At 46.1% G+C, this 57,671-nt stretch carries 52 protein-coding genes, 1 tRNA gene, 3 rRNA genes and 3 pseudogenes (1 of these 59 running past the window's edge); 22 read left to right on the forward strand and 37 right to left on the reverse strand.

Annotated features, from left to right (window positions below):
- The 4 genes from L5L94_RS17320 to rrf (L5L94_RS17335) all read left to right on the forward strand — a co-directional run.
- Positions 1–206: ribosomal RNA gene (locus L5L94_RS17320) — 23S ribosomal RNA — on the forward strand; the annotation flags it as partial.
- A gap of 137 nt (positions 207–343) precedes the next feature.
- Positions 344–459 (forward strand): 5S ribosomal RNA (gene rrf, locus L5L94_RS17325).
- A gap of 38 nt (positions 460–497) precedes the next feature.
- Positions 498–573: transfer RNA gene (locus L5L94_RS17330), tRNA-Thr, on the forward strand.
- Between the two features lie 37 nt (positions 574–610).
- Positions 611–726, forward strand: a 5S ribosomal RNA gene (gene rrf / locus L5L94_RS17335).
- 253 nt (positions 727–979) lie between these two features.
- Here rrf (L5L94_RS17335) and hemB read toward each other — a convergent pair.
- The 12 genes from hemB to rraA form a co-directional block, all read right to left on the reverse strand.
- Entirely contained in the window at positions 980–1,987 is a 1,008-nt protein-coding gene (gene hemB / locus L5L94_RS17340) for a porphobilinogen synthase (RefSeq protein ID WP_105251204.1), read from the reverse strand.
- A gap of 9 nt (positions 1,988–1,996) precedes the next feature.
- Complete coding sequence (locus tag L5L94_RS17345; RefSeq protein WP_173247338.1) at positions 1,997–3,883, reverse strand: diguanylate cyclase; 1,887 nt, start codon at positions 3,881–3,883, stop codon at positions 1,997–1,999.
- Positions 3,876–4,679 (reverse strand): TatD family hydrolase, encoded by an 804-nt coding sequence (locus L5L94_RS17350; RefSeq protein WP_263164263.1) that lies wholly within the window; start codon positions 4,677–4,679, stop codon positions 3,876–3,878. The genes L5L94_RS17345 and L5L94_RS17350 overlap by 8 nt, the downstream gene beginning before the upstream one ends.
- The gene (locus L5L94_RS17355) at positions 4,679–5,200 is read right to left on the reverse strand and encodes a hypothetical protein (protein ID WP_263164264.1); all 522 of its coding nucleotides are present in this window, start codon (positions 5,198–5,200) and stop codon (positions 4,679–4,681) included. Before L5L94_RS17355 ends, L5L94_RS17350 begins: the two co-directional genes overlap by 1 nt.
- 45 nt (positions 5,201–5,245) lie before the next feature.
- On the reverse strand, positions 5,246–5,998 hold the full coding sequence (gene tatC / locus L5L94_RS17360) for a twin-arginine translocase subunit TatC (protein ID WP_113940134.1): 753 nt from the start codon (positions 5,996–5,998) through the stop codon (positions 5,246–5,248).
- Positions 5,999–6,001: 3 nt separating this feature from the next.
- On the reverse strand, positions 6,002–6,490 hold the full coding sequence (gene tatB, locus L5L94_RS17365) for a Sec-independent protein translocase protein TatB (RefSeq protein ID WP_168825776.1): 489 nt from the start codon (positions 6,488–6,490) through the stop codon (positions 6,002–6,004).
- A 6-nt stretch (positions 6,491–6,496) separates the two neighbouring features.
- Entirely contained in the window at positions 6,497–6,736 is a 240-nt protein-coding gene (gene tatA / locus L5L94_RS17370) for a Sec-independent protein translocase subunit TatA (RefSeq protein WP_006083329.1), read from the reverse strand.
- A gap of 59 nt (positions 6,737–6,795) precedes the next feature.
- Positions 6,796–8,445: a ubiquinone biosynthesis regulatory protein kinase UbiB gene (gene ubiB, locus L5L94_RS17375; RefSeq protein WP_131523492.1), complete on the reverse strand. Its 1,650-nt coding sequence runs from the start codon at positions 8,443–8,445 to the stop codon at positions 6,796–6,798.
- On the reverse strand, positions 8,442–9,062 hold the full coding sequence (locus L5L94_RS17380; protein WP_168825772.1) for an SCP2 domain-containing protein: 621 nt from the start codon (positions 9,060–9,062) through the stop codon (positions 8,442–8,444). The genes ubiB and L5L94_RS17380 overlap by 4 nt, the downstream gene beginning before the upstream one ends.
- Positions 9,062–9,817 carry a bifunctional demethylmenaquinone methyltransferase/2-methoxy-6-polyprenyl-1,4-benzoquinol methylase UbiE gene (gene ubiE / locus L5L94_RS17385; protein ID WP_006083326.1) on the reverse strand — a complete coding sequence of 252 codons (756 nt, stop codon included), beginning with the start codon at positions 9,815–9,817 and terminating at the stop codon, positions 9,062–9,064. The genes L5L94_RS17380 and ubiE overlap by 1 nt, the downstream gene beginning before the upstream one ends.
- Positions 9,818–10,062: 245 nt before the next feature.
- On the reverse strand, positions 10,063–11,127 hold the full coding sequence (locus L5L94_RS17390; RefSeq protein WP_263164268.1) for a formimidoylglutamase: 1,065 nt from the start codon (positions 11,125–11,127) through the stop codon (positions 10,063–10,065).
- A gap of 129 nt (positions 11,128–11,256) precedes the next feature.
- The gene (rraA, locus tag L5L94_RS17395) at positions 11,257–11,742 is read right to left on the reverse strand and encodes a ribonuclease E activity regulator RraA (protein WP_263164270.1); all 486 of its coding nucleotides are present in this window, start codon (positions 11,740–11,742) and stop codon (positions 11,257–11,259) included.
- A gap of 324 nt (positions 11,743–12,066) precedes the next feature.
- On the opposite strand from rraA, the gene L5L94_RS17400 reads away from it, so the two are divergent.
- The 5 genes and pseudogenes from L5L94_RS17400 to L5L94_RS17420 all read left to right on the forward strand — a co-directional run bounded on the left by L5L94_RS17400 (position 12,067) and on the right by L5L94_RS17420 (position 16,276).
- Complete coding sequence (locus L5L94_RS17400) at positions 12,067–12,315, forward strand: YgjV family protein (protein WP_113940145.1); 249 nt, start codon at positions 12,067–12,069, stop codon at positions 12,313–12,315.
- Between the two features lie 414 nt (positions 12,316–12,729).
- Positions 12,730–13,242: a phosphatase PAP2 family protein gene (locus tag L5L94_RS17405; protein ID WP_105251216.1), complete on the forward strand. Its 513-nt coding sequence runs from the start codon at positions 12,730–12,732 to the stop codon at positions 13,240–13,242.
- Positions 13,243–13,312: 70 nt separating this feature from the next.
- Complete coding sequence (locus tag L5L94_RS17410; RefSeq protein WP_105251217.1) at positions 13,313–14,353, forward strand: MJ1255/VC2487 family glycosyltransferase; 1,041 nt, start codon at positions 13,313–13,315, stop codon at positions 14,351–14,353.
- Positions 14,354–14,494: 141 nt separating this feature from the next.
- Positions 14,495–15,955 (forward strand): annotated as a pseudogene (locus L5L94_RS17415) (thioesterase).
- Between the two features lie 96 nt (positions 15,956–16,051).
- Positions 16,052–16,276, forward strand: coding sequence for a DUF6500 family protein (locus L5L94_RS17420; protein ID WP_168825761.1), 225 nt, complete (start codon positions 16,052–16,054; stop codon positions 16,274–16,276).
- 12 nt (positions 16,277–16,288) lie between these two features.
- Here the strand turns inward: L5L94_RS17420 and L5L94_RS17425 are convergent, their stop codons facing one another.
- The 4 genes from L5L94_RS17425 to L5L94_RS17440 all read right to left on the reverse strand — a co-directional run bounded on the left by L5L94_RS17425 (position 16,289) and on the right by L5L94_RS17440 (position 21,209).
- Positions 16,289–16,903 carry a DedA family protein gene (locus L5L94_RS17425; protein WP_263164274.1) on the reverse strand — a complete coding sequence of 205 codons (615 nt, stop codon included), beginning with the start codon at positions 16,901–16,903 and terminating at the stop codon, positions 16,289–16,291.
- A gap of 209 nt (positions 16,904–17,112) precedes the next feature.
- Entirely contained in the window at positions 17,113–18,033 is a 921-nt protein-coding gene (locus L5L94_RS17430) for a manganese-dependent inorganic pyrophosphatase (protein ID WP_212600488.1), read from the reverse strand.
- 143 nt (positions 18,034–18,176) lie between these two features.
- Complete coding sequence (locus L5L94_RS17435) at positions 18,177–18,638, reverse strand: YhcH/YjgK/YiaL family protein (protein ID WP_105251222.1); 462 nt, start codon at positions 18,636–18,638, stop codon at positions 18,177–18,179.
- Between the two features lie 177 nt (positions 18,639–18,815).
- On the reverse strand, positions 18,816–21,209 hold the full coding sequence (locus tag L5L94_RS17440) for a TonB-dependent receptor plug domain-containing protein (RefSeq protein ID WP_263164276.1): 2,394 nt from the start codon (positions 21,207–21,209) through the stop codon (positions 18,816–18,818).
- Between the two features lie 347 nt (positions 21,210–21,556).
- Between L5L94_RS17440 and L5L94_RS17445 the strand changes: the two genes are divergently transcribed.
- From L5L94_RS17445 to L5L94_RS17460, 4 genes are all read left to right on the forward strand, one after another.
- A complete protein-coding gene (locus L5L94_RS17445; protein WP_263164278.1) occupies positions 21,557–22,612 on the forward strand; it encodes an alpha/beta hydrolase in 1,056 nt (351 codons plus the stop codon).
- A 197-nt stretch (positions 22,613–22,809) separates the two neighbouring features.
- Positions 22,810–23,385, forward strand: coding sequence for an LON peptidase substrate-binding domain-containing protein (locus tag L5L94_RS17450; RefSeq protein WP_105251225.1), 576 nt, complete (start codon positions 22,810–22,812; stop codon positions 23,383–23,385).
- A gap of 53 nt (positions 23,386–23,438) precedes the next feature.
- Positions 23,439–24,356 carry a pseudouridine synthase gene (locus L5L94_RS17455; protein ID WP_219234474.1) on the forward strand — a complete coding sequence of 306 codons (918 nt, stop codon included), beginning with the start codon at positions 23,439–23,441 and terminating at the stop codon, positions 24,354–24,356.
- 147 nt (positions 24,357–24,503) lie between these two features.
- Positions 24,504–24,896 (forward strand): hypothetical protein, encoded by a 393-nt coding sequence (locus tag L5L94_RS17460; RefSeq protein WP_263164281.1) that lies wholly within the window; start codon positions 24,504–24,506, stop codon positions 24,894–24,896.
- Positions 24,897–24,900: 4 nt separating this feature from the next.
- On the opposite strand, the gene L5L94_RS17465 is transcribed toward L5L94_RS17460, so the two are convergent.
- Entirely contained in the window at positions 24,901–26,751 is a 1,851-nt protein-coding gene (locus L5L94_RS17465) for an alkaline phosphatase D family protein (RefSeq protein ID WP_263164344.1), read from the reverse strand.
- 178 nt (positions 26,752–26,929) lie between these two features.
- Between L5L94_RS17465 and L5L94_RS17470 the strand changes: the two genes are divergently transcribed.
- The 3 genes from L5L94_RS17470 to L5L94_RS17480 are packed head-to-tail and all read left to right on the forward strand — an operon-like array spanning position 26,930 to position 29,711.
- Entirely contained in the window at positions 26,930–27,844 is a 915-nt protein-coding gene (locus L5L94_RS17470) for a dTDP-4-dehydrorhamnose reductase family protein (RefSeq protein ID WP_263164283.1), read from the forward strand.
- Positions 27,845–27,852: 8 nt separating this feature from the next.
- Positions 27,853–29,163, forward strand: a complete 1,311-nt coding sequence (locus L5L94_RS17475) for a sensor histidine kinase (RefSeq protein WP_263164285.1) — start codon at positions 27,853–27,855, stop codon at positions 29,161–29,163.
- Positions 29,160–29,711, forward strand: coding sequence for a response regulator transcription factor (locus L5L94_RS17480; RefSeq protein WP_263164286.1), 552 nt, complete (start codon positions 29,160–29,162; stop codon positions 29,709–29,711). The genes L5L94_RS17475 and L5L94_RS17480 overlap by 4 nt, the downstream gene beginning before the upstream one ends.
- A 317-nt stretch (positions 29,712–30,028) precedes the next feature.
- Here L5L94_RS17480 and L5L94_RS17485 read toward each other — a convergent pair whose 3' ends face one another.
- The 4 genes from L5L94_RS17485 to L5L94_RS17500 all read right to left on the reverse strand — a co-directional run bounded on the left by L5L94_RS17485 (position 30,029) and on the right by L5L94_RS17500 (position 36,372).
- Entirely contained in the window at positions 30,029–32,362 is a 2,334-nt protein-coding gene (locus tag L5L94_RS17485; RefSeq protein WP_263164288.1) for a M4 family metallopeptidase, read from the reverse strand.
- Positions 32,363–32,882: 520 nt separating this feature from the next.
- Complete coding sequence (locus L5L94_RS17490) at positions 32,883–33,590, reverse strand: SDR family oxidoreductase (RefSeq protein ID WP_263164346.1); 708 nt, start codon at positions 33,588–33,590, stop codon at positions 32,883–32,885.
- A gap of 71 nt (positions 33,591–33,661) precedes the next feature.
- On the reverse strand, positions 33,662–35,227 hold the full coding sequence (locus L5L94_RS17495; protein ID WP_263164290.1) for a cryptochrome/photolyase family protein: 1,566 nt from the start codon (positions 35,225–35,227) through the stop codon (positions 33,662–33,664).
- 707 nt (positions 35,228–35,934) lie between these two features.
- Positions 35,935–36,372, reverse strand: coding sequence for a hypothetical protein (locus L5L94_RS17500; RefSeq protein WP_113940113.1), 438 nt, complete (start codon positions 36,370–36,372; stop codon positions 35,935–35,937).
- Between the two features lie 209 nt (positions 36,373–36,581).
- Between L5L94_RS17500 and L5L94_RS17505 the strand changes: the two are divergent.
- Both L5L94_RS17505 and L5L94_RS17510 read left to right on the forward strand, forming a co-directional pair.
- A pseudogene (locus L5L94_RS17505) lies at positions 36,582–37,043 on the forward strand (transposase); the annotation flags it as partial.
- 291 nt (positions 37,044–37,334) lie between these two features.
- On the forward strand, positions 37,335–37,811 hold the full coding sequence (locus L5L94_RS17510; protein WP_263164292.1) for a hypothetical protein: 477 nt from the start codon (positions 37,335–37,337) through the stop codon (positions 37,809–37,811).
- 34 nt (positions 37,812–37,845) lie between these two features.
- On the opposite strand, the gene L5L94_RS17515 is transcribed toward L5L94_RS17510, so the two are convergent.
- The 8 genes from L5L94_RS17515 to L5L94_RS17550 all read right to left on the reverse strand — a co-directional run bounded on the left by L5L94_RS17515 (position 37,846) and on the right by L5L94_RS17550 (position 43,750).
- Positions 37,846–38,430, reverse strand: a complete 585-nt coding sequence (locus L5L94_RS17515; RefSeq protein WP_263164294.1) for a DMP19 family protein — start codon at positions 38,428–38,430, stop codon at positions 37,846–37,848.
- Between the two features lie 119 nt (positions 38,431–38,549).
- Positions 38,550–38,936, reverse strand: a complete 387-nt coding sequence (locus L5L94_RS17520) for a gamma-butyrobetaine hydroxylase-like domain-containing protein (protein ID WP_063883307.1) — start codon at positions 38,934–38,936, stop codon at positions 38,550–38,552.
- Between the two features lie 194 nt (positions 38,937–39,130).
- Positions 39,131–40,459, reverse strand: a complete 1,329-nt coding sequence (hslU, locus tag L5L94_RS17525; RefSeq protein WP_105251238.1) for an HslU--HslV peptidase ATPase subunit — start codon at positions 40,457–40,459, stop codon at positions 39,131–39,133.
- Positions 40,460–40,478: 19 nt separating this feature from the next.
- On the reverse strand, positions 40,479–41,003 hold the full coding sequence (gene hslV / locus L5L94_RS17530) for an ATP-dependent protease subunit HslV (RefSeq protein WP_006083300.1): 525 nt from the start codon (positions 41,001–41,003) through the stop codon (positions 40,479–40,481).
- Between the two features lie 144 nt (positions 41,004–41,147).
- Positions 41,148–41,723, reverse strand: coding sequence for a type II secretion system protein (locus L5L94_RS17535; RefSeq protein WP_012088092.1), 576 nt, complete (start codon positions 41,721–41,723; stop codon positions 41,148–41,150).
- Between the two features lie 165 nt (positions 41,724–41,888).
- A complete protein-coding gene (locus L5L94_RS17540; RefSeq protein ID WP_263164296.1) occupies positions 41,889–42,440 on the reverse strand; it encodes a dihydrofolate reductase family protein in 552 nt (183 codons plus the stop codon).
- A gap of 15 nt (positions 42,441–42,455) precedes the next feature.
- A complete protein-coding gene (locus L5L94_RS17545; protein WP_105251241.1) occupies positions 42,456–42,731 on the reverse strand; it encodes a hypothetical protein in 276 nt (91 codons plus the stop codon).
- A 416-nt stretch (positions 42,732–43,147) separates the two neighbouring features.
- The gene (locus L5L94_RS17550) at positions 43,148–43,750 is read right to left on the reverse strand and encodes a response regulator transcription factor (RefSeq protein WP_105251242.1); all 603 of its coding nucleotides are present in this window, start codon (positions 43,748–43,750) and stop codon (positions 43,148–43,150) included.
- A 212-nt stretch (positions 43,751–43,962) separates the two neighbouring features.
- Between L5L94_RS17550 and L5L94_RS17555 the strand changes: the two genes are divergently transcribed.
- Complete coding sequence (locus tag L5L94_RS17555) at positions 43,963–45,774, forward strand: PhnD/SsuA/transferrin family substrate-binding protein (protein WP_198573041.1); 1,812 nt, start codon at positions 43,963–43,965, stop codon at positions 45,772–45,774.
- Positions 45,775–45,840: 66 nt separating this feature from the next.
- Here L5L94_RS17555 and L5L94_RS17560 read toward each other — a convergent pair whose 3' ends face one another.
- The 3 genes from L5L94_RS17560 to L5L94_RS17570 all read right to left on the reverse strand — a co-directional run bounded on the left by L5L94_RS17560 (position 45,841) and on the right by L5L94_RS17570 (position 48,411).
- Positions 45,841–46,167 (reverse strand): hypothetical protein, encoded by a 327-nt coding sequence (locus L5L94_RS17560; protein ID WP_263164299.1) that lies wholly within the window; start codon positions 46,165–46,167, stop codon positions 45,841–45,843.
- A 96-nt stretch (positions 46,168–46,263) separates the two neighbouring features.
- On the reverse strand, positions 46,264–47,091 hold the full coding sequence (locus L5L94_RS17565; protein WP_263164300.1) for a hypothetical protein: 828 nt from the start codon (positions 47,089–47,091) through the stop codon (positions 46,264–46,266).
- 408 nt (positions 47,092–47,499) lie between these two features.
- Complete coding sequence (locus tag L5L94_RS17570; RefSeq protein WP_071938732.1) at positions 47,500–48,411, reverse strand: LysR family transcriptional regulator; 912 nt, start codon at positions 48,409–48,411, stop codon at positions 47,500–47,502.
- A gap of 111 nt (positions 48,412–48,522) precedes the next feature.
- Here L5L94_RS17570 and L5L94_RS17575 point away from each other — a divergent pair, with 111 nt between their 5' ends.
- The 3 genes from L5L94_RS17575 to L5L94_RS17585 are packed head-to-tail and all read left to right on the forward strand — an operon-like array spanning position 48,523 to position 51,286.
- On the forward strand, positions 48,523–49,659 hold the full coding sequence (locus L5L94_RS17575) for an alkene reductase (protein ID WP_263142580.1): 1,137 nt from the start codon (positions 48,523–48,525) through the stop codon (positions 49,657–49,659).
- Positions 49,659–50,297, forward strand: a complete 639-nt coding sequence (locus L5L94_RS17580; RefSeq protein ID WP_198573044.1) for an ester cyclase — start codon at positions 49,659–49,661, stop codon at positions 50,295–50,297. The genes L5L94_RS17575 and L5L94_RS17580 overlap by 1 nt, the downstream gene beginning before the upstream one ends.
- Positions 50,294–51,286, forward strand: a complete 993-nt coding sequence (locus L5L94_RS17585) for a polysaccharide deacetylase family protein (RefSeq protein WP_263164302.1) — start codon at positions 50,294–50,296, stop codon at positions 51,284–51,286. Before L5L94_RS17580 ends, L5L94_RS17585 begins: the two co-directional genes overlap by 4 nt.
- A 104-nt stretch (positions 51,287–51,390) precedes the next feature.
- Here the strand turns inward: L5L94_RS17585 and L5L94_RS17590 are convergent, their stop codons facing one another.
- From L5L94_RS17590 to L5L94_RS17610, 5 genes and pseudogenes are all read right to left on the reverse strand, one after another.
- Positions 51,391–52,551, reverse strand: coding sequence for a putative sulfate/molybdate transporter (locus L5L94_RS17590; protein WP_263164304.1), 1,161 nt, complete (start codon positions 52,549–52,551; stop codon positions 51,391–51,393).
- 314 nt (positions 52,552–52,865) lie between these two features.
- Positions 52,866–54,254 (reverse strand): tetrathionate reductase family octaheme c-type cytochrome, encoded by a 1,389-nt coding sequence (locus tag L5L94_RS17595; RefSeq protein ID WP_263164305.1) that lies wholly within the window; start codon positions 54,252–54,254, stop codon positions 52,866–52,868.
- A 55-nt stretch (positions 54,255–54,309) separates the two neighbouring features.
- Positions 54,310–56,034, reverse strand: a complete 1,725-nt coding sequence (locus L5L94_RS17600; RefSeq protein ID WP_263164307.1) for a DUF3373 domain-containing protein — start codon at positions 56,032–56,034, stop codon at positions 54,310–54,312.
- A 191-nt stretch (positions 56,035–56,225) separates the two neighbouring features.
- Entirely contained in the window at positions 56,226–56,555 is a 330-nt protein-coding gene (locus L5L94_RS17605) for a c-type cytochrome (RefSeq protein WP_105251249.1), read from the reverse strand.
- Between the two features lie 481 nt (positions 56,556–57,036).
- Positions 57,037–57,671 (reverse strand): annotated as a pseudogene (locus L5L94_RS17610) (SDR family oxidoreductase); it runs 81 nt beyond the window's last position.

The raw sequence follows: 57,671 nt of genomic DNA on the forward strand, positions 1-57,671 counted from the left end.
CATGCCAATGGCATTGCCCGGTAGCTACGTTCGGAATCGATAACCGCTGAAAGCATCTAAGCGGGAAGCGAGCCCTAAGATGAGTCATCCCTAGGAATTTAATTCCTCTAAAGAGCCGTTCGAGACTAGGACGTTGATAGGCATGGTGTGTAAGCGTTGTGAGGCGTTGAGCTAACATGTACTAATGACTCGAGAGGCTTAACCATACAACCCAGATGGGTTTTGCTAAGCGAACTTAGACAGAATATAGACACTTGATAAAGTTAAAGACTCAACAGAAAATCAGCTTTTCAAATTATTATTAACGTGGTCCAGAGATGGACACGGTAATAAACAGAATTTGCTTGGTGACAATAGCCTTGTGGAACCACCTGATCCCATCCCGAACTCAGAAGTGAAACGCAAACGCGCCGATGGTAGTGTGGGGTCTCCCCATGTGAGAGTAGGTCATCGCCAAGCGCCTAATTTAAATAATCTTAATTGATTAGTATAGAATTGCTGATATGGCTCAGTCGGTAGAGCGCATCCTTGGTAAGGATGAGGTCCCCAGTTCGATTCTGGGTATCAGCACCATTACAATCTAGTGTTTAACCCTAGAATAAAGAATTTGCTTGGTGACAATAGCCTTGTGGAACCACCTGATCCCATCCCGAACTCAGAAGTGAAACGCAAACGCGCCAATGGTAGTGTGGGGTCTCCCCATGTGAGAGTAGGTCATCGCCAAGCGCCTAATTATCTCATTGAGATGTAATCAAGCCAGCTGAATAAGCTGGCTTTTTTGCTTTTGTAATCTGAACATTATTTATACTAATAGCAATGCTGCCGACTGTAAGTATTGCTATTAGCTTTGTTGGCGAGTCTTTTCTTCCCCTCAATACACAAGCGTTACTTCCAGATTTTTCACTATTCATCGATAAAAAAAAGCAGCCAGAAGGCTGCTTTGAGGTGGTGCTTTTGCATTAGTTTCGCATTAGGTTGCTTAAGCTTCTTTAAGCCACTGGGCAGCACGTTTAGCGAAGTAAGTTAAAATACCGTCTGCGCCTGCACGTTTAAAGCAAAGTAGGGATTCCATGACGATGGCCTTTTCGGCTAACCATCCATTCTGGATTGCTGCCATATGCATGGCGTATTCACCACTGACTTGATAGGCGAATGTTGGCACTGCAAGTTCAGTTTTAACGCGATGCACTATATCTAAATACGGCATACCTGGCTTAACCATCACCATATCGGCTCCTTCTTGGATATCGAGTGCGACTTCATGCAAAGCTTCGTCACTGTTCGCTGGATCCATTTGATAGCTATGCTTATTGCCACCTTTGAGGTTACCCGCTGAGCCTACGGCATCACGGAATGGACCGTAGTAGTTTGAAGAGTATTTTGCCGAGTAAGCCATGATTTGGGTGTTGACGTGCCCTGCCGCTTCTAATGCTTGGCGAATCGCGCCAATACGGCCATCCATCATGTCCGATGGTGCAATGATGTCAGCTCCAGCATCGGCGTGTGACAGTGCTTGCTTCACTAAAATCTCGGTGGTGATATCGTTAAGGATATAACCCGTTTCGTCTATGATGCCGTCTTGACCGTGAGTGGTGAAAGGATCTAGTGCCACGTCAGTCATGATGCCTAGCTGTGGAAAGGCTTTTTTTAGCTCGCGCACTGCACGTTGCACTAGGGCATCTGCGTTATAGGCTTCTTCTGCCATTAATGTTTTTTTCTCTGCAGGTGTCACAGGGAAAAGTGCGATCAATGGGATACCTAACTCAACCAGTTCTTCAGCTTCTTTCAGTAGCAAGTCTATCGAGTAGCGTTCAACACCGGGCATAGAGGCTATTTTTTCACTGCGATTAGTGCCTTCTAGAATAAACATTGGGTAAATCAAGTCATTGACCGTTAGATGATTTTCGGCCATGAGGCGACGGCTAAAATCATGTTTACGCATGCGGCGCATTCTACGCTGAGGGAAGGCACTGGTAATGATATTCACATTTGACTCCTAATTAGGTACTGGTCTTGCTTGATCCGACAAATACAAGCTGACTTGATTACGTCCACCGTTTTTTGCTTGGTAGAGGGCTTTATCTGCTTGTTCTAGTAATTTAGTACTGTGTTGATCGTGGGTCACTATATCGGCACTGACTCCGATACTGATAGTCAAAGGTATCGCTTCACCTTCCCATTCAAAATGAATAGAGGCAACAGCGTCTCTTATTGTTTCAGCAACTTGGAGCGCACCTTCTGCAGTTGTATTAGGAAGGATGATAGCAAATTCCTCTCCCCCAAAACGTGACACTAGATCCGTTGGCCGTTTTAAATGCTGCTGTAATGTTTGAGCTATTGTACGTAATGCTTGATCGCCTGCAAGATGACCGAATCTGTCGTTGATCAGCTTGAAGCGATCAATATCAAGCATTAACAGTGCTATGGGTGTTTCTTGCCTGCGACTGATCCGGCTTTCAGCGATTAAACGTTTATCAAAGGCACTGCGGTTTTTGACCCCAGTTAAACTGTCGATAGTACTTTGTTCGGTGAGCTTTTGATTCACCTCATGCAATTCTCTGAGGGTGATTTCCAGTTCTAAAGTACGCTCTTGCACCATTTGTTCGAGTTTCTCATTGCTCTCGGCTTCCGCTTTTAGGGCTTCTTCCCGCGCACTACGAATTTTCTGTGCTTGCTTTAAGGCTTCTTGCTGGATACGTAGTTTAGCTTTGCGCTCATCGTTATAGCGGATGGCGAGCACCAGAGACATGAAGATAATTTCAAAAGTCAGCCCAAGCATCACAGGCGTTTGCGGTTTTAAATTTAAGTCGATCACGCTGAGATAAAGCAAGCTACTGATGCAGGCGCCTGTCAGCATACTCACCCAGCCAATAGTGTACATACGTGCCAGTTTATGGCCATTGATAGCCTGAGTAATGGCAAAGACCATCAGGACTAGGCTGAGCACTGCAACGGAAATGATCTCGATATAGAGCGCCGTTCCATATTGTATAAAAGGTGTGGCGAGTCCAACACAGAGGATATACACAGCACTATAGCGACAAGTGAGTAACATACGGCGGTTTAAATATTTGAGCTGTAATATTTTTTCAGTAAACATTAACGCAAATGCCATAACGATTGGCAGTAAAAACGGCACCATAACTTGCTGCAATAGCGGCCAGTCTGGCCAGAGGAATCGGAAGGCAAAACCGTTAATCGTGGCAACGAGTAAGGTCATGCTAAGGACATAGCCAGAGTAATAGCTGTAGCTGAATGAGCCCGATGCTATGGCGATAAAAAGGCTAAAAATGCCAATTGCGGCAAGTACACCAAGTTGGAATCCATGCTCAACGGCGGTAGATTCGGCAATTTGAGCTAAGTCATTAGAAGACCATAGGTTTAATGGTACTGCAGCACTACCTTCCGTTTGAATATGCAGATAGAAAGTATGGGAGTCATCTGTGTTGATCTTGAAAGGATATAGGAAAATATTACTCAAGAATGGTCGATCCTCATAGGGGAATATATCACCCATCAGCACAGTATTCATGAGTTTATTATTGACTAAATGGTAGATAGTTACCTTGTCTAACAAAGGGTTATCTAGCGCTAAAATGCGCGAAAGTGTTTCGTCAGGGCTGGTTAAGCTGAAACTGAGCCAAAAATCATGGCCGCTGAGTTTTTGAATGTCTTTATTGGTAAAGTTATGCCAATCAGTTTTTGGCAAAGCTTGTATTTCGGCCAGTTCTTTTGCTGGTGTAGGGTGGCTGACCATTAACCAAGGCGTAAGGTTTAAAGGCGTCGTGGTTGACTCGTCAATGCTCAATAAGGTTGCCAAGGCCTGTGTTGGGCATATCCATAGCCACAGCAAGAGTATGAGTGGCATGTTTTTGTTAAGCATGGACTCGATCCAAATTAAAAAACGCTAAGCTATTTTGGTAGCAACGTTTTGCAAACTCATCCGCATCTTCTCCGCGTAGGTTTGCAATATAATTTGCGATATAAGGAAGGTATTCGGGCTTGTTTTTGCTCGATTTAGGCTTGGGCCGCATACTACGGGGGAGTAGGTAAGGGCTATCTGTCTCGATTAAAATGCGATTCTGCGGAATAAAGGGAACGAGTTGCGCTAGTTCTTGGCCGCGTCTTTCATCGCAGACCCAACCTGTTATGCCTAAGTGTAAATCGAGGTCAATATAGGCTTCCATCTGTGCGTGAGTGCCTGTGAAACAATGTAAAAGCGCACCATTAAGCTGAGGTCGATATTCACGCAGGATAGCGATAAAGTCTTCGTGGGCATCGCGCTCGTGCATCAGTACGGGCATTTGAAGTTCAATCGCCAATTCTAGTTGCGCAATAAAAGCTTGGCGCTGGATAGGTCTCGGGGAGAAATCACGATTGTAGTCTAAACCACATTCGCCAACGGCAACCACTTGCGGTGCATGGCAGAGTTCAGCTTGTCGAGCGTTTGAGCTATCATGCCAACCACTGGCATGGTGGGGATGCACACCAGCAGTGCAGTAAAGTTGATTAGGATATTGCTCGCATACAGCAATGGCTGCCGCACTTTCAGTTAAATCGCTGCCAATAACAATTAACGGCGAAACCCCTTGGTCCGCCGCCGCTTGTATTATCGATACAGTATCTTGTTCGAGTGCGCTGCCAAGTAAATTGACAGCGATATCTATGTATGAGGGCATTATTTTAGGCGTTTTACCCGAACCTTGGCATTGCGATCATCGGTACCCATTAAAAAAGAACCTAAAGCGGCTTTTTCAATATAGACAGTTTCACCTTGCTTAACATTGTACTTACGGCCATCAGTTTGTTTCCATACCTGACCGTTAGTGAAAGTCACTTTAATGTCTCCGTAGGCATCTTCAGCTATAGATTGAATCTCTAAATAAATCTTATCGACAGTATTTTCTTGAACACGCTTGGCTTCCATCCCAAAGTCATCGGCAATTTTTGCCGCTGGTGCTTGGGAGGCGGTTGCCACTATCGCTGCTGCAGTCGTAGGGACTGCAACTGTTGCTACTGTAGTCGGTATCGTTTGAGTGCGAATGGTGTCAGCTTTTACGCTTTCTGCTAGCTTGTCATAGCAAATCAAGCGGTCGAGTTTATCGGCGGTTGTTGCACATTGGGTTAACTGTTGTTCAATGCTGGCATTTGCTTGGACAGATACAAGCATGATCGCTGCCGTGATAAGAGTTAAGCGCATGAGAATGTTCCTTATTATATTATTCCCCTAACGCCTTCGAGGACGTTAGTCGTTTGTTTGTTCAGTATCTTCGTCTGACTCGTCATCTGGTTTGCTGTAGAAACGAGCCGCTAATAAACCGCCTTCGAACAATAACAGCATTGGTACAGCAAGCATAGTCTGGGAAATCACATCTGGTGGGGTTAATAGCATGCCGACGACAAAGGCGCCCACTATGATATAAGGACGTTTTTGCTTGAGATCTTCAGGTGTAGTGACACCTGACCAGCAGAGTAAAACAACGGCAATGGGGATTTCAAAGGATAGACCGAAGGCAAAGAATAGCTTCAGAATGAAGTTAAGGTAACTGGTAATATCTGTCGCAACTTGAACTCCCTCTGGCGCATTGTTAGCAAAAAAACCAAAAACAACAGGGAATACAAGATAATAAGCAAATGCAATACCGAGATAAAACAATAAGGTACTGCTGAATAGCAGTGGCATCACTAAGCGTTTTTCATGTTTATATAAACCCGGTGCCACAAAGGACCAAATTTGAAATAACACGTAGGGCACTGCCACAAAAAATGATAAAACGAGGGTTAGTTTGAAAGGTGCAAAAAATGGTGCAGCGACATCCGTCGCAATCATGCTGCCACCAAGAGGCAAAGATTGCATTAAAGGTATTGCCATGTAGTGGTAGATATCATTTGCCCAGTACACACTACAAATGAACACTAATAACACACTAGCAATGGATTTTAGCAGCTTGGACCTAAGTTCAAGCAAATGGCTGATAAGTGGCTGCTGTTGCGACATGAATTATCCGTTGGCTTTCGGGTTAGAACTGGTATCCACGCCCTGAGATGGCTCACTTGAAGTAGCGGGAGAAGCCGATGTTTGACTCGCCTCTACAGTGGCTGTTGGATTAGTTTGGCTAGCTTGAACTGGATTCACTTGAGCAGGAGTGTGAATTTGATTCTCAGGCTCAGGGGTGTCTTTTGACGGATCCTGAACTTGATAAGGGCGGTTCACTGACTGTGCCGCTTGCTTTAGTTGCTCAATAGACTCTTTGAGTTCAGGTGAGAGGTTAGATAAACCTTTGCTCTCGGCTTTTTTAAGATCGGCATGCAACTGCTCGATCTTCAGCTCCTGCTCAAGTTCTTCTTTTACCGAGTTCGCCATGCGTTTCATCGCACGGATCCAACTCGTTACCGAACGCACCGCAACCGGTAGACGTTCGGGGCCAAGAACCACTAGCCCCAAAACACCGATCAGCAGCAGCTCCATAAAGCCGATACCGTCAAACATAAAGAGTTACGCCTGTTCTTTGTTAGACTCAGGTTTCTTTTCAGTCGCCTGTTGAGTTGTTTGCGCTGTTTTAGCCGCTTCGGTGTCTTCTAATGCCTTCTTGTCTTCTTCTGAAGACATGGCGTTTTTGAAGCCTTTAACCGCACCACCTAAATCACCACCCAAAGAGCGTAATTTCTTAGTTCCAAACAACAAGACAACGATTAACGCAACGATAAGCAGTTGCCAAATACTAATACCACCCATGAAGGTATCCTCTTAATTGATATCGGTTCTATTATGAACCTCTGATTAATTAGTGCTAGCTAAAATTTGCGATTCTTTGGCCTAGATCGCCATCCTACAAACCACAATATCATGCCTGAAATTAGACAAACATAAGGGGTCCATAGTGTAGCGTCTCTATTAATCAATAACGTGCCACAGATCAATAAAACGGCAGAAGTGATAAGCAAGTAGTTACTCTTGTGTGCCTGCTGCTGATATTTCAAATACTTATCTAGCATTTGTTGCTGAGAACTCAGCAATTTCCTGCCTAACTTAAGATTATCGTAAATTAGTTCAGGGAATTCAGGTAGTTTATCAGCCCAATATGGCAGTTTTGTGGATACCTTTTTAAACATAGCTTTAGGACCGACTTGGTCGGCCATCCACTGCTCTAAAAAGGGTTTGGCGGTTTGCCATAAATCCAACTGTGGATACAGCTGACGGCCTAAGCCTTCGATGTAGAGTAAGGTTTTTTCCAACAATACCAATTGCGGTTGCACTACGATATCGAAGTGGCGCGCAGTGCGGAATAATTCCAGTAACACATGACCAAAGGAAATTTCGTCGAGCGGCTTGTTGAACATAGGTTCACACACCACTTTGATGGCCTGTTCGAAAGCTTGTAGATCGGTTTTTTCCGATACCCAGCCAGACTCAATATAGAGCTGGGCAATTCTGTGATAATCGCGATTAAAGAAGGCGAGGAAATTTTCGGCGAGATAGCGCTTATCGACTTCGCTGAGTGTGCCCATGATGCCGCAGTCGAGCCCAATGTAGTATGGGTTCTCAGGATGATCGCGGGAAATAAAGATATTGCCCGGATGCATGTCGGCGTGGAAAAAGTTATCGCGGAATACTTGGGTAAAAAATAGTTCAACACCCCGCTCGGCCAATAACTTAAAGTTGGTACCTTGCGCTTTAAGGGCGGCAATATCCGAGACAGAAATACCGTAAATACGTTCCATCACCATCAGGCGTGGATAGCAAAACTCTTCATACACATAAGGCACATAGAGCGCATCTGAGTTGAGGAAGTTGTTGCGTAGCTTGACTGCGTTTAAGGCTTCGAGCTTAAGGTTTAACTCGCCTAAAATAGTGACTCGATAATCTTCGATCACTTCAGCAGGGCGCAGGCGGTTACCTTCACCGAGGAGGTATTCAATCAGTTTGGCAGTTTGCGACATCAACTGCAGATCGGCTTGAATCTTGGCTTCTACATTCGGGCGTAGCACCTTAAGTACGACGTCTTTGCCGTTAGATTTTAAGGTCGCGGTATGCACCTGAGAAATAGAGGCTGAGGCCAGTGGCGTTTCATTAAAGTCATCGAATAGCGATTCAATCGGCGCTTTTAGCTCAGCTTCAATCGCTTGGCGGGCAAGTGCACCATCAAAGGGCGGTACTTTGTCCTGTAGCATGGCCAATTCACTGGCCCATTCATCGCTGAGTAAATCGCGGCGGGTTGAGAGCATTTGCCCAAGCTTGATATAAACGGGGCCGAGTTCCTGCATCGCCAGTTTTAAGCGTTCGCCACCGGGCTTATTTTTATGCTTATTGCGGATCCAGAATAGGCTGTTACGGGCGAGCTTAAAGTACCAAGGTGTCATCTTTGGCGGCAATACGTCATCTAACCCGTACTGAAGTAAGGTCTTGATGACGTGGTAACCGCGGCGGATACTGGCAAAGGTCATGGCTTAATTTGGTCTCTTAATTGGGCAATCCGTTGTTCAATCGCGCGAGTGTCGGCAACTAAATCATCCATTTGATCGCGAAAGTGCATTAACTCAATTGGGTGCGGTGCGAGGCGATACTCTTCAACTGCGAGTTGCCCTAAGTGGGAGCGGGTTTTACGCAACACTTCGAGTGCAAAGTCTTTTGCCTGATGGCTAGAACAGATGAGTTTGTGAGTGGGACCATCACCTAAATAACGGGATATTGGCTCGGCAAAGTCAAATTCGATACCGCGTAGATATTGGCTAAAGCTTTGTAATAAATTGAGATCGCCCTCAAGCTTGAGTTTATCTTGCTTGATTAGTTCAGTCAGGTTTGCGCCTTCGGACACGCGATAAAGCGTCGTCGCATCGGCATGTAGACTGACATCGACATCGCCTTCATAGCGGCTCAGTACTTGGATCTCTTTGGCAAACACTAAATAGAATGGCCAGCTGAGCTGTGATAATTGGATACGAAACACTTTGCCATGCAACTGGCGCTGGCGCGAATAATCGTCGCCCGCTTGGGCCTGAAGTTTTTTCAGACCCGTTTCAATTGCGGCGCAGGCAAGCAGCACAACTTCTTGCGGCATCATTAGAATTTATAACCACGGTGCAATGCGACAATGCCGTCGGTCATGTTGGTGTAGTCGACTTGTTCAAAGCCTGCATCAACCATCATTTGTTTTAATGTGTCTTGATCTGGGTGCATGCGGATCGATTCAGCCAGATACTCGTAGCTGTCGGCATCTTTAGTGATGAGCTCACCCATCTTAGGTAAGACTTTGAAGCTATATAAATCATACACTTTACGCATGATTTCATGCTGAGGCTTAGAGAACTCTAGCACTAATAACTTGCCACCGGGCTTAAGCACGCGATTCATTGAACGCAGCGCCGCATCTTTATCGGTCACGTTACGCAGACCAAAGGCGATGGTAATGATGTCGAAGTGGTTATCGGGAAACGGCAGTGCTTCGGCGTTGGCTTGCACATAACTGACATTATTGACTATGCCCTTGTCGCGCAATTTAGTGCGCCCGACTTTTAACATGGAATCGTTAATGTCAGCTAAAACCACTTCACCTTTATCGCCCACTAAGTGAGAGAATTTTGCGGTTAAGTCACCTGTACCGCCAGCCAAATCGAGCACTTTCATGCCAGGGCGGGCGCCAGAGACTTCAATGGTGTAACGTTTCCAAAAACGGTGGATGCCGAAGGACATCACATCGTTCATTATGTCGTACTTAGCGGCAACAGAATGAAACACGCCGGCAACGAGTTCAGCCTTTTTATCGGCCTCTACGGTTTTGTAACCAAAGTGGGTACTTTTAGATTCGCCCTCAGACATCAATGTGTTCCTATTGTTTTGCAATGTATTAGTTGCGAGTGTAAGCCATCGCCTGCATTTGCTGAATCTTTGATCTATCACTCTGTGATCGAGCTAGTAAACTAACTGCAGTGCCTTAGCTTGAGGCACTCCTGAACAGTCGTAGGATTAAGTGCTTAGCGACCACGTAAAATGGACTGGCATTAGACCACAATATCAGGATTTGGTGAATAGCTTAGCGCCCAGTTGGGTGCAACTGGTGATATTCATTGTGCCAAAAATTGCATGCGAGCCTCCACATAAGCGTAGATAAGCTCGCTTATGCTTTGGCCAACATCCCTGAATCCGGCTTCAATCCCAGCTTCGTGGCAACTTGGCGCAGCCTCGGCTAAATGCAAATAAGCACATGTACAGTGGCGAGCGATATAACTGACATAATGCGCCGCATCGAGCAATGGCACACCAGCAACGGTTGAAGCGCTACTGGGCATTTTAGCGATAGCATCGACGTCAAGTTCTAATCCTACGGGTAAACCTGTGTCATTTAGTTTGGCGGCGATTTCAAGTAAAGCTTGGCTAAGGCTGATTTCACGGCGAACCCAAATTTGTTGCAAGCTATGCCAAGTGCCCCCAAATTCGCTGAGTTGGCTTAGGTTTGCTTCGCTGTTTTTTAACTCGTGTAAACCCAGTACATGGTAGCAACCTAAGGCGCCGCGATCGGCTGCATAGCTAAAACCATTGCCGCTGTGACGACCTTCGAGCAGGCGAAAATCCGAATGAGGATCGAGATTCACCGCCGCGACTTGGCGTTGGTAGTGGCCGTAGGTTGCCATCAACAAGCCATAGGCATTGTTGTGGCCGCCGCCGATGAGTATGGGTTCTAAACCCGCTTTTAAAATCGCACTGACGATACGGATCACACGCTCATCGAGTTGTTCCACTGCATCGCGTAATTCATCTAAGGTGACGTCACTGTTAGCTGTTGTATTGCTCGTAGTTTGTTGCTGCAGATCGGCGGTGTTCACTTGGCCTAACACTAGGCATTCGGCGCCAGAAAGAAAACGATTCGATTGTAAATTGAGCCATTGGCGCATACTGGTTGTGAACGCATCGGTTGCACCGCCGCGGCCTAAATTGGCACGTGGGCCTATATCTTCGCCAACGCCGATAATGGCAAAGCATGCACCGTGGGCTTTTGCAGTGGCAAGTATGGTCTCTAACGTGTGTTCGTGATTGGCCAGATGGACGCATTGGCCTAGCTTAGTTTCGCCCGTTCTTGTGCTGACGAGTGAGGCGATATCGGTATGGGTAAAAGGAATAAATTCAGGCATAGATTGATATTCTTATTCGGCCAGAGTCGAGCTATTGTGGCCAGAGTAGGGCGAGGATTCAATGGGGAAACGCTGAAAATAGTGAATAAAAAAGCCAGCTTAGCTGGCTTTCTTGACTGAACAGTGAGATTACTCAATGTCGAGTGGTTCAGGTGATAAAATCACACCTGTGTTATCAGCATAAATGTGATCGCCGGGTAAGAAAGTCACACCGCCAAAATTGACTGGAATTTCCACTTCGCCCACTGAATTGCTATCAGCACCCACTGGAATAGAGGCAAGGGCCTGAATTCCAATGTCTAACTCTTCCAATGCATCCACATCGCGCACAGAACCGTAAACGATAATGCCTTCCCAGTTGTTGCTGACCGCAAGTTCTGCGATAGCGCCATCGATCAGCGCACGGCGTAATGAGCCACCGCCATCAATGAGTAAGACTTTACCTTGGCCATCCTCTTGTAGGACTTCGGTAATTAGGCCGTTGTCTTCAAAGCATTTGATGGTGCTAATAGAACCGCCAAAAGAGCTACAACCACCGTAGTTACTGAACATGGGCTCGACTACATCTACGACATCTAAGTACATGTCACATAGTTCTGAGGTGTTGTATTCCATATTTACACTCCTATTGATCCGCGTTGCGTACAGTTTAGCGAGTTTACGCCAGTATAAAAGGGATTATTGAAAAGAAAAGTGTTATCAATCACGGTATTGTTGCCACTTGGCTGTTAACACATCTGTAGTAAATTTTCGTCACACTATAGAATTTATTCGGTAAAACTTGATATCGGTCATTAAATAACGGTTTTTTATTACAACTCTGTTGCGCGCTTTGGTATTATATCCCAAGTTTAAATTAACTTACTTAACTTAATTTGCTTTAGGGGCATGGACCCCCCGTTACGCTTATGGACGGTAGAGGGCCTTCGAGAGGTGCCTATGGAAGCTGTAAATACGATTGAAATTATTGGTTATTTTGCCTCTATAATGGTGGCGATCTCTCTAATGATGAAGAATATCATTTGGTTGCGATGGTTGAATTTTGTAGGATGCACTCTGTTTGTGGTTTATGGGGTGTTTATTTCTGCTTGGCCTGTGGCCGGCATGAATGCGTTTGTTGCTTGTATTAATATTTACCATTTGACAAAAATTTACCGTGCTAAGGCAAATACTCCCGCCGCAGCCTAAGTTTTATTGGATTGTGTTGCTCTTGAGATTAACGTTTAGAGCAACACAATATCCTGTCTCAGTCCTATCGCTATTCCTAAATAAATCCCTTAGCCCCAGCATAACGTCCCTAGAATCCTTCTAGATCAAAACCTCAGCCATGCTTCTTGTCATAAAACCTTCGAGCAGATGTCACTTAGCCGTCACAGGTCTTTCTTAGTCTCAAGCTATCTAATAGTGCTTTAGCTAATGTTATTTAGGTTTAACCAATAGCAAACAGTAAATTAGCCGTGAGCAGTCAATAACGAATTCAATCGTGAATAGAGCCTTGGTGAGTCGGTTGGTTTCAGACTAAGCACTCTAAGCGTCGTCGAGAGAATGTACAGATGAACATCGCAGTAAAACTCGCTGGTATGCCAGCAAGGAGCCTGTTTTATGTTGAGTTACGTTGCAGACTTAGATAAGCGAATGTTTTGCCATATCGTGAGCTTCACCCAGCACCATGGTTTATATGCCCATGCAAAGCGGGTATCAGCGAGTGGCGATGGGCATGTGTATTTATATTTGTCCGTGGGTTTGATGCTGACGCACGCTCAAGGACAGGCTCTATTTAATTTGATGTTAGCGAGTTTTTTGGTTGAGTTACCTCTGTATTTACTATTGAAAAATAGTATTCGTCGCACACGGCCATGCCATGCATTAGTGGGATTTGAGAGTGGTTTTGAACCATCGGATCGCTTCAGCTTACCGTCTGGTCATACAGCTGCGGCCTTTGTGATGGCAACTAGCGTGGCGCAAATCTATCCAGCGGCGGCTCCTGTGGCGTATTTATGGGCTTTTAGCATAGGGGGCTCACGTATTGCACTTGGCGTGCATTATCCCTTAGATATTCTGGCGGGAGCCTCATTAGGGATTGGGTCGGTATTGCTGGTTCATCCAGTGATTTAATTCAAATATGCGCCTGTTAATCATTTCATTAGTGGGAATTCTCCTTCACTCATCAGTTTAAGGATACGTAATGCGAATACTCTACGGAGTTCAAGGCACAGGGAATGGCCACTTAAGTCGTGCACGCGTCATGGCTAAAGCATTGATGAAACAAGATATTGAAGTTGACTTTCTATTTTCGGGGCGCAAGCCTGATCAGTTTTTCGATATGGAGTGCTTTGGTGATTATCGCGTTCAAGCGGGAATGACGTTTGCGACGCACTCCGGGCGCGTGAATGTGCCACAAACTGTCCGACAAAATTTGTCCTTGTCGTTATTTAAAGATATTAAAGCCTTAGATCTCAGTTGCTATGATTTAGTACTCAACGACTTTGAACCTGTGTCGGCTTGGGCTGCGCGGCGCCAAGGCGTGCCATCCATTGGTATTAGCCATCAGGCGGCGTTAACTCATCCGGTGCCAAAACTCGGTAGCACTTGGTTTAATGAGATGCTGCTCAATTATTTTGCACCAGTGGATGTGGCGCTGGGGTGTCATTGGCATCATTTTGGCTTCCCTATTTTGCCGCCTTTTGTCGAAGTGGATGCCAGCCCATTCGAACACACGCATCAGATTTTAGTTTATTTGCCTTTTGAAGATGCGGATATGATTGCTCATTTTCTGTCTCACTTTAGTGATTATCAGTTTTTGGTATATCACAGCCAACAACCTAAAGGCCAAGTTGCTGAGCACATTAAATGGCACGGTTTTAATCGTGAGGGGTTTAAGCAACATCTTGCCAGCTGCGGTGGTGTGATAGGCAATGCGGGCTTTGAGCTTGCCAGCGAAGCATTAACCTTAGGTAAAAAACTCTTAGTCAAACCACTGATTGGCCAGTTTGAGCAGTTATCGAATGTGGCGGCGTTACAACTTTTAGCGGCTGCAGATAGTATGATGAGTCTCGATGTGAACATAGTTAAGCGCTGGCTTAAAACGGCATCGCCTAATCCAATCGCATATCCAAAGGTGGGGGATACGCTGGTTAAATGGATTAACGGCGGCGACTGGCACAATAGTCAGCCGCTGTGCCAAGAGTTATGGAGCCAAGTCACGCTTCCCGATACTTGGCGTTAAACAGCATTGCTGTTCAGATGAAAAGCAACTTAGGCACTAGCTGGGTTAATGGCGTTAGCGTATAATTTCGTCAATTTTGCTGTTAGTCCCTTTCAGCACGTCTATTTTGGCCTAGCCTGGCCGTTAATTATGTTGTTATAAATGAGCCTGAAAAAGTTTACTCAGTACAAGTTACTGTTTTTAATGTTGTTATTACTTTGCATCCTACTTCCTTTTATTCCAGATCAGGCTTACCACATACCCGGCCCTGATATCGCTAAGCAAAATTTTCATGTGATTGAGTTTAATGATAAAGGTCAGCCCCACGACGAAAGGCAATGGCAAGGTTTAGAGACGCGAATTTTACATCCAGAGCCTGCACAGATCCCTGAATTATTGATTTTTGTTCATGGCTGGCATCATAGCGCCGAGCCTAAGGATGAAAACTTTATTGCCTTTGAGCAGTTTTATCAGCAAATGGCCGCGTCCGATACCCAGCGTAACTTGTTGGGTTTGTATATTGGCTGGCGGGGCGATAAATATGATCCTTTTTGGATCGATGGCTCAGATGATGCAAAAAGTTGGATTGAACCCTTAGATTTTCCCACTATTTTACAGCGTAAACGGGTTGCTAAACGTATCGGGCAGTTAGGTCTATCACAGTTGCTGGATAAGCTTGATAGCTTAGTAACACAGCATAAACTGCTGCGGTACACTGTGATTGGCCATAGTCTTGGCGGTGCTGTTGTTTTGCATGCGAGTAAAGATCGCATCAAAGCCGCCATTGATAATCAGCAGGATAATCCTAATTTATTCTTACTGTTAAATCCTGCCGTACCTGCTAAAGAGTATCAGCCATTAGATACGTTGGTGAGCTTAGATAGACAAAAACCGAGTATGGTGGTGTTGCAATCGAAGGGGGATTTTGCAGTGAAAGAAGCCTTCAATTACATCAAGGACGGCGAGCGCGCTGTCGGGAACTCTTGGGCTATTACCCACGATATTGACAAATGCTCTGGTGGCAATTGCACCACGCCAATGAAGATGCCTTCGGCCTTGATGGCGCACGATCAAATCCCTGGCTGTATGATGACGCTGCCTCAATCAGGCTGGAAAATTCGTGCTCGCCTGCAGGCTCGTCGTACTGTGCAAACCTGCCCCGATGCCAATATGCAAGCCGTATGGGTACTGGCCGTGTCTGACGAAATCGTCTCTGGGCACAACGGCATTCTCACTCCAGAGCATGGTAAAGCCTTGTCTGAGGTGATGCGTATGATTGATTTATATCGAAATCAATTACCTAAACATGCGGTGGAAAGCCCTGCGAACCAAGATCTTGGCACCTTAGCGCCAGAGTCAGAAGCTGCAACATCTACCGAAGGTGAAACGCCTGTGCCACAAGAGCCAGTGATTATTGTCGAGCCTTTACCTGAAGAGCAAAGCTCACCGACACCTAAGGTTAATGCACCATTGCAGGAGCCAAACGTATGACTGGAACAAGATAAGCCTGCTGCGACTGAGGCGCCACCCGCACCAATTAAAGCGCCGGAATCAAAGCCTGAGGCTAAGCCAAACGACGGCGCAGAACCTCAACCTAAGGTTGAGACTGAAGGCATAAAGTGATCGGTAGCTGTATGGAGTAAGCAATAGACGATATATCTAGTGTTGTATGTCATTGAAAATATTTAATAAGCTGGTGAATAAACTTTATGAGTCAATATGAGAGCTGAGTTAAGAGCAAAAATCATCACTGTTTGTCATAAAAAAATTGAGACTAAAGGCGATAATGTCGGCCTCTCATTTTACGCCTTCTTTGCGAACAAAAATGATGATCCAGAGTTGCTTATGGAAGCGGCGACTTGGTGGATTCAAACTCATCGCTTAGACCATTTTGTTAAGGCTCATAAAGTGATAGAGATGATCCAAAAGGAATCGGAAGAATAGACTCCAAAGCTGTTACTGCGGATTTTTGGTTTGCCACCTGCGCCAAGTAAAAGTGATTAGCACGGCGAGTATCAGGCTGACCATGGCCCATGTGGGGTATTTATGCTGGTGGTAAAACGCCAGCATGGGAGCTATTTCATCGCGGATTAACACTGGGCCTAACCCAAAGAGTGCCACCCAAATGCTGGTGGCGAGAGCATTACCAATCACAAATTGTTTTAATGGCATTTTAGCGAGACCGCAGCCGATAAACATAAACTGTTTTAATCCCTCAACAAAACGACTCAACACTAAAGCGGCAATGCCATATTGACCGATAACGCTGTGGATTTTATTTTCCAATGGCGGTTTTATCCAGCCCTTCTTAAGCAATACATCACCAAAGCGCCAACCGATAAAATATCCCAAGCTGTTACCGCAGAGTGCAGCGCAAGCTGCGACGATTAATACCAATGGCAGTGACATTTGCCCTGTGGCAGCTAATAAACTGGCGACAATCAATAAGGATTGCCCAGGCGCCGGAATACCAAAACCCTCGACAGCAATCGCGACAAATAGCAGCACATAGCCATATTGCTGCAGCCAAGGCGTGAGTTCAGTGATGATATGTTGTAGCGCTTCTGGCATAGATGAAAGTGATCAAATCAGTGTGACGATTGGCCTATCATACTCGCCAACTTCTCTGGCTGGATAGATTTATGAGCAAAGTTTCATGCCAGTTTTAGTTAGTGGCGGTGAATAGGCGTAACGCAGGGGGGGCAGTTTTTCTGAAATATAAAAAAGGCCGAACTCAGTTCGGCCTTAATACCTGTACTACAGTCGTGACGATAAAGCGACTAGGCGAATGCTGCTTGTAGCTGTGGTACTACTTGTTTCTTACGGCTTAATACGCCGTCTAACCACACTTTACCATCGACGGTATCTTTACCGTAGGCACGTTGGGTCAGCTCCGCATCGTCAGACACAATCAACAACTCTGAACCTTCTTTCATGATGTCAGTCAGCAGCAATAAAACGCTGTGGCGGTTACCTTCCACTTTCAGTGCTTTGATATCGGCTTCTAGCTCGGCCTTGATATCGTCAAATACTGACAGGTCGATCACTTCTAACTGGCCGATACCGACCAAGTTACCGTTCATGTTAAAGTCTTTAAAGTCGCGCATTACTAAGTCACGTGCTGGTGTGCCTTGGACGGCGGATTTCACTTTGAACATTTCCATGCCCAGTTCTTTGAAATCTTCAACGCCGGCGATCTCAGCTAACGCTTCAACGCAGCGAATGTCGGCAGTGGTGCAAGTCGGTGATTTGAAAATCACGGTATCGCTCAAAATGGCGCACATCATGATGCCAGCGATATTTTTAGGGATAGCGACTTGGTAAAAGTCGAACATCATCTTGATCACTGTGTTGCTGCAACCCACTGGGCGGATCCAGCATTCTAGCGGGGTATCTGTGGTCAGATCGCCAAGTTTGTGGTGATCGACAATCCCGACGATAGTCGCTTGGGCGATATCATCCGGTGCTTGAGTCAGTTCTGAATGGTCAACGATATACACTTGCTCGCCAGCGTAGCTGGTTTTGTATTCTGGAGCTTCGAAGCCGAAACGTTCCAGAATAAAAGCGGTTTCAGGTGACAATTCACCTAAACGTGCGGCAATGGCTTCTTCACCGATTTGGTTTTTTAAATAGGCTAACGCGATAGCACCGCAGATTGAATCTGAATCGGGGATCTTGTGACCGACAACGTAAATGGGCATTTCAGGGACTCTCCTTTAAATTTGTGACAATTTTAGCAATATTTGGCTTTAATCGGAAATAGCCAAAGCGCATATCACTGCGCTCTTCAGTTGCTATTTCTCTAAAAATAGAACGCTCAGGTTCGGCAAAGATGGCTTAAGGTTTAGATCTTCACTTTTATCACGACTTTACGCACCGCCGTGGCGATATCGCCTGTGCCGGGCATATGCATGTCACCGGGGAAAAATAACGCAAACATGCCTGCTTTGAGTTTGATATAAGAGGCATTGGCTTGGTTTGCCTCGTAATCAAACTCGGCGTAATCGTGTTTTTCAAAATAGGGTTTCGAGGGTGTTTGCTCCGCTAGTGGCAAGTAACCAAACTCTTCTTCACCGCTGAAAACATATTGCACATCGATATATTTTTGATGAACTTCAAAGGGTTCTGTCGACTTATGCTTGGTTTGATAGTCATTTACTATCACAAAAATATTGTCGCCATCGAGGGGATAATTGCCTACGGGTAGCTGACTAAAGTCGGTCGTCGCTAGATGTTCTAATGCAGTCGCAAGCCGAGGGCTTAAGGATTGATAAATATGGCGGTTTTTTAAGGTATCGACGATCATCGGTTACTCGACATGGCGGATGTGAAATGGGCGAATGGTAAAGATTATAATCCGATCACCACAGTTAGGACATAAGCTTTGTCGATTGGAAGCCGGTCTAAACATGTCGGCATAAAAAACAGGCCATTGAATGGCCTGTTTCTACATCAAGTATTATTAAACTTAGCTAAAACGAGTTTAGTAAGTGTATTTGGCTTCTAAAAAGTAGTAACCACCATTAAAGCCAAAGGGGGTATTGGTTAATGGGTATACAAAGATACCATTGAAGTTATTGTTATCAGGTCGTTTTTCTGGATACACATCAAACAAATTTTGCACCCCAGCCGTAAAGCTTAGTGCATTGGTGGCGGCGTATCTTACCGACAGATCCATCACCCACTGATCGCTATAGTTCACATCACCCGTTGAATAACCTTCACTATAGTCACCAAAGTAGTTTAAGCGGATATTGGTTTTAAAATCCCCGAGTTCATGGGTCAGCCCAATACTGCCCGTGTTATGCGGTGTGGCAGACGTCATGCGGGTTCTTTCTATACTATCAAAGAGTTTCTTGTCTAATCCGCCTAAAATAGACGGTAGATTGATGTCTTGGATCTCGGTTTTATTATAGGCATAGGCTAAGTTCGCCCGTAAATCGCCCCAAGTGCCAATATCAAAGTCTTGGCTAACAACAAGATCGATCCCGCGAGTTCGGCTATCGACGGCATTGACGAAAAATCGTGCTGAATCGGCATTGGTGCCCGCAAGTGCCGCTGCAACCGCAGGGCTATCAGTCGCTCTTAGGGAGCCAGATAAGATGATGCGATCATCAATCTCTATTTGGTAAGTGTCGAGTGTTACCGCGAGGCCAGCGTTATTGGTATAAACAAGACCGAGACTAAATGATTGCGATATTTCAGGTTCTAGTTCGTTAATTCCAAGCGCCTTTGTCACTGGTGATAAGGTGTTGAAGGTGCCTGATTCAATAGGAACCAGTTGCCCCGTCACTGGATCGGGATTAAACAACGTCGAGATATTGCTGAAGTACAGTTGTTGTACGCTCGGCGCTCTAAAGCCTGTATTGATAGTGCCACGCAGGGCTAAGTTGTCGGTAAAATCGTAACGACCCGCGAGTTTCCAGCTCGTGTTGCCGCCAAAGTCAGAGTAGTTTTCGTAGCGTAGCGCTGCCGCCCAGTAAAACTCGTTGGTTAATTGGTTTTCAAGTTCGGCATAAATGCCTGTGTTATCGCGCGTTTCATCAACCTCAGACTCAGGGGTAAAACCGGTGAAACCTTGGCTACCCGCCGCTTTGCCATTATAGCCACCATTGATATACGAATCTTCTTCTCCGGCTTCAATTTCATAGCCGTTTTGGCGCCATGAAACACCGGTCGCAAACAGAATTTCAGAATCGTTTATAAAGGCAAAATAACGGGAAATATCCAAATTGATATTGGCTTCACGGGTCGATAACGTTCCTGCGTCGAACTCGGTAGGAGTTTCAGGGCCTAATGACGCATTTAAGGTATTGACGATATTATAGTTAAATGAATTTTTGCCATATCCCACTGAGGCATCAATATCCCAGTCACTTAGGTTGAATTCATAGCCTAGGGTAAGAGATGAATCGATAATTTTGGGGTTAATTTGCGGTAAAAAACCGTCGGGATACACTTCGGGTAAGTTACGGGCATCGAGAGCTAAACGGTAAAAAGCCCCCGATTTAGTTTCACGTTGGCTAATGCCACCAAAGGCATAGAGTTTTCCGTCGGTAGATATAGGCTGAGCCGCATTGATAAACAAACCGACATTATCATATTCGGCGTCACCCACGTGGTGGCTCTTACGGTTAAATGTGGCTTCGCGCGGATCTGCTGAGCCATCAGCTAACTTAGGGTATTGTTGGCGTGGATCTAACCCTGCGCGGTTTGTGCTGTCTTTGTGATGCGCTTCGAGGGCGACATTCACAAAGCCATCATGGTTTAAACTGATCCCATGGTTAACGCCTACGCGCCATTGCTCACCGTCACCTTGGTAGGTTTGTCCGGCTTGCGCCGAGACGCTACCGCCTTGATCGCTGTCCTTGAGTACCACGTTAATCACGCCAGCAATCGCATCTGAACCGTATTGTGCCGAGGCTCCATCTCGGAGAATTTCAATGCGTTTTATCGCTGTCATTGGAATAGCATTTAAATCGACGTTAGAGGAGCCTTTTCCCATGGTACCGCTTAAATGTACTAGAGCAGAACCATGGCGACGCTTGCCATTTACGAGTACTAAGGTGTGGTCTGGCGACAGGCCGCGTAAGCTCGCGGGGCGCACCGCATCTGAACCGTCAGTCACCGAGGAGAATGGAAAGCTATAGCTTGGCGCCGCAAATTGCAGCGCTTTAGCGGTTTCGGTCATACCTGTTGATTCGAGTTGTTCGGCAGTAATGATATCGACCGGGGCAACACTGTCAGTTGCCGTGCGTAGTGCTATGCGTGAGCCTATGATCTCGATTTTTTCGAAGCCTGTTTGTTGCTCTTCGGCTTGGACTGCTGGAATAACCAGTGTGGATGACACTGCCAATGCGATAACGGCTAGACGCATAAAAACCTCTCAATGATGTTTGTGACCCAATACTCGAACTTAGGTGTGCAGATAAAATAACAATCTGATGCCGAGAAGGTTATCATTGTAACAATTGTTACATTTAGACGTAAATGTGCTAACTCAGAGCCTAGTGTTCTAAATAATATTTAAAATGCAGTTGAATATATTGATGAAAACCTCACTATCGGCCTGCATGCTTTTGAGGCTTCGTACGGCACAATACACGTTGTCGCATGCACATTGCGACTGAGTTAAGTCGATGATATGAATTGTTTATTGACGTGCGCCATCGTGGTTTAATGCGTTATTTCGCTTTAATGGCATTGATTTGAAGGAACACAGAATTGTCAGCGTTACGATTTCTCGCGGGAGCAACGGCATTTAACACCTTGGCAGAACAAGGCCTTAAAGCTGAGCATTTTACCCAGTTGCTTGCCGCCTCTGGTGGACCTAAGTGGCTTGGTATCGCTGGGTTAGATAAGTATCTGTTTGCTGATTTTTTCAAAGACAGGCAAACGCCTTTATATACATTAGGCGCTTCCTCTGGGGCTTGGCGTTTAGCGTGTTTGGCGCAGCAAGATCCCCTCATAGCCTATGGCCGCTTAGAGGATTTTTATATTGGTCAGCGTTACGACAATATGCCAACACCGCAGGAAGTCAGTGCGCAAGTTAAAGGCGTAGTGCAGGGCATTTTAGGGGGCAATGGTGGCAGGGAAATCGTTAATAACGCTCATATTCACAGTCATTTCGTCGTGTGCCGTGCTAAACATTTAAATCGTTTAACGGCAAAGCTTCCGCTTGCGGCGGGGCTGGCGATGGCGGCGGCGACCAACTTAGTGAGCCGTCGGAGTTTAGGTTGGCATTTTGAGCGTGTGGTCTTTAGCCAACAAGCTGCAGCATCTCCCTTTTTGCAACTCAACGATTTACCCAGTCAGCAGGTTGAATTAACTGAGGCTAATGTCGATGCTGTGATGTTAGCTACGGGGTCGATTCCTTTATTGCTGGCCCCTGTGTCCCAAATTGAAGGCGTTGCCGATGGGCAGTATTACGATGGCGGCATTACCGACTATCACTTTGATTTGCCTTTATCCTGTGCCAAGGGGCTGACGTTGTATCCGCATTTTTATCCGACCATCAGCCCTGGATGGTTCGATAAATCCTTGAAGTGGCGCCAAGGTCACGCTAATTATCACAATGCGCTAGTGTTGGCGCCATCGGCCGAATTTGTCGCTTCATTGCCCTTTGGCAAAATCCCCGACCGTGAAGATTTTAAGCAACTGGACACTGCGCAGCGGATGCAATATTGGCGTACGTCTGTGGCTTTGAGTGAACGTCTTGCCGAGGAGCTTGCCTCGGTTGTTGCGAGGGGAAATGTGCTGGATCGGCTAGAGCACTTCTAGGTTGAAGTGATTTGGTCTCGAAAACTGGGTTTGACATGACGTGGTTGAAATGCCCTGATTCAAAATAGCAGGGGCGGAAATTTCTTTGTGCGGTCAGCGGCTTCAGGAAGGAAATTCTTTCACCTGCTACACTCTACAATAATAGGAAATACGAATGCATTGAGTTCGTTTCCTTCTATTTGGGGCAGGAGGTTGCTATGCAAACACGAGAAATGGCGTTACTCATGCGCGATGCCTTGTTACTGCCACAGGGACGGGTGGAGGTTCGTGTGGTTGACCCCGGTCATCTGCGCATGGTGGCCGATGTATTCAAGGGAAAGTATGTGCTCGCCTTTGCCACCATTAGACCCAGTGGTAGTCCGCCCTGTTATCCCACTGCCACCCAATGTGACATTATCGATTTTAATCAGCTAGAAGATGATTCACTCAGCATAGTGCTCGAAGGGCGTCAACGCGTCAGCATCCTCTCGGCGGCGCAGGCCAAAGATAAGCTGTGGATGGCGCGTACTTTACCTTGCCGTAACTGGCAAGAAGAGCCGATTAAAGGTGAATTTGAGTTGATAAGCGCCGCATTAGAGCAATTTTATGAAGTGAATCCCGATCTGTTTGAGCTCTATTCTCAAGTGCATTTGGAAGACGCCGCTTGGGTGAGCCAACGCTGGCTCGAGGTTTTGCCTATGTATAACAAAGATAAATTAGTGTTAGTGAATCAGCCAGATTGCCATAAGACCTTGGACTTCGTGCTGCAACTCATCAAGTCCCATGTGGACTGAAAAACCACAAAAAGGCTAGAATAGCGGCTTTCTATAGCCGCTTTTTTTGTGATATGACTGCATCTGCCCGCGCCGCCCAACCTTCTTACATAGTGCTTCCTGTGAATGTCACAGATAAACCCACAGTGTTTGCCTTTCTCGCACAACATTTTGCCCGTATAGGTGAAGATGTATGGCGTCAGCGGATCCTCGATGGAAAAGTGCATTGGCGGGATGGCAGTTTGATCGCATTGGACACTGAATATCGCCCTGCGGCGCGGGTGTATTACTACCGTGAAGTGCCGGTGGAAGCGAAAATCCCCTTCGAAGAACAGATCCTATTCCAAGATGACAACGTTATTTTGGCCTACAAGCCTCACTTTTTGCCTGTGACGCCAAGCGGCAACTATGTGAACGAATGTCTGGTGCATAGACTAAGATTGCGAACTGGCATTGATACTATCGCGCCCGCTCATAGGCTTGATCGTGAAACCGCTGGAGTGATCCTGATGACTGTCGCGCCTGAAACCCGCGCGCTCTATCATCAACTATTTATCGACGATGCGATTCGTAAAGACTATCAAGCGATTGCCAAGTTGACTCCTGAGATTATTGAACAATATCAACAGGGCTGCTTAACTTTGCCATTGCACTGGACGGTAACAAACCGTATGCAGCCGAGCGACCCGAGTTTTACCATGAAAATCGTGGAAGGCGAGGCAAATACCCATTCCGAAATCAGTTTAGTGGCCATAAAAGGCGATGTCGGTTTATTTCATTTGAGCCCGATTACCGGTAAAACCCACCAACTTCGTGTGCATATGCAAAGCTTAGGTATGCCATTGTTAAACGACAGATTTTATCCAAGCTTATTACCCAAAGGACCGGATAAATTTGAGGCACCCCTAAAATTGATGGCGCAGCGGTTACGTTTTATTGACCCAGTGAGCGGGATGCACCACGACATGCAATGTCAAGGTTTTGAGTTTTAGTCAGCGGAAAGCATTATTTCCAGTCTGTTTAAAGGAAATAATCGGGTGCAATTGTGTGCTTGGCCCCGTGATGGTATGAATACAATCTGCAGTATCTGAGTCTCTGCCATAGGGAGCCATATTACGATTGTTTAAAGGAAGTCCATTATGACCAAATCTGCGATCTTCTCTATCTTGCTTTGCGCTGCAGTATTAGTGGGGGCCATGTATTTTGGTGACTGGACTAAGCAGCCTTATCTGAATGACATTGCCGCCGAGATCCGTAAGGCGAGTGCGGTGATTGAACCGAAGAAACCAAGTTCGTCTGGCACATCGACAGCAGAAGCCGATGCCGAGCGAGATCAAAGCCCTAAGATCATTTGGGATCAAATGGCGCATGAAAAACCATCGAATAAGTCGCAGCCAGAAGCACTGATTTTCAATCAGGCTCAGCCAAAACCTGCCAAAACCGATGAGGCGTTATCCAAAAATACGTCTTTGATGGATTCTGGCTCTGGTGCCACTCAGCCTGAAACGGTTAAACATAATAAACCCGTTTAATCTGTTATTCCTGTTTGGGTGGTTCGAACAGGGTTTCGCTCATATCGCCATGTAAAACCGCAATTTTTGTTGGTGCACCATCATCAGCTAATTCCAACATACCTATTCCGCTTTTATTCACTAGACGTTTACTCGGCTCACCATTTGGTCGCCTGCCGCGCAGCAACATACGTTTACGTTTTGTCAGCAAGTTAAGTGGTGAAAAGTGGCCATAAAACCAGCCATTGAGTTTATCGAAAATCGGTAACAGCTTCTCAGGGAAGTGATTTTTAATACCGCTGCAGGTGATTTGGTAGATGTTAGGACTACTGCGTCTAAAACGAATACTGATGTCGTAACTAAAGGAGTAATGCACATCGCCGGAGAGGATCACAAACTCCTCTGGGGTTTTACGGTGCATAAAAATACTCAGCAGTGCATTGGCGGCGCCCGGGTGGGCCATCCAGTTTTCGGCGTCTACTAACAGGGAACCGCCGATCAGAGTGGCTGTACGCTGAACAGCTTCAATCAACTTGACCCCAAACATGGGCGCAGGTGAGACGATAATAACCTTCGACTGGCCGAGTAACTCTTGCTGCAAATCCATTAACGCCTCCCAATCCATCAAGCCGGAAGGTTTTGCAAGATTAGATTCACTGCGCCAGCGGCGGGTACGGGTATCGAGTACGACCAGTTTGGGCGAGGACTCTAAGGTGTAATGCCACTGCTCAAATTTAAGTAATTCGTCGATGAGCAGATCCTGACTTTCGCTTTCTTGTCGCGTAAAAAACGCATCGAGCAGCGGGCGGATATCGGCGGCAAATTTATCAGGCGCGTTGCCAAGTCCTTGGAATAAGGTGTAGCCGATTAAGGCATTACCAATAATGCGTTTCGAAAATGCGTGTTCGTAGGCCGCTTGTTCCCATTTAGCCGTCAGGTTCCAATCATCGGTGACGTCGTGGTCATCAAACATCATATAAACGGGAATGTGCGCCATAAAGCGCCTGACTTGCCCTAGCCCAGCTTTAAAGCCAAGCAAGTGTTGCCACTCATTTTGCCAGCGGGCGGTATTGGTGGGTGATAAGCCGTCGACATCCTTCGAGATATTCACTAATTCCCACAGTTCAGGTGACCAAGTGAGTAAATACAGGGCGATGATTTCATTTAGGCTGACCAAATGATTTACGGCGATGGAGGAGGTAAAAATGGGGTGATTGCGATACCAACGCCACAGCGCGGTTTTGGCCGGATATTGGGTATGAGGCAACAGGTTTTTATGCCGTTGATACAAATATGCGGGCTGATAATGAATGTCTTCACTAGTGGTGATGCTCGCGCCTTCAAATTGCTCATGTTTAAGACTAAGCAAATCGATGACTTGCCCTATGGCGCTTAACATAGGTCCCGCAACATCATCAATATAGACCTGATCACCACTCATTATGATAAGTGCTGGGCGATCATCCTCCGCACCCCTGTTGATTATCTTGGCTAAATGGGTATCGGCGGCGACCAGTGCATCGTCACTGTGGTGATGCGGATTGCGGCAGGAACCGTGGAATACTTGGGTTAATTCAGGGGTGAAACGTACACTTGGCGTCGACGCATCGCCGTAGTTTAGCTGGCTTATCGTGGCAAAAATATCACCATGTTGAGCGGTAGACACTTGGTAAGGTGTGACGATATTGGGCGCGAGCAACTCTGGGCGCGACAGTATTATTAGATATTGATGGGCATGTTGCCCAAGTGGCACATAGTGTAAATCTGCATCCTGTAATAGGTACTCTTGCTCACCAAGACGCAGCTTAAGTTCAGTTAATGGCTCACGACTTACAAACCACAGGGTAAAGTGTGAGGCATCGCAGTAGCGCAGCATGGGGCCAGCTAATATCAGAGGAAGTGTCGTACTCAAATTCTGCCTATGGGTATTTGGGTTAATCTTGCATGAGTTAACCCTAAGTAAGTTTGGTTTAGAAGAGTAAACAAGTGCGTTGAATATGAAAAGCTTTTAGAATTGTTAGCCATAAATATGCGTTGAAACTGAATGGGGCGATATGGCTAAGATTATGGTAACAGGCGCGACAGGGCTACTCGGCCGAGCTGTCGTAAAACAGCTTGAATTAACAGGACATCAGGTTGTGGCCACGGGTTTTAGCCGCGCAAGTGAACGAGTGCATAAACTCGATCTTACCGCCCCTTTGGATGTCGAGGCATTTATCGCCCGCGAGCAACCGCAAGTGATAGTGCACTGCGCCGCCGAGCGTCGCCCCGATGTCTCCGAGCAAAATCCGCAGGCAGCATTGGCACTTAACTTAACCGCCAGCCAAGCCTTAGCTATGGCAGCTAAGGCCAATAATGCTTGGCTTATCTATATTTCCACTGACTATGTGTTCGATGGCACTCAACCTAAGTACGCTGAAGATGCAGCCACTCATCCGGTTAATTTTTATGGTGAATCTAAGCTAAAGGGCGAAGAAATCGTGCTAGACACTAGCGCTGATTTTGCTGTGCTACGCTTGCCAATCCTTTACGGCCAAGTAGAAAAGCTGAGTGAATCTGCTGTGCTAGTGCTGGTTAACCAATTGATTGAGCGTCGCGCTCAGGGTGTTGATCATTGGGCGATACGCAGTCCAACCTCGACCGCCGATATTGCCCAAGCCATAGACAAGATGATTGCACAGCATATTGTAGCGCCAATAGTGCAGGGGATTTATCATTTTAGCGCCGCAGAGACTATGACTAAGTATCAGATGTTGTTGACATTAGGAGAGATTTTACAACTCAGTACAGCGCACTTAACGCCTGAGTCTACGCCGACAGATAACGCCAAGCGGCCAAGGGACTGCACCTTAAGCTGTGCGCGTTTAGCTGCGCTGGGGATTAGTTCTGAAATCAATTTTGCCACTGGCGTGCGCCAAGCATTAGCACAATCGAGTGGTGCACTTGCCACGCTCGGACTCACTCTGTAGGAATCGCCATGGCTAAGATCTTAGGGACCAGTCTACAGGCTGCCGACCAAGTCGCATTACTGCGAACCTTAGGTTTGTTGCTGCAAATAGGCTTAACCACGTTTGCCGCCGATACTTTTGGTCTTAGCCTGCAAATGGAGCCGTTAGTGCATGTGTTAGTGCTAGAGGTGTTATACCTTTCGCTCACATTGGCGCTACGTAAACCCTTATTTGCTAAGGAGCGCGGCCTCTTTATTGCGCTCAGCTTAGACACATTATTTTGGATATCTTGGTTGCACTTTTCCGGCGGTGCGACCAATGCGTTTATCTCGTTATTACTGTTGCCGATTGCACTTGCGGCTGTGACTTTGCCAATCTGGGCGCCTTGGGCACTGACGGCTATTTCAACCTTTGCCTACAGCCTGATGATCTTTACTGTGCCCGAATCCCCCATGCAGCACCACGGTATGGACATGAGTTCCCACTATTTAGGCATGTGGTTCAACTTTGTGATTTCAGCTTTGGTGATGACAACCAGCGTAGCGTTAATCACTAAGCGTATGCGCCGCCAAGATGCGCAGTTAGCTTATATGCGCGAAGGGCAATTGCGTCAGGAGCAACTCTTAGCCCTAGGTACAGTATCGGCGCAGATGGCGCATCAATTGGCCACGCCGCTCTCGAGTCTGAGGTTATTACTCGATGAAGTAAAAGAAGACATGAGTGATACCTCGATAACGATTGTCGAGATGGAAACTGCGTTAGGTCGCTGTGAACATACCCTTGCCGAGCTGAGATTAGCGACGGAGTCGATCCGTGATCGCCGCCAGCGCCCACTAAAGATCATTGAGTTGGTGGACAGTTTAAAGCAAAAAACTTTGTTGTTAATGCCACAAACTGAACTGAATTGGTTGATCACTTGTATGCCTGAACAACTGGCAGAGCAAAGTATTCTGACTGATATGAGTTTAACGCCAGCCATCATGGCCTTGATTGAAAATGCTGCCCGCGCCAGCGCCGAAACCATAGGTGCGCCGCAGGTGGATATCAGTTTAGATAAAGCGCCAAACGAAGAGCAGATCTACTTGCAGATCCGCGATTATGGCACTGGTATCGCGCCCGATTTATTGCCACAGTTGGGCACCTTACTCATAGAAAGTCCCAAGGGTTTAGGTGTCGCTTTGCTACTCAGTCATGCCAGTTTAGAGCGTTTGGGCGCAGAGTTGATTTTGGCTAATCATCCCCAAGGTGGCACTGTGGCACAAATTCGTTTCACTATATTAAGGGAGCCGGCGCCGTCTGTATCGCACAAGACTAAGGCTAGTGACGAGGTAAGTTCATGAAACGTTTGTTGATTGTAGAGGATGACCTTTCCCTTGCGAGTATTTTAGGCCGCCGATTAACACGCCATGGCTTTGAATGCCGATTAACCCATGATGCCAGTGATGCGCTGCTGGTGGCGCGGGAGTTTCGTCCTAGCCATATTCTTTTAGATATGAAGCTTGCCGAAGCCAATGGCCTAGGGTTAATTGTGCCGCTGCGTCATCTGCTGCCCAAGGTGACTTTGGTGTTACTCACCGGCTACGCTAGTATCGCCACTGCGGTGGAAGCGATTCGCCTCGGCGCCGATAATTATTTAGCTAAACCTGTGGATACCCAAACCTTGCTCGCCGCACTGGAAATGGATGGGCATTCCCATACTCTTCAAGAAGATGAAGTCGACGACTCGCCCCTCAATCCTAAGCGTTTGGAGTGGGAACACATTCAGCAAGTACTTAATGCGAACCAAGGCAATGTGTCCGCCACCGCCCGCCAATTGGGGATGCATCGCCGCACCTTACAACGTAAGTTACTCAAAAAACCTGTGGGTGAAAGTGGACATTTGAAGTAACCAAGGCAATGTGTCCGCTACCGCCCGACATATAGGGGATGCATCGCCGCACCTTACAACGTAAGTTACTCAAGAAACCTGTGGGTGAAAGTGGACATTTGAAGTAACGCTTTATTTTCATAAGTTGGCAAGTGACGCCGACTCAAGCACATGAAATAAGGATGCTGACGGGATTGAGGCTGGCATAGTGCGCCGCATTTACGCATAAAAAATGCCACTCAAAAGGGCTGAGTGGCATTAACAAGAAAACGAAAAGTGAATCGATGAATTAGCGCTAGGATTTTACGCTAGCGCCATTGCACGATTAGGTTATTCGATTAAAAATTAACGGTTTCTTCGTTTGAACAAGGGCCGTTAGTTTCACACACTTTATAGGTGAAGCTTGCGCCAGCTAGGTCGGTGAAACGGTCAATAAACGATGAGCTGCTTGAAGTACCCACCGCAACACCGTTACGGAAGATAGTATACTCATCAGCGTTGTGACCATCCCATTCGAGTGCAACACGTATGCTACCGCGACGAGATTTGTTCGCATTTTTTACTGCCATTTCTAATGCGACTTCAGGGACTTCAACCGCAAATTCTGCCGAAGTGCTTGCTGTTGCGCCATCGTTGTCAGTTACAGTCAGTGTGACTGTGTAGCTGCCTGACTCGGCATACTGATGATTGACAATCGCACCTGCGGCATTTGTACCATCACCAAAATCCCAGTTCCATGACGTCAGGTCGCCATCGCTGTCAGTACTGGTGCTTGTGAAGCTGCCGTTACCGTTAGCAAAGCTTGCAGTAAAGCCTGCGGTTGGAGCTTGGTTTGGTGTGTCATCGCCGTCATAAGCACCCACTAGGCTCACACCTGTGTAGCTGCTATAGCCGCTGACCATCACCCAATAAGTTCCCGTTTGAGCAGGATCAATAGCACAGCTTTCGGCATTACCTGACTTGTATGGACGACAGTCATAGCTGCTAGACGTCGGCGCTTGACCAAATTTAACATACATGTCCGCATCACCTGTGCCGCCTGACATATTGAAGCTCAGGTTAGTTGCACCGCTAGCGACATCGAGTTTGTAGTATTTTTTGCTACCGGATGCACCCGCTAAACCTGTCACAGCAACACCGTTGGCGAGTTCAGTAGCTTCTGGTGGTGGCGGTGGTGGTGGGGTTTCGCAAGGGGTGATACCCACAACGGCAAACGCAGTGACCACATCGTTAGCATTTAAGCCTAAGTCAGTTGCGGCTGATTTAACACCACAGGCGCCTTGCCAGAATAAGCTGTCCGCCGTCCAATATAATTGGTTAGCGACTACAAATGTTTGGAATGCTTTGCGTGTATCCCAACCCGGTAAGTTAGCTAAAGTGTAGAAAGCTTTATTGAATACACCTGAACTGTGGTGCACGTCGATGCCATCATAGTAATCGTCGATATGACCGATTGAGATACCGTCTAAGGTTGGATCTGCCATGTAGCGCAGTGCCCCGCTGCCTTTAAAGATATCGGCGCCGACTAACCAGTCGTTTGTGCCGTGCATGTAAAATTCAGCGGCTTCACCCGCCATATCTGAGAAGGCTTCGTTCATGCCGCCAGATTGATCTGCGTAAACCAGCCCTGAGTTTTGTTCAGTGAAACCGTGACTCACTTCGTGTGCCGAGACATCTAAGCTCACTAATGGGTGGAAGGTTGTTGCGCCATCACCGAAGGTCATAGCACTGCCGTCCCAGAAAGCGTTTTCGTAGTTGTTGCTGTAGTGAACTCGCATCGTTAACTGAAAGGTTAACGGTGCAGTGTTGTACCACTCGCTATACATCTTGTAGATCACGTTGCCGAAGTAGTGCGCATCGTTTAATGGCGAGTAAGCACCGTTGATCTCTTTGACTGTATTGCGCGGACAAGTATAAGAGAAGGGTGTGGCGCCTGATGTGGCACCGTTTAGGTTAACGGTTTTCACGTTAGGTGAGTTCATGGTGCAAGTGTCACCGCTCACTTCAACGTCTAAGCTAGAAAAATCAGTACCGTATTCGTATTGGCCAGTCTTAATGTTACCGCCTGGACCTGTGCCGGTTGCAGCATGGTTAATCCCTTCCCAACGCTTAATCACTTCACCTGAGTGCGCGTCAACCATAGTGAATGGGCGGCTTGGCTCATCGCCATATACTACAAATGAAGTCACATAAACGAGGCGAGTTTTAGCGGCATCATCGAGGTAAAGCCATAATTTTGCTTGTTTGTTTTCAGCTTTTAGGCCTGCAACGGCTTTGTCAGACTTGCCACGGATCGCAATATCTAACGCTTTGTTAGCCGTTAGAGTGGGTTTGACAAAATCAGCCGACTTTTCAATATTTTTTAATACGCGGCCAGACATGTCGCTGTAAAAGCCCATGCTCGATTGTGACGTCGCAACAGAGAAACCATAAACAGGTACGCCATGGAAATATTGTTGTAAACGTTGTTTTTGCTTGCCTTGACCTAGGTTGAGTTTTTTCTCGACTTTGAGTTGGCTACCTGCGTCTAAGCTGAACTGAGACACTAAGTTATTGCTTGAAGACGCGCTTCTAAGAGTGCCGACATCGACAACATCAGCAGCAAATGCGGATGTGCCTAAAGTGGCCGACACAGCAATGAAGAGTAGCGACAGTTTTTTGTTTAGCATCATGCTTGAAATCCTTTTTCCGTTTTGTAAATAACGTTGGAATGCCATACAGCTTAACTGGCTCGGGCGAGCGTTTTTTATTGTGATTTCTACAGGGTCGTCGGCATCCCTCTGCCATGGCCGCATAGAATGAGCTGTTGCTCAGGCGGGAATTCTCAGATTTTTATTCTGTGCAAAGCGTGAATAACCGCATGACTCTAGATGTTATTTAAATGTAAAAGTGTTAACAATCGTACAAAGGAACTATCTTCAACGTTCATTTAGACGCTTCTAAATCTGAATTAGGACTTTTGGGTAATAGCGATTTAGCCAAGCGGAAGGGTGATGCACTTGAGTGTTTTGCAGTAATTTAATGATTTATTTCAATTGTTTATTTTTCAGCGTTCTTGAAAAGGCTTGATTAAGGATGGGTTGTGCGTTGGGGTCATCATCCTATCAAGGTGTTGAGACCCTCGGCTTTGATTTATTCACTTAGAAAGACTCCATCGGAGTTGCCGCTGCTTGACTTGCTCTTCAGCTTATTTCACCAAGGTAACTCTGTGCCATCGTAGGCAAAAAAACGCCCTGTTTGTGCGGGTGTAGCATTGGCAATGATGGGCAGTAAGCTGTTGGCGACATACTCAGGTGTAAACAGTTTGTCTTTAGGGACACTCTGTTGAAATGGCTGAGATAATGGCGTGTCTGTCGTGCCCGGATGCAGAGACAACACCACGCCGTGTTTCATGGTGCGTTGCCATTCAATAGACAGTGTTTTGAGAAACATATTCAGCGCGGCTTTTGAGGCGCGATAGCTGTACCAGCCTCCTAATTTATTATCGGCAATGCTGCCGACTCTCGCCGATATCACCGCAAACCTTGCCGAGTGACTTTGTGTTAATGCCTTAGCAAAGTGCTTTGCCAACATGATGCTGGGTAGGGTATTGAGCGTTAAATTGTGCTGGAAAAAGTCGATATCCAGTGACTGTAGGCTTTTTTCTGGCCCTTTATCTTGGGTGTGTAAGATGCCGACACAGTTAATAATCCAATCTAATTCAGTGAGCTGTTCGCTTAGCTGTTTAATCTCAGCTTCATTGGTCACATCTAATGCATGCCATTGGATTTTCTCCTGCCTGTCTTGGGGAAGATGATGCCTGTAGGTGGCGTGCACGGTGGCGTCGGGATAGCTTTCTTGAATTAGCTTAACCATGGCTTTGCCAATACCCCCACTCCCGCCGACGATAAGTACTTTCATCACAAACTCTCCCTATCCAAATATCTATATCAAGCTATTTATATCAATTAGTTACGCTTAGCATTACTTCGCTACAAACGGTTTAGGTGAACGAGGTTGTGCTCGGCTGTGGCTAATATGGCGCTTCTTACGGACTCGTCCATTTTGTCCCAAGTCTGGTATAGCATGCCGATCCTAGGATTTTGCGACAATCGCGCGCGGTGTTTTTCCATAAAATGCCAATAAAAGCTATTGAACGGACAGGCAAGTGCACCGCTGCGCTCTTTTATCTTGTAATGACACCCGCTGCAGTAGTCACTCATTTTATTAATGTAAGAGCCGCTGGCGGCGTAGGGTTTAGTGCCGACAATGCCGCCGTCGGCAAACAAGGCCATGCCGCGGGTGTTGGGCATTTCAACCCATTCGATGGCATCAACATACACGCCTAAATACCACTCATCGACTTGATTTGGCTCGATTTCGGTTAATAAGCAGAAATTGCCGATCACCATTAAGCGCTGAATATGATGGGCGTAGGCAAAATCTAATGATTGGGATAAGGCTTGTCGCATGCAGCTCATCTTAGTGTCGCCATGCCAAAAATAATCGGGCAGTGTTTCATGGGCATCAAGCGCGTTAGTGCTGGCGTACTGTGGCATATTCGCCCAGTAAATGCCGCGAACGTATTCTCGCCAACCTAATATCTGCCGCACAAATCCTTCGACTTGGGCGATATCAATCTCAGCATTCGTTTGATAACTGTCGATGGCCGCATTGATGACTTCTAACGGGCTGATTAATTTACTGTTAAGGCTGAATGATAGTCGACTATGGTACAAGCTCCACTTGGCAGGATGTTGCGCTGTCATGGCATCTTGAAAACGGCCAAAGGAAGGCAAGCAAACCTGACAAAAATACGCTAATAATTCGAGGCTTTGCGCACGGTTTATCGGCCACAGCAATGGTGCATCAATGCGACCCATGGTCGGAATTTGATGACGCTCAAGCCGAGCGAGAATTTCAGTTACATCGAAGCTAAACATCAATGGCGCTGGCAAGACTTTTATATCCTGAGTTTTAAGCTTTTGACGGTTGCTGGCATCAAAGTTCCACTGCCCGCCGAGTGGCTTTTCGTCTTGCATCAAGATGTTGTAACGCTTACGCATGCGGCGATAAAAGTGCTCCATCATAATGTGTTTGCCGACGGGGAACTGCGCATCGATTTCGTCAAAGGGCAAGATAAAGTGTTCTGTATCGACACAGTTCACCACGGCTGTGTTGAGTTTAAGCTGACTTAATTGCTCAAGTAGGCGGTATTCATCAGGCCTTTGGTATTCAAACTTGATCGCGCCAACCTGTGTTACCTGATGTTGAATGAGCCCCAGTAGATCGCTATAGCCCTGAGTGTTATTGAAGGTGTCATCAAGGGTGAGATAGAGCACTTGATGCCCTTGCGCCCGCAGCTCTTGGGCAAATTGCGCCATTACCGCAAAGAAGGCACATATTTTTTGCACATGATGCGTTACATAAGTGTTTTCTTGGTGCAATTCTGCAATCACATACAGCACTTGATCATCAACACGGTTAAACCAAGAATGCTGGGCATTGAGTTGATCACCTAAAATTAGTCTAACTGTATGGAATTGCTGTAATTGCATTAAGAGGACTCGTTGAATGACTTTCGCGGTTAAGCATTTCGCGATGGGATATTGCCGGACATTACGAATTGGGTTGCAGTGAGGATCACAAGGCTGGGTATTTGTCGTGATTTCGACAAGGAGGTTTATCTAAGCTTGGTTTGATAGCTTTTAAAGCAAAGTCAAAGTCGTGGGGCTTCCCCATTGATTTTCAATCAAGAGCCCTTGCCGAACAACGTCCATGTCTAACTGCCAGTTCGTCATCCTTGGCTCTCGTTTGTACCGCTGTTTCGCAGCACTCACCCTAGCGAAGTTACATGCATTAACTCTTTATTTATAAGCAGGGCTTCGTGCTTATTCAAAATCGCTAACGCTTACGGTGGTACATCCCTATTAATTAAATAAAGAATCCGAAAGCTAACTCGGCATCCATGCCTCGCTCATGCGATTTTCTTCAACGCCCTTCAGCAACTTCGCAGGGGAAGGTGAACTTCTGAAGTTTTAGGGTTGTTTGTTAGTATTTAAAAAGAGTACTAACATTCCATTTTTAAAATTTAACAACGGGAGTCTAAATAACACGAGCTAATTCATATAATAAGGCTGGTGGAGCACGTTTTATAATACAAAAATGAGATTGGTATCCTTAGATATAAAAACATCGGCCTAGACCGATGTTTTGGGGTTGTCTGATGCAATAAAATTCACATAAACAGTGAGATAGCTAACCACTAATCCCAATATACAGTATAGACATGATAGCCAGCATACGGCTTAGGAGATAGTTGATGCTCGCCATAGGGCCAGCCTGTCCCCATTCCATCTGCCGCGATTCCTTCAATCCATTCTTCCACTTCCGCCAGAGGCGCACAGGTAAGAATATGAATGTTCTCAGCTGCAGGCCATAGCTCATCATCCTCAAGTGCTTCGGACCATTCATCGTGCATCCCAACATAAACACCTTGCACATCTGACCTATGTTCGATTTCTTTCAAGCAACGATAGATTTCTTTGATGGATGGTCGACCATAACCCCAATTATTGGGTGCGATAGACTCTTCATCTTCGTTTTCTAAAAAGTACTCATTTAATGTCACTACCGGACAGTGCTCTGGATCGGCGGTCGATAAGGCGCTTAATTTATTGAGTAATTCCGTTCTCGTTGTCACTGACAATACTCCATTTCTAAGATTTGTTTCCAGCGAAGGTTTAACTGTTTTATCACATATGCAGGGCAAATAATAAATCTGGCCATCCATTTTAGAGCAACAATATAATGCACTTTCAGGTTGCCTACAAAGAAGCTGTTTTCAAGACACCCAGCTTAAATGGCGTGGTAGTTAACCTCCGACTATAAGCATTAAACAAGGAGGTTTATATGCCGCGTCCTCTCAGAACTCAATAAGCCTTGAAGACATTCCCTATTACCATTGCTATAGCCGCGTTGTGCGGCGTGCTTTTTTATGTGGCGATGATGCCTATTCTGGGAAAAATTATGACCATCGCCGTAGTTGGGTTGAGTCACTACTGTTTGAACTTGAAGCCGTTTTTTCTATCAATGTTGCAGCCTTTGCGGTGATGTCGAATTATCTGCATGTGGTGTTGCCAGCCGATATCGACAGTGCCAATCGTTGGACTGACCGCGAAGTACTTGAGCAGTGGCATAAGTTGTTTAAAGGCGATGAGTTAACGCAAAAATCCGTTTAAGGAGAGCTAGTTGAGGCGCATGAGGTCAGCCGATTATGCGATATTTCATGCCTAAGTTTTCAAAAGAGTGCGATGTTTGAATGAGCTAATAGCAAGACAAGCAAATCAAGAAGATAACTGTACAGGCCGCTTTTAGCAGGGACGGTTTAAATCACAGACCTTACTTGATGAAGTTGCTGATTTAAAATGGTAGGCCTGATAATTTTCATTCTATTATCCTTGACCATGTGATCGCGGTGTTCGCGCTTACTTATGCTGCAAATGGCGTCATCGAGCGTTTAGGGATAACTTATTTTTAAATCAAAGTCGGCGAGTCACTGGCGTAATAGTCTTAATCGTTGGGTACATTGTTAAAAAAGTTATTATTTTATAGTATGTTACTCAATTTTAATGTGTCACTTAACGCAGCAGGAGCTTAGTTTGTATGCGGGAATATGATGGGATTGAAAAGCGTTATCAAAGACCTGATGCCGATTTAGCTAAAAGTTTGATGATTATCGAAAATTTATTGGGTTTTACGCCGCTAGAGGATAGGTTGGAATTTGATTTGTCTTTTTGGGCTGGCGGCTCAGGTGTATTCGATAAGTTGGCGGTTTCATGTTCTGTGACTCCCGAGCAAATGGAACTCGCGCAAGATAAGTTGAGACTCTATTCCCCTGAGGCGGCGATAACATTGGATGAATGGCGTGATGATTTTATTTGGTTAGTGGAGGATGAAGACGTTTGTACCGATGTGTTGGTTAGGTCGGCGCATTTTATTAATCAGAATAAAGCGCCATTTCAAGATGTTTGTCTTAAAACGCAATCCATTTATTTCGCTTACATGAGTGATGTGAATGGCTGGACTGCGGTATGGGGTCAGCAAGATAGGCTCAATTATGCTTATTTCTGCCAAGGATAGCCTTTATCTTTAAGTGATTACCGACAATCGCCAGTTAAGTGTTATTTACCAGTCCGTAATCAAGGGCGTAGCTTTCAAGCTTGGCATCGAGATCATCTAGATCTTTATAAAACTCGTCATCGAGCTTATCGAGTACGCTGTACAGGTCTTGGTTATCGGTTGCGGCTAAACGACGATCTCTGTCTATTGGTACTGGCTTTTCGCCAAACACGGCCTGTTTTGCTTGGTGCAATAAGTTTAACGAGTGGCTTGCTCCCATTTGGATAAGTCCACGCTCAGCGAAGGCGTAATGCTCACCTGAAGAGTTGTCGAAATATTGAATAAATCCACCATTATAGACTTCGCCAGATAAGCAGTTCACCGCATAGTAGTTTTGTTCCTCTGGTCTAAGCGTATAAAAACCTTGTTCTTTGTTATGTACCCTTACAACAAGATCTCGCCAAAAGGCTCGAAAGGGACAGGTTTTATCGAGTTCACGCTCTTGTTGGTAGTATTCCTTCGCACGCTCGAGATTTGCACGTATGCCATTTTTGCAGGGCATGCATAAACCCTCATTTTTCTCGGCGGTACTCGGAAGGATTAAGGTTTTACATTCTTGGCAGGGGATTTTTTCCGACATGGTCTTTCCTTTGATACTCAAGTCAGTAAGAGAAGTCACAGCTTCACAAGCTACCCATTGTTAAATTCTCTGTTTCTAGAGTTTACATCCCACAATTAAGCGTCTATTTACCTAACGTACTAGTTGTACTTTATATTCATCGCAATCAGCGGTTCGCGTGAGGCTTTTTCGGCGCGTAGGCGGGCGAGGTATTTTTCCCATAGATCCACTTGGTGGGTGGCGAGATCGTAGAGCACTTTCCACGAGAATAGACCTGTGTCGTGGCCGTCATCGAAGACGATTTTTACTGCGTAGTTGCCGACGGGTTCTATGGCACTGATGTTGACGTTTTTCTTGTGGGTGACCAGCTTTGGATTACCGTGACCATGCACTTCGGCCGAGGGCGAGTAGACTCTGAGCATCTCGCAGCTGAGCTGATATTGCTCACCATTATCGAAACTGATTTCTAGAATGCGCGATTTACGTTTCAGTTTAAGATCGGTGACATTGGGCGTTGCTGTGGTCATAGGTTGGCTACCAAGAAAATGCTAAGGATAGGATAACGACTCATTAAAATAACACCTGACTAATGTAACCACTCGCGGCCAAGGATACAAAGGGTAAGCGAGAGCCTTGGTCAGGCTTTTTCGTTTAAGTCACACTTTTGCAGTTGAGTCGTTTACCGCCAAGTTGTTTGGGCTTGGCGGTGAACAGTTTAGTACTAGAGGATAAAGCGGCTGAGATCTTCGTCTTGGACTAAGTTGTCTAAGTGGGCACTGACATAGTCGGCGTCGATAACAAAGGCGGAGCCCGATTTTTCCGATGCCTCGTAGGAGATATCTTCCATCAGCCTTTCCATCACAGTGTGTAAACGACGGGCGCCGATGTTTTCGGTGCGCTCGTTCACTTGCCATGCGGCTTTCGCAATGCTGTCGATACCCGATTCGCTGAATTCAACTTTCACGCCTTCTGTGCCCATCAGCGCGATATATTGCTCGGTGAGCGAGGCGTGTGGCTCGGTTAGAATGCGTTTAAAATCATTGGCTGATAGCGCATCTAGCTCGACACGGATCGGTAAACGACCCTGTAATTCAGGAATTAAATCCGACGGTTTAGACATCTGGAATGCGCCAGAGGCGATAAATAGTATGTGGTCGGTTTTTACCATGCCGTGTTTTGTGGTGACTGTGCAGCCTTCGATCAGCGGCAGTAAGTCACGTTGTACGCCTTCACGGGAAACGTCTGGGCCGGAGGTTTCACCACGCTTACAGATTTTGTCGATTTCGTCGAGGAACACTATGCCGTGTTGCTCAACCATTTCAATGGCTTGTTCTTTTAAATCTTCTTGATTGACCAGTTTGGCTGCTTCTTCTTCGATCAATAGCTTAAAGGCTTCTTTGATCTTCATCTTGCGACGTTTTGCTGGTGCTTGGCCCATGTTTTTAAACAGACTTTGCAGCTGGTTGGTCATTTCTTCCATGCCTGGAGGCGACATTATTTCGACACCAATTTGCGGTTGGGCCACATCGATATCGATTTCTTTATCGTCTAATTGGCCTTCGCGTAGCTTTTTGCGGAAGACTTGACGGGTATTTGAGTTGGAATCGGTTTCAGTGCTTTCCCAGTCGTTTTTCGGCTTAGGCAACAGGGCATCGAGAATGCGCTCTTCGGCATTTTCTTCAGCGCGTTGGCGACATTTGCCCATTTGCTGTTCACGGGTCAGCTTGATGGCGATATCGGTCAAGTCGCGGATGATTTGCTCGACTTCCTTACCGACATAACCCACTTCTGTGTATTTAGTCGCTTCGACCTTGATAAAAGGCGCGTTCGCCAGCTTGGCTAAACGGCGGGCAATTTCAGTTTTACCAACGCCTGTTGGGCCAATCATCAGAATATTTTTTGGGGTGACTTCTTGACGGAAATCCGCGTCAAGTTGCATCCGGCGCCAGCGGTTGCGCAGGGCGACAGCAACAGAACGTTTGGCCTTTTGTTGGCCAATAATGTGTGCATCCAGCTCGTGGACAATCTCACGGGGGGTCATTTCAGACATAATATTCCTCACGGGCTGTTTAGTAATTGAGTTCTTCAATCGTTTTGAATTGATTGGTGAATACGCAGATATCCGCAGCAATAGTCAGGGATTTTTCGGCGATTTCTAAGGCTGACAGCTCAGTATTTTGCAATAGTGCAAGGGCCGCCGCTTGGGCATAGTTGCCGCCTGAACCAATGGCGACTAAGTCGTGTTCTGGCTGAACGACATCACCATTACCTGTGATGATAAGCGAGGTTTCCGCATCGGCCACGACTAATAGGGCTTCGAGTTTACGCAGCATACGGTCGGTACGCCAATCTTTGGCGAGCTCAACGGCCGAGCGCAATAAATGGCCTTGGTGCATTTCAAGTTTGGCCTCAAAACGCTCGAATAGGGTGAAAGCATCGGCGGTGCCGCCTGCAAAACCTGCCAGTACCTTGTTGTGATATAAGCGACGCACTTTTTTGGCGTTACCTTTCATAACGGTATTGCCTAGGGAGACTTGGCCATCGCCGGCGATGACAACTTGATTATTACGGCGTACTGATACGATAGTGGTCACAATGAATCCTCTTCTGGCCCGCAGCAAAAGTTGCGGTGGATGATGGGATATATATGGGGATGGATGACAATAATTCAAGTAATCGCGGCAAATGCCAAAGGAGTTTGCGATCTTTCGCGCTCCTTTAGCAATAAAAATAAGCACTTACTGGGAAAGGGTGGATCGACCTACAATAGTGCGGCCATCGAAGGGATAGTATTTAAGATCCCAGTTTTCACTGCCGAAGCTGCGATCGTCCGAGACATAGTTGAAAATGCAGTAAGCATTGGGATCTTTTATGTCGACGGCACCATACCAGTAAACAATGTCGACATTGGGAACTGTGCGCCAAGAGTATTGATCGGCAATGACAAATTCATTATTAGCCAAAAGACCTTGCCATAACTGACCACAATAATCGCCCTGCAATTTAGCACCGGCATCAGCGGTTGCAGTCTCTATTCCCAGTGGAAATCCTGTGGTGGTCGAGTCGAGTTTTCCGTCACCATAACAGGCGAGATCTTGGGTATAACCAGAGTGACCGCCCGCAAGCCAGCAACTGTGATAAAGCTTAACACCAGAGGCAAAGGCCGCAAATGCGGTTTTGGCTCTGGCATCGTGGGCATCTTGGCCTAGGTTTAAAAACCGTGGTGCTGCGACGACGGCCAAGATCCCAAGGATGATAATGACCACAACCAGCTCAATTAATGTAAAGCCCTTCGATGACTGCAAACGACTCATATTGCTCACCTATCTGTTAGAGGACAATATTCTAACGGAACTTTGATTTGCAATCAGTAAGCCATTGATAATATTTAGTTGTTTAACATTGTTGTTACATGGTTCTGCAGTAAGATGGCAAGCCATCACTTCACCTTTCAACGCCATCTGCCGAATGTAAACGGCTTATAAAGCCATTTTGTCTATAACACGATAGCGGGTTTGTACGTAGCCATTGTCGTACTGCTGCGTGTGAATTGGCATTAATTGAATCGCTTGAGCTAAGTCGCCAAAGAGGGGAATACCTTTACCCAGTAAAGTGGGGATACGAGTGAGCGTGAGTTCCTGAATTAGCCCCGCCGCTAAAAAGCCTTGGATTGTTTGGCCGCCATCGATATAGAGATGTTTGAAGCCACGCTCTCTGAGTTGTTTGCTGATATTTACCGCATCGCCATTAAGCACTTGCACGTGCTCACTTAACGCCGCCGGTACTGTTACACCGCTGCGACTTAATACAAACACTGGGATATTCATATAGGGCCAATCGCAATCGAAGGAGAGGACTTTTTCAAAGCTTTTTCGTCCCATTACAATCGCATCGATAGTGTCGATAAAGGCATTATAACCAAAGTCTTCATCGGGATTAGTACTGGGGTGCTGATTTAAAAAGTCGATATCCCCATCGGGCGTTGCGATATAACCGTCGAGGGTCGCGGCAATAAAAACGGAGGCTTTCATTCATCTTCCTTAATGCTATTTTCGAGCGTGTTTCTCTAATGATTCTTTCAGTGCTTGTTGTTGAGCTAGGCAGTCTTGTTTTGCTTTGCCCGACATATCGTTACACGTTTGACCTTTATCTGGGCCTTCCAATATGGCCGCCGCAACATAAACTGCGGCGTCGGCTGCATTGCATTCTTGTTTGCTGTAGGGGGAATTTGTATCACATTTTGAATTAAGCGGCCCAACGCAGCCACTCATACTGGCCAAGACTAAGGTGCTAAAGCTGAGTAATATTAAAGGTTTGAACATTCGCTCTTCCATGATTCTTATTATTTGAGACGGTTGGTAAGTATATAACTGCTTTGCAGACGGAACTAGAATTGGATCGTTCCATTTCTACTCTAGTTATTATCTTGGAGGAAGGTATTCGCGGATGGAAGCAAAAAAATCCCCGAGGGCATAGTTACCCTCGGGTGGAGGTTCAAAAAGCAGTGGATTTCTTGAGCGCCTGCGGGGCACAAAGGAAGGAACCTATGGCTTGATTGTGCGGGTTGATACGATATTTAACAAAGCCAAATGCGCAAACTGCGACAGCTTGTCGCAGGCTGGATGAAAACTGTGTAGTTACGGTATCTTGAATGGTCGGGGTAAAAAGGGTTTAACGGTTAAATCCTTATGCGTGGCGAGAAGGCTTAACGATTTTTTAGTGACCACGGGTGATTGACTTATAAGACAGAATTCAGATTGCCTAAGTGTTGCACTAGCTCTGCCATATTGTTCACTTCGAGCTTTTTCATGATTTTTGCGCGGTGCACTTCAATCGTGCGCAGGGACAAAAACATCGCCTCCGAGATTTGCTTGTTAGTCATGCCTTGGATCACATGGGCTAACACTTGCTGTTCGCGCTCAGTCAGTTGGTCAAACTTATGCTGCAGACTTTGCTGCTCGAAGGCCGCTTGGCTTTCACGCTGCGCCTTTTCAATCGCTTGTACTAATGCCTTGCCGGACACTGGTTTTTGAAAAAAATCGCAGGCCCCCTTACGAAAGGCGCTTAACGCCATAGGTAAATCGCCGTGGCCAGTGAGAAATATCACGCCTAGCGGGCTGTGGGTTTCCAGTAATTTTTGCTGCACTTCTTGGCCGGTGATTTCTGGCATTCGGCTATCTAAAATCACGCAGCCCGCCTGTGATAATGCACAGTGCTCAAGGAAGTCGCGGCCGCTGTTGAAGGTTTGCACTTGATAGCCAAATTGTCCGAGCATAAAGCCCAGTGAATCCAGAATCGCTTCATCGTCATCGACTAGATAGAGTGGCAATTTTATCGACATGGTGTTCCTTGTGGGGCGGTAAGCATGCTATCAGCTTAAGCTGGGTATGGAGTGGGCTCAATTTTAAGCCTAGGTCTTGGGAGATACATCACTAAATTAGCCAATTCCCTCTGGGCATAAACCAGAGTTTGGCGGCATTTCACAGCTTGATTTTTATCTGCGAGCTAAAGTCGTTCCATGACAATGGCATATAAGAGTGGGTAATAGAGGCGATGACGATTGACTCTTGGTGTAAAGCGATATTGATGGGATTCTTGCTGAGTGTCATTGGGCTTAATCCGTCCTATGCCAACGAAGCGACAGAGGTGAACCATTTTAGAGTCGGAGTGCTGGCAAACCATGGCGTATTACAGGCCAAGCAGCGTTGGCAACCTATGATGGATTACCTCAGTGAGCAAGTGCCTAATAGTCATTTTGAAGTCGTGCCAGTGGATTTTAATGGCATGCGTAGTCAGTTACTTGAGCATGATTTGCAGTTTATCGTCACTAACCCTGGGCAATATCTGCATCTAAGTAACAATTTCCCGCTGTCTTGGCTTGCGACAATGAAGAGTCGTAAGCATCAAGGCAGCACTTTTACCATAGGCGCGACCATTATTGTCCGCGCCGACAGCCCTATCCGTACCTTGCAGGATTTGCGCGGGCGCAATGTGGTCGCCAGTGATCCGCAGGCTTTGGGCGGGTATCAAGCGGCCATGGGGTTACTGCATAAAATGGGTTTTTTACCCGAACAGTTTTTTGGGCAAGTGCGCTTCCTCGGGTTCCCGTTAGAACCGCTTATCTATCAAGTCAGAGACGGCAGTGCCGACGCCGCAATAGCGCCTTTTTGTACCTTAGAGGAAATGATCGCAACGGGTCTTGTTAATCAGGGCGATTATCGGGTTATCCATCCTGCAACGCCTGCAGGATATGATTGTGAGGTGAGCACTCAGTTATACCCAAACTGGTCATTCGCTGCGGCGGATACGGTTTCTCCTAAGCTGACGATGGCGATTACCCGCGCCTTATTCGATTTACCCGCCGATCATATTGCAGCAATTACCGCCGATACTTTGGGCTGGACTGCGCCCGTAAGCCAGTTAAAAGTGATTGAGTTATTTAAAGAATTACAACTACAGGGAGCATCACCACCACTTTATCAAACCGTATACAAATGGATGGCAAAAAATAAAGAATGGGGTGGCGCACTGTTGTTAATTTTCATTATTTCCACCATTTATCACCTGTGGCTTGAATATAAGTTTCGCCAGAAAAGTGAGTTTTTAGTTAGCACTGAGCGTCAATTAAAGGACAAGGCACTGCAGCTTGAGCGACTGCAAAGTGCGGCGATTCTTGGGGAAATAGGTGCAGGACTTGCCCATGAACTCAATCAACCCATAGCCGCCATTACCCAATACAGCGAAGGTGCCATGCTACAACTGGAAAGGCTTGGGCAAGATAATCCGGAACTCTATGATGTACTCGGTAAAATTAATGCGCAGTCGATTCGCGCTGGAGCGGTTGTGCATCGTATTCGCGGTTTACTCAAGCGGCGTCAGGCCAAGACCGAACCTTTAGATATAGTGCCAGTGGTGAAAGAAGCTTTAGCTCTGTTGCGGCGCGAGCTAGACCGCGCCAATGTGCAAGTGAATGTGCGAGTGCAGGGTGAGCCCTTTGAACTGATGGGCGATAGCGTTGGTTTAAGCCAAATGTGGGTCAATTTAGTAAAAAATAGCTTAGATGCGTTAGAAACCTGCGGCGATAATCGTGTGCGTCAATTATGGATCGATATCTATTATCATCCAAATGAAATCAAAGTGTTAGTTATTGATAATGGCGAAGGGCTACAGGGGCAGGCGAGTGAGTTGATGGCATCTTTTGCCTCAACCAAAGATGCGGGATTAGGGCTTGGCTTAGCCATCTGTAAGGATGTGGTCACCCGCCATCACGGCAGCATTCAAATCGAAAACTGTCAGCAATCCACGCAAGCGTTACTCCCTTGGCAACAGGGCTGTGTGGTGACAGTCGTTCTTCCCAAGGAATAGGGTTATACACTTATGAGTAACCCTTAATGTGCGCATTAGCCCGGAGCATCCGACAGCTTTTATTGGTTAGCGGTTAATATTAATAAAAGCATCATTTTCATAATAATATTTTGCTGCACTAATTAATTCATTTAACCCAGCTTCAGAATTTTGTTGCAGCAAATTACTCTTAATACTTTGCAAATCTGACACACTTAAGAAGCTTTTATAACCAATAGATGTTGGGTAAATTGGTTCATCATCAATACCACGATCTTCTTCTGTGTCATCGTCAAGTACAAGACATAATATCGAGTCATTAATTTCTTTATTAGAAGGTATATATACATCCCACTTCCAATCTAAAGATTCAATTTTATCCAACATGTTCTTGAGAGTTAATTCTAAACGCATTACGCACCTTTTGTGATACAGCGAGTCATTCCCGCGCCTTATTTGCGGTTAGTTTTGGGATGGAAAAGCCTTCGCTTGATCTCTGATCCACTTCATTCATAACTGTAGATATTTACCAAAATATTCATCGACAGTTTTATGGCAGTATTTATCTTCACCTCGCCAATACTCAGCGAACACCCAGTCATTTTTGCCTTTAGAAGGGCGATTGTAGCTCCTTGGTCGTAACACTCCAATACTGGCTAAAATCTCTATTAATACCTGCCTTTCTGCTTTACTGGACTTTACGACCTTAGCCAATCTTTTTTCAAGGGCACTGGGATAATCAGTAGGTTCCGAACTTTCGATAGTGTTTAATATTTCTTTGAAACAATTTAAGTCTTCATCAGTTGGGTCAGGGATATCCGTATTTATAAATTGGTTTAAGTCAAAATATGTATATAAAATATCGCCATGACGGACACCACCCCATTTGATACGCTCGAAATTCAATACGTTTATATCTGTGTTGTTATAGTTGTGACTACCCCTTATCCCGTATTTGCAGTCTCGGCATACACCGCAGGTGTAGGAGTGTGAAGTTGGTTTTCCGTCGGAATATGAAGTGCCGGATATAACGGGTGTATATTTATGCTCTGGGATATTTTTGGCAATTGAATAGGATGATAAAGAAGATCTTAAGTCTAAGCGGCGAGTTGTCAGGCTACTTAAAAAACCTTTAGCAATTTGTGCTCTGGATATTATTTTTACTACTTTTGCAATGGTATCTATGCAGTCATCGTGAGAAATCGAAATCGGATCAAACATCAATCCTTGTGACTTTGCGTACTCAAAATCTCCATCAGATAAGAGTCTATCTTTTGAGTCTATCCATCCATTCTTCCAGTAGGTGGAGAATAATATTTTCTTCGCTTTCTTATCCATATTTGAATTTATGCTTTCACTTAACGTTTGAGTATTAATGTGTAGCGTTGTTTGCGAGACATAAATCACTTGTTCGACTTGGCTACTACGACGATGTTAATTGGTGTGAATGATGCTATAGGAATTTGTTTTGACAGGGTAGTGGTTTTTATACAACTTTGGTGGTAATTGCTTGATATCGTTTTAGCTTTATCATTACGTTTGCATTATTAGTGACGTTGATTTCGAGTATTCTGGCCTTACATTTTGGTTGACACAGGTACTACATCATCTCAACGACATTAAACCTATAAGGCATATTTACTTTTAGTTTTCTATCATCTAGCAACGACTTGATGGTGGTTATTTTCTTCACATGACCACTTGTTTATCGTGGTTTTCTATTAGGATACTTTGGACGTTTGTAATTTAGGGCAGTGGATAGTTTTGGGAGAACTGGCTGAGCTTTTCTACTAAAAACTCTATGGTGCGACGGATCTTATGGCTGGGATAATCGGTTTGTAGGTATACCAATTGCAGTGGGATCGGCGGGGCTATTTTATCGGCTAGCACTAAGTGGAGTCTGCCTTCGGTCACATCTTGCGCCACATCGAGCCAACTCTTATAGGCAATTCCACGACCTGAGAGTGCCCAGTCGCGGATCACTGCGCCATCGTTACAGAAACGTTGGCCCCTGACTTCGATTTCAACGGGCGCGCCGTTATGACTTAACTTCCATTTTTGCCACGGCTCACCGCCGCGATTTAAGATCAGTACTGCGTGTTGGCTCAGTTCATTTAGCGTGCTTGGTGTGCCGTGTTGTGCCAGATAAGCGGGTGAGGCGACCAGTACCCTTGGGGTCATGGCGAGCTGACGCCTTTTAAGGTTTGAGTCGTCAAGTTGGCCATAGCGCAAAGCCAAATGGATATTTTGGTCGATTAAGTCTGTCATATGATCGCCAAAATACAGCTGCACTGTCAGTTCTGGGGCGCTGTCCATTAATTCATCGAGCCAAGCACGGATCTGGCTGCGACCAATATCCGAAGGTAAGGCGAGGCGTACTTCGCCCTTAAGCTCACCCCTGTGTTCGGCTAAATTGGCGCTGGCGGTTTCGAGAATCGCCAGTGCAGGTTTCGCCGAATCGAGAAAAATCCGCCCTTCTTCTGTGAGCTGTAAGCGCCGCGTCGAGCGAGCAAATAGCTGACATCCTAGCTTTTTCTCTAATCTTTGCAGCGCGGCACTTGCCGCTGCCGGCGTCATGCCTATTTCTTTACTGGCTGCCGAGAGACTTTCTAAGGCTGCGATACGCAGCGCTAATTGCAGATCGTTTAAATGATACATATCAAATTATTTTTGAAAATGATTTTAATAATAGCCTGATTATCAATATAGATTAACTAATGCACAATTGCACCACTGATGTTTCATCTTAATTTCTGGTTCGGAGTGTGTATGAGTCTATTCATGTCTTACAAATTAGCGTCACTGGCATTAAACAATCGCATTGTGATGGCCCCTATGACTCGGGCGCGTACTACGCAGCCAGGCAATATTCCTAATGATCTGATGGCGCAATATTATGCCCAGCGCGCCTCGGCGGGGTTAATCATCACAGAAGCGACACAAATCTCCGATGACAGTCAAGGCTATTCATTTACGCCGGGCGTGTATACCGCGGAGCAAATTGAGGGCTGGAAAAAAGTCACCGCGGCAGTGCATCAGGCTGGTGGTAAAATCTTCAATCAAATTTGGCATGTTGGCCGTGTATCGCACCCGATTTTTCAGCAGGGTAATGCCCCGATTGCGCCATCAGCTATTGCGCCCGTTGGCACTAAAGTATGGATTGTGGATGAAGCGCATCCTGAAGGGCAAATGGTGGATTGCCCAGAACCTAAGGCTATGGTGCAAGCGGATATCGACCGCGTTGTGGCCGATTTTGCACAGGCGGGAGTGAATGCGGTTGCGGCGGGTTTTGATGGCATCGAAATTCACGGTGGCAATGGTTATCTAATTGACCAGTTTTTACGCACCAATTCAAACCACAGAACTGATGCCTACGGCGGTACTCAGGAAAATCGCATTCGTTTTTTACTCGAAATTGTCCAAGCCGTGAGTGCGAAAATTGGTGCCAATAAAGTCGGGGTTCGCCTCGCCCCTTACGTGACGTTTAAAGATATGGCGTGTCCTGAAATTGTAGACACTATTCTGTTAGCGGCTAAGCATTTATCGGCATTGGGCGTGGCATATTTACATCTTTCAGAGGCTGATTGGGATGATGCACCGCAGGTGCCAGAGTCCTTTAGAGTCGAGCTGCGTAAAGTCTTTAAGGGCAGCATTATTGTTGCGGGTCGCTATGATGTGGCGCGTGCCAATGAAGTGATTGATAACGGTTATGCGGACTTAGTTGCCTTCGGTCGACCTTTTATTGCGAATCCTGATTTGCCTTACCGTTTAATGCATCAATTGCCTTTATCTGCATTCGACAAAGGGCCCTTGTTTGGCGGTAGTGCAGCGGGTTATACAGATTATCCTACACACAACGAAGCATTGAGAGCCGTCATCCGCTCCGCTGACGATGAGGTGGCATAATGGATCGGGTTAACACTTTGTATGTTCAGCGCTTACCCGCTTGGCTCAGTTTAAGTCTATGGTTTTCAGGCTTTATAGGTATCGCTATTGTGGGTTTTAGCTTAGCAAGTCTGAGCATGGATGCGTTAGCCGCTCAAGGGGCAACAACACAGGATAGTGCTAAAGTGCGAGCGGCGTTAGTGCCAAAAGTGGCGGCAATGGAAACGATTTCTGATCAATCACCGCAGGCACAAGCTATCGCCCGCGCCGCTTTGTTATATGCCAGTTTTTGGCACACGGGCGATGCAAGTTTTGCCCACGGCGCATTGGCGACTGGTTTTATCGACCGTACTCTGCCCGCTGGCCGCGCACAGGGAATCACGGGTCCACTCGAAGCCTCAAAGGCATTTAGGGCAGCGGTCCCCGATCTCTCTGTTTCAGTTGAGCATTTGCTAGTCGTTGGCGATCGTGCAGTGGTGCGTCTGCGTTTTAATGGCCGCTTCACTGGTGTCTTTGGTGAGCAAAAAGGCCAAGGGCAGAAAATCGATTTTCGTGCTGTTGACATGTATCGAGTACGGGATGGTTTCATCACAGATAACTGGCACCTCGAAGATTATCAAACGCTATTTTCTCAATTAGCTGCAGGGACTCAATCATGAATCAACGTCGACGATTTTTAATGGCAGGTGGCGCCATCGCTGCTGGGTTCGGCCTAAGCCAAACGGCGCTTGCTATTGGTTTACCATCATTAGATACCTTAGAAAATGACTCCAAAAGTTCAGGTGGCAGTGGTATGAACAAAATATTTTGGCCAAGTGGTGAGCAGTTAGTGATTTCAATCTCAATGCAGTTTGAAGCAGGTGCTCAAGATAAAAATGCCGAAGGGCCGTTTCCGCCGATAGAAAAGGGCTATCCAGATACCATCACCCCGACTTGGTACGACTACGGTATGAACGAAGGCATTCCAAGGCTGCTGCGCTTGTGGCGTAAGCACAATATCAAGGTGACTTCTCACATGGTTGGGCGCGCCGCTGAGCTACATCCTCAACTTGCCAAACAAGTTGCAGATGAGGGGCATGAGATTTCGGGCCACGGACAAACGTGGACGCCACAATACAGCATGTCGCCAGCAGAGGAACGCGCCTCCTATGTGGCGAGTATTGAGACGCTGCAAAGGATCACAGGTCAGCGCCCCTTAGGTTTTAATGCCTTTTGGATGCGCCACAGCACTCAAACCCTCAATATTTTGCAGGACTTAGGTTTTATTTATCACATTGATGACCTATCGCGGGACGAACCTTCAATTATCCCAGTAGGAAATAAGCCTTTTGCGGTTGTGCCTTACACTTTACGTAACAATGATATCGGACGTTTTGGTGGCAACACTGCTATGACGGCCACGGCCTTTTTGCAGGAACTAAAGGATGAGTTCGATATGCTCTATCAAGAAGGTTCGACGCAGCGACGGATGATGTCGATCAGTGTGCACGACCGTATTGGTGGCGCTCCTGGACTTGTGACCGCTTTAGATAAGTTTATTCAGTTCGCTAAAGGTCACACTAACGTAGGCTTTATGCGTAAAGATGCCATTGCTAAATGGGCGCTGGCGCAAAAGGACACACCGACCAATCCTGCAAGAACATTTTAGCCTGCTGTAGCTTTGTTAGAAGAGGTTTGAATGGTTAACAAAAAGCGCGTTGTTTAACGCGTTTTTTGTTTTTGGGAACCCTTATTACTGCGAGTCGGAAGCGATTAACGCATGGCCAACATGGCCCAAGTTCGGCGACCTTGCTCCAGAATTATCCCCACGGCAAGTCCCGCAGCGGCGTTGATAGCGAGGCAAGTCACCGCGGTTGATAAAATCACAAAGATACAGAAGGGCTTACCATCGATTAAGCGTTTCGACCATGCTAATTGCAGCCCCGCAGTGGTCAGTAAACTGCCGAGGATTGCCATAGGAATAAGGCTTAATAGCCAAGCGATATTAGTACCCCAGCATAGGGCTATCATTAAGCATGTACTGCCAAAAATTAACGGCGCCAGATAAGTGCGAGCACCAAAATGGTATTGCACCGCAAGTCCGCCCGCACCGTGGCACATGGCCGAGGCACCAAAGGGCGCGAGCAATAAGTTGGCAAGACCTGAGCTAATGGCGAAGTTTTTGGGTGTGAGTTTGGCGGCATCTTCAGGGAATTTCTCCTGTGCCATTACAGACGTGGCAATGACCGCATTGGTTAAAGTTAATGCCAGTTGTGGCAAAACCAACAAAAGGGCGGCAGAGGTCCATTCAACTGATGTCGGCCAAGCCAATTGAAATGGCGCTGTCACTGCTTGAATATCAAAGTTAGTGGCTAAATTAGTTTGTGTACTTGCTTGCCAAATCATCCCCGCTGCTATGACTAAGGGCATGGCAAGGTAGCGCAGCGGCAAAAATTTACTGATAAATAACAGTACAAATGCCCCCACGCCAACCAGCCAAAATTCACTCATCATCTTAGTGCCCATCCACATCAGTTGCAGACCTATGGCGAGTTGAATGCCAACACTCACAGCTTGTGATAACTGTTTGGCTAACCAAGTGATGGCGCCGCTAAAGGCGAGAATTAACAGGATAATGCCCATTAACATGGCGCTTGCCTGCAACATGCCTGGGGTTAAGCCCTGAGCGATCACCAGTGCAGCGATGACTTTCATCGGTTGTACCGGAATCGGGCGACGGTAAAACAGCGCGCTGAGAATAGCGAATAGACCAAACCCCAAAAATATCCCTTGGGGTGAAAATTGATTGAGGGCAATTAGCCCTAACACCAAAGGTAAAAAAGTGCCTAAGTCGGCAAAAGCGCCACTGGTTTCACCGAGTAAACGGTTGAATGAAGGATTGGATACTGTTTGGGAAATTTTGCCCGAGGTCATACTGATTGCCGTAATTGAACACGCTATGACTACGCAAAATAAATGCCATAAAAATCAGATGATTTGGGGGGTAAACAGAGTCAAACTACCGTATTGAGTCACTCAATGAGACAAACTGGGGCAAGGTCGAAGAATGGCTGAGTCTAATTGTCTTTTTGAGTGAGAGTAACAAGATAATAAAAAGAGAGATCTTAGTGAACACTAAGATCTCAAAGGGTATTACTGGGAACTCGATTTGGTTCATCAGTTGTGTTCACTTCGATGCCTTACTAAAAGTAAGATATCTGTGATGCTCAAATCAGTGAACGATTCAATCAAGGCTGTTTGTGTTTTGGCCCTTGTTTATTTTTCATCGGGTCACCTTGATAACCTAGGGCTTGCCAATCGAGTCTTGTGCCTTTGTTATGGCAGTCGTTACAATTTAATGCTTGCTCCTTTGGTGACACCATATGGTTTATCCGCCACCACATTTCAGTGGCTGCAAAGTCATATTCACCACTGTATTTGATGCCTTTCTCAAGCATAGTCGTGTTCGCTTCCATTCCTAGTTTTGCCGCTAAGTTCCAATCAAACTCGCTCCAGAATCCCCCTTTGCCATAGGTTTTCGGTGTGATAAAAATATTGAGTTTTTTATCGTAAATTTGTTTACCCGTGTGCACCTTGAAAGGATAGATTTTTGCTTTGACATCATTTATATCGCCAATGGGATAGGTCAATTTAGTGACTGTACTTGGATCCATTTTATCACCTGCCATATAAGCATTGGCTGTGCCGTTGTACCAAGCGTATTGGGGTTTGACCATTTTTTCCCAAACAAAATCTCCTTTTTTCTTTTGGTAGGTATGCTTACCGTATTGGTCGAGTGTTTCTTTTTTATCATCTCCAGCTGTTGACCAGTCCCAGCGCATTTTTGTCGGTTCGTTTTTAGCAAAATACGGAATATGACAGGTTTGACAGGCAACTGCCGCTGTATGAGTATTGAGTTTTTTGTTCGCGTGCGGCGCTGATTCGTGGCAGTTTTCACAGCCAATATGGTCGACACCACCGGGTGAAACCCCCATAGCATTACCTGAGATCATGTGTTTCTCAGTGGTGTGGCAGTTCTGACATTGAAAGTCATTACCGTCGCTATCCATATGCACATCCGTCGCTTTGTCTGGATAAGACATGGATGAGTCTAAGTCCCCATGTTTTACCGCGTCACCACCGCCACCATAGAAGTGGCAACTACCGCAGTTATCCCGTACAGGTTCGCCAACGTTTTGAGCTATTTTAGTCAGATCGAGCTTTGCCATAGGTTCACCTGCGCCAGCGGGATCTTTAACATAAGTTCCTGTAGTGTCGTGACAAACTAGGCAGTCGACTTTGGTTTTATCTTTAAAGTCAAAGTTACTGTCTTTCCAACCATAACCCGCGTGACAACTGGTACAGCGGGGTTCATTGCTGGAAATGGCAACGCAGAAGTTATTAATGCTGTTTTTCTTACCTCTTACTACTGTCCTATCGGGAAGTTTTTGTTCTAACTCCCAAGTCCAATGGGAGGTTTTCATCACGTCAGTCGCTTGATTTTCATGGCAGACTAAACATTGTGTGGTCACCTGTGAGCCTGTGGTAAACGGGCCTTTAAGTGCCTCTTTATGGGGATTAGCGGCGTAGGCATTTAATGTCATGCCCGCTAAGGCAATGAGGATGAGCTTATTCATTTTGTACTCCCGCCCTCGATGTAACCGAGGGCTGATCGTTGTTATCAATGACGGATTAGAAGTTGATGGTGAGTGAGGCGTTGACATCAAACGCGGTATCAACCACTGGCAACATGGAATAAGCAGAGCCAGCTAGCACATCGTCGATTTTTTGTGGAGCACCCACAGGTGTACCGCTGCCTGTGTACTCGTAGTCGTAATAAAGGCCAGCAAGTTTGATAAACATTTTGGGGTTAATATCAAAGATGTAATAGGCTTCTGCTACATGTCCTCGGGTAGCTAACTTACTACCAATAGGGTCATCCTGTGCTTGGGTAAAAGGCGTCCAATATTCGGAGCCGTAGTTATATTCCAGACCCAATTTGCCGTAGGGAGCAGGAATTTGTACGCCGACATAAATACCATAACCGTCTTTGGCTTCGGTATCGTCACTGGTTTTTGGCACCATAATAATCTCAGTACCAGTGCTGTTTAGCTCGGCTTCAAATATGGCATCGGATAACATGCCGCCAAACATGCCGGCGTTACCGTTAGGCTCGGCGCGAGTCCAGCCAAATGATGCAAACCATTTGATATCGTTTGCCTCTTCGCGCGCAAAACCAATTCCTCCTAGATACATGTCGCCGATAGCCCCGCTGGGTTGTACTCGGGTAACAAAGTTAAAGTTGTCGAACTTTTGCATATCTTGATACATGGTGGGGGCAAAAATCCCTGCCAGTTGGGTAGGGAAGGCCATGGTGCCTTTAAAGCCGTCGTTCACGTCTTTGGCGCCAAACAGGGTGAACTGGAGGAAGTTGGTGCCATCGTTGATCGCATCGATATTAAAGCCACCAAGGTGAGTATCCTTGGTGACAATATCACCAAACATTTCGCCATTTCCCCATTGTGATTCAAATCCTTGGCCGTAACAGAAACGGACGACTTGGCCTTCGATACCTGTGATTTCGCCTAGGTTGTAGCCTAAGGTGGCGCCATCGAAGTTGAAGTTAACTAAATGTCCTGAAGGTGTGCCGCCACGCATTTCATTCTCGCGGTAGTGACTGGGTGGACCATAGGTGGAAGGGCGACGACCTATGGAGAGATAAAACTCTGATCCATTAATGTTTTTCCAATCGAAATAGGCGCGTTCAACCCGCAGCCAGTCACCACTGGTATTGCCGCTACTGGTACCATCCATAGTGAAAGACCGCCAAGAATCAAATACTTGAACTCCGGTAGAGTCACCCCAGTTTTTATACATACTGAGGCGGCCAGCAAAACTGACGTTATCCCATACCTTAGCTTTCAGATTTAACCGCAGGCGAGTGGTGTAAAAAATATCGTTATCTATGTCCTGTACACTTTTGGGCGCGAGCACATAGGGCATAACACCTTGTAACATGCCATTTTGGAAGGCTGCAGCAAGGTCTGGATTAGCTTGCATCATTTTCCCTAGTGGGGAGTTGAGATCGTTGGGCATACCGAAAGCGCCGGACATGGCTTTGGCACCAAAGTCGTTGAAATTGACTTTGATGGCCGGATTCCAGACAACATCGCGGTAATGTAGTGAATGAGCTTTAGTGCGGAAATCACCTGTAATTTCAAGGCGGTCTAACGATGTGTGCCGCTCGGTTTTGTCGACGCGATTATTGAGATCATCCAATTGCTCGGTAATATCGGCAAGCTTCTGTTTTAACTCAGTAATTTTTTGATTTTCCTGTTGTACATCATTAGGTATAGCAAAAGATTGGCCTGACATAAACAAGGCATTGGCAACGAGGATTGAGATAAGAGTACGCATAAGGTTTCTCCCAGAGTTGTTCTGTTGGCATGATTGCGCTAAGTGCATTTCGCCAAATTTACCCAATAGGAGTCCCTGAGGTGTGTTCCCCATTTTTCTCGAATTGGTTTTTTAATTTTTAATTCAATGTGTTAGTGAGCAGTTGCAGGGGAGCTCTCTACCATTGTCTTAGGCCATAACGTTGGCAGAGATCAACCGCAGGTTTGGGGTTGGTCCGAGTCGGCGGCGTGGTCATACAAAAATTGCTGTATATCCTTGAGGTCTTGCTCCGAGAGGCCATTGAATACCTCTGGTTTGAATTTGTGCTTATCTTTATCAAAGAAGCGATCCCACTGGCTCATCGTTTTGGCCATTGGCGTGAGTTCACCACCTTCACCGCCTTGGCTATGGCAGGCTTTGCATTCTTTTTTGTACAAATGTTTACCTTTCTTTGGATTACCTCCCTCTGCGGCATACGCATTAATACTCAAGCTGCCGATCACTGCCATGGCAATTGCTATCTTAGTTGACGTTTTCATCATCTCATTCCTTACTTTTTGTGATCATTTACATTTATTTGTTGGTTAAGTGTTTTTATTGATTCCACTTTGTAAATTAATTTATCAAATCCTACGGTGTGTAAATTTGAGGTATATCACTTTCATTAAAAAAATCTAATTGATAAAAAGTTCATTGATAAAAATCTAATTGATGGTATTGAGGAAGGGTATGGTTATTTTTTTCTGATTTAAAAACAATGAACTAGCCAACGTGCTAAATTAGCTCTGATAACTTTGAGTTTCGAGTTTTGCGCCTAAAGCACAAAAAATGGACTGTGATTAAGCTAACACTTTGTAAAATATGCACTCACTAAAGTAGTGATGTTGAAACTTAGCAGCTGTTTGGCAGGCTTTATTGGGAAGTAAATAATGCCAGAGTTGACTCTGGCATTATTGATTTTGGGGATAGGTTTGGTTGTCTTTCGAAGCAAGATAACTTAGATAAAAGTAGACTCAGAACGGATTAAGGTTGCTGGCGCGTTGGTGCTAGAACGATTTCGCGTACGCACACATTTTGCGGTTGTTGCCATGCAAACAGTGCAGCAGCGGCGACGTTTTCAGGGGCGATAACGCCGCCCATTTCTTCTTTCCAGTCATGGTAACCCGCTTGGTATGGCTCAACAACTCGGTTTCTACTGCGCCGGGGGCGATAGTGATAAGGCGTACGTCATCCATGGCGACTTCTTCACGAATGTTTTCTGTTAAGGCGTGCACGGCAAATTTAGTAGCGCAGTAAGCGGCGTGGTTTGGAAAGGTTTTACGCCCCGCCACTGAGCTGACATTAATGATAGTGCCAGTTTTGCGAGCTTTCATGTCGGCTAATACCGCATGAATACCATTAAGCACGCCCATCACATTGATATTGAGCATGCGGCTCCATTCGTTGGGATCTTGCACATCGATTTGGCCCAGTAACATGACTCCCGCGTTATTGATAAGACAGCCGACCGGGCCAAATTGTGCTTCTGCTTGGGTTATGGCGGTTTTAATAGCTGCGCCGTCGGTGACATCGACGCTGATAGAAAGGCTGTTTGGTAATTCAAGCGCTTGCATTGCTTCAACTCGGCGTGCCAGTAATAGCAGCGGATGGCCTGCAGC

The sequence above is a fragment of the Shewanella sp. SM21 genome (genome assembly GCF_025654335.1).
Taxonomy (GTDB): Bacteria; Pseudomonadota; Gammaproteobacteria; order Enterobacterales; family Shewanellaceae; genus Shewanella; species Shewanella oncorhynchi.

Coding starts and splice junctions, on each gene's coding strand:
- L5L94_RS17510 (WP_263164292.1), top strand. CDS start 37,335: ATGCGGGAATATGATGGGATTGAAAAGCGTTATCAAAGACCTGATGCC.
- L5L94_RS17600 (WP_263164307.1), bottom strand. CDS start 56,034: ATGCGTACTCTTATCTCAATCCTCGTTGCCAATGCCTTGTTTATGTCA.
- L5L94_RS17440 (WP_263164276.1), bottom strand. CDS start 21,209: ATGCGTCTAGCCGTTATCGCATTGGCAGTGTCATCCACACTGGTTATT.
- L5L94_RS17465 (WP_263164344.1), bottom strand. CDS start 26,751: ATGCTGCGCTACTGCGATGCCTCACACTTTACCCTGTGGTTTGTAAGT.
- hslU (WP_105251238.1), bottom strand. CDS start 40,459: ATGTCTGAAATGACCCCCCGTGAGATTGTCCACGAGCTGGATGCACAC.
- L5L94_RS17390 (WP_263164268.1), bottom strand. CDS start 11,127: ATGCCTGAATTTATTCCTTTTACCCATACCGATATCGCCTCACTCGTC.
- L5L94_RS17470 (WP_263164283.1), top strand. CDS start 26,930: ATGGCTAAGATTATGGTAACAGGCGCGACAGGGCTACTCGGCCGAGCT.
- L5L94_RS17590 (WP_263164304.1), bottom strand. CDS start 52,551: ATGACCTCGGGCAAAATTTCCCAAACAGTATCCAATCCTTCATTCAAC.
- L5L94_RS17430 (WP_212600488.1), bottom strand. CDS start 18,033: ATGCCCATTTACGTTGTCGGTCACAAGATCCCCGATTCAGATTCAATC.
- L5L94_RS17515 (WP_263164294.1), bottom strand. CDS start 38,430: ATGTCGGAAAAAATCCCCTGCCAAGAATGTAAAACCTTAATCCTTCCG.
- tatC (WP_113940134.1), bottom strand. CDS start 5,998: ATGTCGCAACAGCAGCCACTTATCAGCCATTTGCTTGAACTTAGGTCC.
- L5L94_RS17420 (WP_168825761.1), top strand. CDS start 16,052: ATGAGAGCTGAGTTAAGAGCAAAAATCATCACTGTTTGTCATAAAAAA.
- L5L94_RS17545 (WP_105251241.1), bottom strand. CDS start 42,731: ATGTTCAAACCTTTAATATTACTCAGCTTTAGCACCTTAGTCTTGGCC.
- L5L94_RS17450 (WP_105251225.1), top strand. CDS start 22,810: ATGCAAACACGAGAAATGGCGTTACTCATGCGCGATGCCTTGTTACTG.
- L5L94_RS17560 (WP_263164299.1), bottom strand. CDS start 46,167: ATGCGTTTAGAATTAACTCTCAAGAACATGTTGGATAAAATTGAATCT.
- L5L94_RS17460 (WP_263164281.1), top strand. CDS start 24,504: ATGACCAAATCTGCGATCTTCTCTATCTTGCTTTGCGCTGCAGTATTA.
- L5L94_RS17355 (WP_263164264.1), bottom strand. CDS start 5,200: ATGCGCTTAACTCTTATCACGGCAGCGATCATGCTTGTATCTGTCCAA.
- L5L94_RS17490 (WP_263164346.1), bottom strand. CDS start 33,590: ATGAAAGTACTTATCGTCGGCGGGAGTGGGGGTATTGGCAAAGCCATG.
- L5L94_RS17400 (WP_113940145.1), top strand. CDS start 12,067: ATGGAAGCTGTAAATACGATTGAAATTATTGGTTATTTTGCCTCTATA.
- L5L94_RS17570 (WP_071938732.1), bottom strand. CDS start 48,411: ATGTATCATTTAAACGATCTGCAATTAGCGCTGCGTATCGCAGCCTTA.
- L5L94_RS17485 (WP_263164288.1), bottom strand. CDS start 32,362: ATGATGCTAAACAAAAAACTGTCGCTACTCTTCATTGCTGTGTCGGCC.
- L5L94_RS17345 (WP_173247338.1), bottom strand. CDS start 3,883: ATGCTTAACAAAAACATGCCACTCATACTCTTGCTGTGGCTATGGATA.
- L5L94_RS17605 (WP_105251249.1), bottom strand. CDS start 56,555: ATGATGAAAACGTCAACTAAGATAGCAATTGCCATGGCAGTGATCGGC.
- L5L94_RS17405 (WP_105251216.1), top strand. CDS start 12,730: ATGTTGAGTTACGTTGCAGACTTAGATAAGCGAATGTTTTGCCATATC.
- L5L94_RS17425 (WP_263164274.1), bottom strand. CDS start 16,903: ATGCCAGAAGCGCTACAACATATCATCACTGAACTCACGCCTTGGCTG.
- L5L94_RS17455 (WP_219234474.1), top strand. CDS start 23,439: ATGACTGCATCTGCCCGCGCCGCCCAACCTTCTTACATAGTGCTTCCT.
- L5L94_RS17535 (WP_012088092.1), bottom strand. CDS start 41,723: ATGAGTCGTTTGCAGTCATCGAAGGGCTTTACATTAATTGAGCTGGTT.
- L5L94_RS17410 (WP_105251217.1), top strand. CDS start 13,313: ATGCGAATACTCTACGGAGTTCAAGGCACAGGGAATGGCCACTTAAGT.
- ubiB (WP_131523492.1), bottom strand. CDS start 8,445: ATGACCTTTGCCAGTATCCGCCGCGGTTACCACGTCATCAAGACCTTA.
- L5L94_RS17585 (WP_263164302.1), top strand. CDS start 50,294: ATGAATCAACGTCGACGATTTTTAATGGCAGGTGGCGCCATCGCTGCT.
- L5L94_RS17435 (WP_105251222.1), bottom strand. CDS start 18,638: ATGATCGTCGATACCTTAAAAAACCGCCATATTTATCAATCCTTAAGC.
- L5L94_RS17520 (WP_063883307.1), bottom strand. CDS start 38,936: ATGACCACAGCAACGCCCAATGTCACCGATCTTAAACTGAAACGTAAA.
- L5L94_RS17565 (WP_263164300.1), bottom strand. CDS start 47,091: ATGGATAAGAAAGCGAAGAAAATATTATTCTCCACCTACTGGAAGAAT.
- L5L94_RS17540 (WP_263164296.1), bottom strand. CDS start 42,440: ATGAAAGCCTCCGTTTTTATTGCCGCGACCCTCGACGGTTATATCGCA.
- L5L94_RS17380 (WP_168825772.1), bottom strand. CDS start 9,062: ATGATGCCGCAAGAAGTTGTGCTGCTTGCCTGCGCCGCAATTGAAACG.
- rraA (WP_263164270.1), bottom strand. CDS start 11,742: ATGGAATACAACACCTCAGAACTATGTGACATGTACTTAGATGTCGTA.
- L5L94_RS17475 (WP_263164285.1), top strand. CDS start 27,853: ATGGCTAAGATCTTAGGGACCAGTCTACAGGCTGCCGACCAAGTCGCA.
- L5L94_RS17595 (WP_263164305.1), bottom strand. CDS start 54,254: ATGAATAAGCTCATCCTCATTGCCTTAGCGGGCATGACATTAAATGCC.
- L5L94_RS17350 (WP_263164263.1), bottom strand. CDS start 4,679: ATGCCCTCATACATAGATATCGCTGTCAATTTACTTGGCAGCGCACTC.
- L5L94_RS17555 (WP_198573041.1), top strand. CDS start 43,963: ATGACGATTGACTCTTGGTGTAAAGCGATATTGATGGGATTCTTGCTG.
- L5L94_RS17495 (WP_263164290.1), bottom strand. CDS start 35,227: ATGCAATTACAGCAATTCCATACAGTTAGACTAATTTTAGGTGATCAA.
- ubiE (WP_006083326.1), bottom strand. CDS start 9,817: ATGTCTGAGGGCGAATCTAAAAGTACCCACTTTGGTTACAAAACCGTA.
- tatA (WP_006083329.1), bottom strand. CDS start 6,736: ATGGGTGGTATTAGTATTTGGCAACTGCTTATCGTTGCGTTAATCGTT.
- L5L94_RS17575 (WP_263142580.1), top strand. CDS start 48,523: ATGAGTCTATTCATGTCTTACAAATTAGCGTCACTGGCATTAAACAAT.
- L5L94_RS17580 (WP_198573044.1), top strand. CDS start 49,659: ATGGATCGGGTTAACACTTTGTATGTTCAGCGCTTACCCGCTTGGCTC.
- L5L94_RS17480 (WP_263164286.1), top strand. CDS start 29,160: ATGAAACGTTTGTTGATTGTAGAGGATGACCTTTCCCTTGCGAGTATT.
- tatB (WP_168825776.1), bottom strand. CDS start 6,490: ATGTTTGACGGTATCGGCTTTATGGAGCTGCTGCTGATCGGTGTTTTG.
- L5L94_RS17550 (WP_105251242.1), bottom strand. CDS start 43,750: ATGTCGATAAAATTGCCACTCTATCTAGTCGATGACGATGAAGCGATT.